This window comes from Saccharothrix sp. 6-C (assembly GCF_016695385.1).
GTDB classification, from domain to species: domain Bacteria; phylum Actinomycetota; class Actinomycetes; order Mycobacteriales; family Pseudonocardiaceae; genus Actinosynnema; species Actinosynnema texasense.
The window spans coordinates 171236-227552 of sequence record NZ_CP064192.1; the positions used below are offsets into that span (position 1 = coordinate 171236).

Genomic DNA, 56317 nt, shown 5'->3' on the forward strand with positions numbered 1-56317 from the left:
TGTGGCCATCCTCACCGGGTTCGTCTCGGCGTGGCTGGTGCTCTCCGGCCAGGTCGCGCCGTTCGCGCTCGCGGTGCCCGGCATGCTCATCGGGCTGGTCCTGGCCCTGATCATCATCTTCAAGCGCACGCCGAGCGGCCCGATGGTGCTGGCCTACTCGGCAGCGGAGGGCGTGTTCCTCGGCGCCATCACCGGCGTGTTCGAGTCGATCTTCCCGGGCATCGCCTGGCAGGCGATCCTGGGCACGTTCGGCGTGTTCGGCGCGATGCTCGTGGTCTACAAGACGGGCGCGATCCGCGTCACCCCGCGCCTGACCAAGTGGATCATCGGCGCGACCGTCGGCGCGGCCGTGCTCATGCTCGGCAACCTGGTCATGGGCATGTTCGGCGTGAACATGGGCCTGCGTGACGGCGGCACCCTGGCGATCGTCTTCAGCCTGGTGGTCATCGGCATCGCGGCGTTCAGCTTCCTGCTGGACTTCGAGGCGGCCAACGAGATGATCCGCGGCGCGCTGCCCGCCAAGTACGCCTGGCTCGCCGCGTTCGGCCTGATGACCACGCTGGTCTGGCTGTACCTGGAGATCCTGCGCCTGCTGTCGTACTTCCAGAACGACTAGTCGCACCCGCACCCGAAGGGCGCCCCCGGCCACCGCCGGGCGGCGCCCTTCGCGCTCTCCACCCCACCGCGTGAGTCCTACCTCCAGCACGCGCGAGTCCTACGTTCGGAACACGTGTGTCCTACGTTCGGAACACCCGAGTTGAACACTCGGACGCGCCCGGTCGGGCGTTCAGCCGCGCCAGGTGTGGTCGTCCTCCATCGCCGAACCGACCTCGACCAGGCACGGCACGCACAACGCCCCGCTCCGCGACCGCAGCACGTGCTCCGGCGGCACGGAGTGGGCGCACGCCGCCTCGAAGTACGCCTCCGAGGCCTGGTGCACGGTGAAGGCGTGGCACAGCCGGTCGTACCCGCTGTGCCACCACTCGTACGGCATCGTCACCCCGACCTCCCCTGCTCAAAGGTAGGACGAGGGGTAACAGTAATCGTGACGCGGTTCAGCTCAACCGTTCGAGGACCATCGCCATGCCCTGGCCGCCGCCGACGCACATGGTCTCCAGGCCGAACTGCTTGTCGTGGAACTGCAGCGAGTTGATCAGCGTCGTGGTGATCCGCGCGCCGGTCATCCCGAACGGGTGACCCACGGCGATCGCGCCGCCGTTGACGTTGAGCCGGTCCAGGTCGATGCCCAGGTCGCGGTAGGACGGGATGACCTGCGCCGCGAACGCCTCGTTGATCTCCACCAGGTCGATGTCCGAGATCGACATCCCGGCCAGCGCCAGCGCCCGCTTCGACGCCTCCACCGGCCCGAGCCCCATGATCTCCGGCGACAGCCCGGACACGCCGGTCGACACGATCCGCGCCAGCGGCGTGATGCCCAGCTCCTTCGCCTTCACGTCGCTCATGATCACGAGCGCCGCCGCGCCGTCGTTCAACGGGCAGCAGTTGCCCGCCGTCACGCGCCCGTCCGGCCGGAACACCGGCTTGAGCCCCGACACGCCCTCGATCGTCACGCCGGGTCGCGGGCCGTCGTCGGTGGACACGACCGTGCCGTCCGGCAGCGTCACCGGCGTGATCTCGCGCGCCCAGAAGCCGTTGGCGATGGCCTTCTCGGCGAGGTTCTGCGACCGCACGCCGAACTCGTCCATCTCCTGCCGCGTCACGCCCTTGGCCAGCGCGAGGTTCTCCGCGGTCTGGCCCATGGCGATGTAGATGTCGGGCACCTGCCCGTTCACCCGCGGGTCGACCCACTCCGACGCCCCGGACTCCGCCACGGCCGCCGTGCGGGCCCCGGCCTCGGCGAACACCGGGTTGTGCGTGCCGGGCCACGAGTCGGACGACCCGCGCGCGAAGCTCGACACGGTCTCCACGCCGGCGCTGATGAAGACGTCGCCCTCGCCGGCCTTGATCGCGTGCAGCGCCATCCGGGTCGTCTGCACGCTCGACGCGCAGTACCGGGTCACGGTGGTGCCCGGCACGTTGTCGTACCCGGCCAGCACCGACACCACGCGGCCCATGTTGAAGCCCTGCTCGCCGCCGGGCAGGCCGCAGCCGAGCATGAGGTCGTCGATGTCGTGGGGGTCGAGCTGCGGGACCTTCGCCAGCGCGGCCTTGAGGACCTGCACGGTCAGGTCGTCGCCACGCACGTCCTTGAGCGAGCCCTTGCCCGCGCGCCCGATGGGCGACCGGGCGGCGGAGACGATCACGGCCTCAGGCATTACGGAACTCCTTTGTTTCGCCGCAACGTGTGACGTGCAGCCTAGTTAACGCCCGTTCAGCGCGGCCACCACTCGTGACGAAGGACGCCGCACAACGGCGCCAGCAGGACCGACGTCGCCGCCTCGTACCCGGCCGCGCTCGGGTGGAACCGGTCCCGGCTGAAGTAGTCGGCGTGCCGCGCCCGGAACTCCGCCGCGAGCAGGTCGCCCAGCGCCACCGCCACGCCGCCCGCCCGTTCCACCTCGACCCGCTGCGCCCGCGCCAGCCGCCGCGACCACTCCCGCGCCACCGACCGCGCTGGCTCCGGGATCGGCCGCACCGTGCCCAGGTCGGGGCACGTGCCGACGACCACACCCACCCCCGCCGCGCGCAGCCGCCGCACCTGCGCGCCCAGCAACGCCGCCGACCCCGGGATGGACAGCCGCGTGGTCACGTCGTTCCCGCCGATGATCACCAGCGCCACGTCCGGCGGGTCGGCCACCACCCGGTCCACCTGCGCCGCCAGGTCGCGCGACGTGGACCCGGAGATCGCGTGCGTCTCCAGCCGCACGGGCGCGCCCACCTCGTCGGCCAACCCCGTCGCGAGCACCACGCCCGGCAGCTCGGCCGGGTCGTCCACCCCGAGCCCGGCCGCCATCGAGTCGCCCAGCACGGCGAACCGCACGGGCGTCCCGGCGCCGTCCCCGTAGACGCCGTCGGCGCGCAACGGCGGCGCCTCGGGCGCGCCGATCACCACCCGCGCCCGCCGCGACTGCTCGCTGACCAGCCCGTACGCCACCCCGGTCAACCCGCCCAACACCCCCGCGACCAGCGCGAGGAGCCGAAACCCCCGCATCGGACCCTCCACTCTCCCGATGCCCATCGTCCACCGGGCCGAACCCACCGCCACCCATATACGCTCAGCGAGTCATCTCAAGAAGTGGAAGGTCCGTCGTGGAGTACGTCGAGAGCGTCGTAGACCTGGTCGGCAACACGCCGCTGGTGAAGCTGAACGCGGTGGCCGAGGGCCGCCGGCCGCTCATCCTCGCCAAGGTCGAGTACCTCAACCCCGGCGGCAGCGTGAAGGACCGCATCGCGCTGCGCATGGTCGAGGCGGCCGAGCGCAGCGGCGAGCTCAAGCCCGGCGGCACGATCGTCGAGCCCACCTCGGGCAACACCGGCGTCGGCCTGGCGCTCGTGGCCCAGCGGAAGGGCTACAAGTGCGTCTTCGTCTGCCCGGACAAGGTCAGCGTGGACAAGCGCAACGTGCTCAAGGCCTACGGCGCCGAGGTCGTGGTGTGCCCGACGGCGGTCGCGCCGGAGCACCCCGACTCCTACTACAACGTCTCCGACCGCCTGGTCGCCGAGATCCCCGGCGCGTGGAAGCCCAACCAGTACGCCAACCCGGAGAACCCGGCCAGCCACTACCACGGCACCGGCCCGGAGGTGTGGCGGCAGACCGACGGCCGGATCACGCACTTCGTCGCGGGCGTCGGCACCGGCGGCACCATCTCGGGCACGGGCAGGTACCTCAAGGAGGTCTCCGAGGGCCGGGTGAAGGTCATCGGCGCGGACCCCGAGGGCTCGGTCTACTCCGGCGGCACCGGCCGGCCGTACCTGGTGGAGGGCGTCGGCGAGGACTTCTGGCCGGACGCCTACGACCGGACCGTGTGCGACGAGATCGTCGCGGTGAGCGACAGCGACTCGTTCGAGATCACCCGGCGGCTGGCCCGCGAGGAAGGGCTGCTCGTCGGCGGCTCGTGCGGCATGGCGGTCGCGGCGGCGCTGCGGGTCGCCGAGACCGCGGGCCCGGACGACGTGATCGTGGTGCTGCTGCCCGACGGCGGGCGCGGCTACCTGTCGAGCGTGTTCAACGACAAGTGGATGGCGCAGTACGGCTTCCTGTCGCCCGACACCTCCGGCGCGACGGTCGGCGACGTGCTGCGCCGCAAGGACGGCACGGTGCCCGACCTCGTGCACGGCCATCCGAACGAGACGGTCGCCGAGGCGGTCGCGATCATGCGCGAGTACGGCGTCTCCCAGATGCCGGTCGTCAACGCCGAGCCGCCGGTGATGGCCGCCGAGGTGGCGGGCGCGGTCAACGAGCGGGACCTGCTCGACGCGCTGTTCACCGGCAAGGCGCAGCTGACCGACCGGCTCGATCGGCACATGTCGTTGAAGCTGCCCACGATCGGCGCGGGCGAGTCGATCAGCTCGGCCATGGCGGCACTGTCCTCAGCGGACGGTGCGCTGGTGCTCGAGGACGGCAAGCCGGCCGGAGTCGTCACCCGGCAGGACATCCTGGGTTTCCTCGCCGGTCGCTGACCGGACGCCCGCCGGACGCCGATTCCCCGTCGGACCGCTGTCGACGTGTCCCGATCCTCATCGCGGATCGGGACAGGTTGACCGGTTGTGCGTGGCCGGGGGGATCGCATCCGCTAGCGTTGGCCACCGACTCATACACCTACGGCCCGTGCCAAGGGGGTTGGAAACTCCGATGAACGCTCCGCAGCCGCCAGGAAACCAGCAGTTCGGCGGTCACAACCAGCAGGAGCAGGGGCAGGGTGCCCAGCCCTCGAACGCCGACGCGACCCAGGTCGTGCCCGGCGGCGGCCAGCCCCCTGCTTTCCCGCCGCCGGAGGCGACCCAGGTCGTGCCCTCCGGACCGCAGCAGGTCCAGCCGAACCCGGAGGCGACCCAGGTCGTGCCGCCGGGCGCGACGCAGCAGCCCGGGTCCAACCCGTACGGTCAGCCGGCGCAGCAGCCCGGTTCCGGCGCGTTCCCGGCCCAGCCCGGTTCCGGCGGGTTCCCGGCGCAGCAGCCGCCCCAGTACGGCCAGCAGCCGCCGCAGCAGTACGGCCAGCAGCCGCCGTCGAACCCGTACGGTCAGCCGCAGCAGAACCCGTACGGCCAGCAGCCGCCGTCCAACCCGTACGGTCAGCCGCAGCAGAACCCGTACGGCCAGGCGCCCGCGTCGAACCCGTACGGCCAGCCGCAGCAGCAACAGCAGCAGGCGTGGGCCGCGCAGGCCGCGTACGCCGCGCAGCCCGCTTACGGCGCGCCCGCCGGCGGTTACGCGGAGTGGGGCAGCCGCGCGGTCGGCTTCCTCATCGACTACTTCGCGCCCGGCCTGATCGTCGGCGTCCTGGCCGGCATCGGCGCGGCCACCGGCGACCCGACGATCTACCTGATCCTCAGCGGCATCGGCTACCTGGGCCTGCTCGGTTTCATCATCTACAACTCCTGGTACCTGGCCGGCACCACCGGCCAGTCGATGGGCAAGAAGATCGCGAAGATCAAGCTCATCAAGGAGGAGACGGGGCAGCCGATCGGTTTCGGCAACGCCTTCGTGCGCCACCTGTGCCACTTCGTCGACTCGCTGCCCTGCTACGCGGGCTGGTTCGCGCCGCTGTGGGAAGCGAAGAAGCAGACGTGGGCCGACAAGATCATGGGCACCATCGTGGTCAACGCCCCCGAGGGCGCGGCTCCCGGCGGCTACCCCGGCGGCGGCTACGGCCAGCCGCAGGCCAACCCGTACGGCCAGGCGCCCGCGTCGAACCCGTACGGCCAGCCGCAGCAGCAGAACCCGTACGGCCAGCAGCCGCCGCAGCAGTGGTGACCTAGGTCGGACACCGGTTCACCCGATTCACCCGACCGCCCGTCGGCCTTCCGGTCGACGGGCGGTTGCTTTTTACCCCGCCGTACCCTAGGTGCATGACGGACACCGGCCCCTACGGTTTCGCGACCAGGGCTATCCACGCCGGGCAGGACCCCGACCCGACCACCGGCTCGGTCATCGTGCCGATCCACGCCACCTCGACCTACGCGCAGGACGGCGTCGGCGGTCTGCGCGGCGGGTTCGAGTACTCCCGCACCGGCAACCCGACCCGTGCCGCGCTGGAGGAGTGCCTGGCGGCGCTCGAAGGCGGACGGCACGCCCGCGCGTTCGCCTCCGGCATGGGCGCGACCGACACGGCCCTGCGCGCGATGTGTCGTCCCGGCGACCACGTCGTCATCCCGAACGACGCGTACGGCGGCACGTTCCGGCTGATCGACAAGGTGCTGTCGCACTGGGGCGTCGAGCACACGCCCGCGCCGCTGTCCGACGTCGACGCGGTGCGCGCGGCGATCCGGCCGAACACCAAGGTCGTGTGGATCGAGACGCCGACCAACCCGCTGCTCAACATCGCCGACATCGCGCTGCTCGCGCAGGTGGCGCACTCGGCGGGCGCGCTGCTCGTGGTCGACAACACGTTCGCCTCGCCGTACCTGCAGACCCCGCTGGAGCTGGGCGCGGACGTCGTGCTGCACTCGACGACCAAGTACGTCGGCGGGCACTCCGACGTCATCGGCGGGGCGTTGATCACGTCGGACGACGAGCTCGACGCGCAGTTCGGGTTCCTGCAGAACGGCGCGGGCGCCGTGCCGGGACCGTTCGACGCGTGGTTGACCCTGCGGGGCATCAAGACGCTCGAAGTGCGCATGGAGAAGCACTCGGACAACGCCGAGAAGATCGTCGAAGCCCTGGTCAGGCACCCGAAGGTGACGCACGTCTACTACCCGGGCCTGCCCGAGCACCCCGGCCACGAGATCGCGGCGAAACAGATGCGCCGGTTCGGCGGGATGATCTCGTTCAGCGTGGCGGGCGGCGAGGAGGCGGCGCTGCGCGTGTGCGCCCGCACCAAGCTGTTCACCCTGGCCGAGTCGCTGGGCGGCGTCGAGTCCCTGATCGAGCACCCGGGCCGGATGACCCACGCCAGCACCGCGGGCTCGCTGCTGGAGGTGCCCGCCGACCTGATCCGCCTGTCCGTGGGCATCGAATCGGCCGACGACCTGATCGCCGACCTCCTGGCTGCCCTGGACTGACCCGAGAGTCCAACGTCCAGAACGCGCGAGTCCTACGTTCACGTCACGCGTGTCCTACGTTCGGAACACCCGAGTTGAACACTCAGCACGGCCGAACCCCGCGTCCAGCCGCCTCGGGCGCGGGGTTCGTGCTGCGCTGAACGTTCAACTCGGGGTGTCTGAACGTAGGACTCACGCGTTCTGAACGTAGGACACGCGCGTTCTGGAGGTAGGACACGCGCGGTGTGGAGGTACGACTCTCGCGGTCAGCGGGGGCCGAAGCGGGCGGCGGAGCGTTCCTTGGCCTTGGCGGCCTCGATCTCGCGGTCACGGGGCGGGGCGTGCGTGACCAGCGACTCCAGCAGCACGCGGGTGGCCTCGGCCACCGCCTCGACGGCCGCGTCGAACGCCTCCTGGTTCGCCGCCGACGGGCGCGTGGCCCCGCTCACCTTCCGCACGTACTGGACGGCCGCCGCGTGGACCTCGTCCTCGGTGGCGGGCGGTTCGAAGTTGTGGAGCACCCTGATGTTGCGACACATGGGTCCACTATCGCCCAAACGCGCGCGGACGTCAGGGCTTGACGTCGTACCGGGCGTTCTCCACCCGCGGCACGGCGGGCAGCTCGTGCCCGTCGACGCACCCGCCGACGAACTCCACCACCCCGTCGCGCTCGACGAACCGGCCCGAGTCCGCGCACCCCGCGTGGGCCACGGTGAAGAAGGCCGCGCCGGTCAGCGCCACGGCCGTGGCCAGCGCGCCGACGAGCGGGAGCACCGCGGTGACCCGTGCCGCCAGCGCCATGCCACCCTCCAGGTGAATGCTGTGTGAGATATCCCCGCACCGAGAGTACCGGTCCCGGCGCGTGCGGTACGGCCTTCCTCACGGTTCCGACAGGAACCCGAAGCGGACGGGCCGGCCCGGGGGTGCCCGGACCGGCCCGTCGCCGGCACAACGCGGAGCTCCACCCGACGGTTCCCGCCGGGGAGGACGAGGTGGCTAGAGGTTGCCGCGACGCTCCTGCTCGCGCTCGATCGCCTCGAACAGGGCCTTGAAGTTGCCCTTGCCGAAGCCCAGCGACCCGTGCCGCTCGATCAGCTCGTAGAACACGGTCGGCCGGTCGCCGATCGGCTTGGTGAAGATCTGCAGCAGGTAGCCGTCCTCGTCGCGGTCGACCAGGATGCGGTGCTCCTTGAGCACCTCGATCGGCACCCGCACCTCGCCGATGCGCGCCCGCAGCTCCGGGTCGTCGTAGTAGGAGTCGGGCGTCTCCAGGAACTCCACGCCCGCCGCGCGCATCGCGGTCAACGTGGCCACGATGTCGTTGGTCGCGAGCGCGATGTGCTGCACGCCGGCGCCCTCGTAGAACTCCAGGTACTCGTCGATCTGCGACTTGCGCTTGGCCACGGCGGGCTCGTTGAGCGGGAACTTCACCCGGTGGTTGCCGTTGGAGACGACCTTGCTCATCAGCGCCGAGTAGTCGGTGGCGATGTCGTCGCCGATGAACTCCGCCATGTTCACGAAGCCCATCACCCGGTTGTAGAACTCGACCCAGTGGTCCATCCGGCCGAGCTCGACGTTGCCCACGCAGTGGTCGACCGCCTGGAACAACCGCTTCGGCGCGCCCGCCGGCCGCACGACCGTGCTCTCCCGCGCCTCGTACCCGGGCAGGTACGGACCGCGGTACTTCGACCGGTCGACCAGCGTGTGGCGGGTCTCGCCGTAGGTCGCGATGGCCGCGGTCCGGACGGTGCCGTGCTCGTCGGTGAGGTCGTGCGGCTCCACGAGGACGGTCGCGCCCTGCGCCCGCGCGTGCTCGACGCACCGGTCGACGTCGGCGACCTCCAGCGCGAGGTCCACCACGCCGTCACCGTGCTTGCGGTGGTGGTCGAGCAGCGGGCTGTCCGGCCGCACACCACCGTTGATCACGAACCGCGCCGAGCCGGACTTGAGCACGAAGGACTTGTGGTCCCGCTGCCCGGTCTCCGGTCCGGCGTAGGCGACGAGCTGCATCCCGAAGGCGACCTGGTAGAACCAAGCGGTCTGGGTCGCGTTGCCGACCACGAAGACCACGGCGTCCATCGAGCGGACGGGGAACGGGTCGCGCGTCCCGTCGTAGTCGACCAGGCCCACGAGTTGGCGGAGCTGGTCGTAGCTCACGTCGTCAAGCTGCTGCGTCATGCCTCACAGGATGTGCGTGCCTGGTCAGGGTGAGCAACAGTCATCGATTTCACTGGTCGTTCTGTACAGTGAAATATGCCTTCGGACGCGCAAGCTGAACACTCTGACCAGGCCGTGGACGCTCTGGACGCACGGCTGTTGCTGCTGCTCACCGACGAGCCGAGGCTGGGCGTGCTGGAGTGCTCACGGCGCCTCGGCGTGGCCCGCGGCACGGTGCAGGCCCGGCTGGACCGGCTGGTGGCGCGCGGCGTGCTGACGGGCTTCCCGCCCGCGCTCGACCTGGCCGCGATGGGCTACGGGCTGACGGCGTTCGCCGTGCTGGAGATCGCCCAGGGCCGGCGGCACGAGGTGTCGCAGGGGCTGGCCGCGATCAACGAGGTGTGCGAGGTGCACGCGACGACGGGGCCGGGTGACCTGTTCGCGCGGGTCGTGGCCCGGTCCAACGCCGACCTGCAACGGGTGATCGACTCGATCGTGGACGTGCCGGGCGTGCAGCGCCTGTCCACGTCGATCGCGTTGTCCACGCCGGTGCCGCCCCGCGTGCGGCCCCTGCTGGAACGGGTCACGTGACCCGACAGCAGAAGGGCGGCCACCCCGCGCGGTGGCCGCCCTCCCGGTGTCTGGGGGTCAGCCGGCGTACGGCACGGCCTTGATCAGCGTGACTTTCATCGTGCTGCCGTTGGGCAGCTCGTACTGGCGGGTCTCGCCCTCCTTCGCGCCGAGCAACGCCTTGCCCAGCGGCGACGACGGGGAGTAGACCTCGAGGGCGCCGTGCGCGCCCTCCTCACGGGTGGCGAGCAGGAACTCCTCCGTCTCGTCGTCCCCGTCGTAACGCACTGTGAGCACCATGCCGGGCGCCGCGACGCCCGTCACCGTGGGCGCCTCGCCGACCTTGGCGACCCTCAGCAGCTCCTGGAGCTGGCGGATGCGGGCCTCCTGCTTGCCCTGCTCCTCACGGGCCGCGTGGTACCCGCCGTTCTCGCGGAGGTCACCCTCCTCGCGACGCGCGTTGATCTCCGCAGCAATGACCGGGCGATTCTCGATCATCTCGTCCAGCTCCCCCTTGAGCCGGTCGTAGGCCTCCTGGGTCAGCCAGGTCACCTCAGTGTCGCTCACGGTCACCAACTCCTCGTCTTGCTCCGGCCCACGGCGTGGGCTGGCAGTTCCCGGGCGCACCAGCCCGGAACGGAAAAACACGGCCCGCGTCGGGGCCGTGCTGAAAGGCCAGAGTAACAGACACAGAACGTTCGGCGACGGCGTTTTGTTCCCGGATCCGCCACTAAACCCGCAGATCACCCGCTTGGCCGCTACCTCGTGGACAGGTACGCCGGAACCTGGTAGGAGCAGCCGAACACCTCACCGGTGACGGGTGGTTTGGACGTCCGCAGCACCGTCGTGGCGCGCACCGTGCCGGCTCCCGGCTCGACCAGGACCTCCCGCCGGCCGGCCTCGTCGCCGTCCCCGGAACGCGCGCGCACGATGCACACCACGGACTGCTCCGGGGTCTGCCTGACCACCTCGAACGTGATCTCGACCGTGCTGTCGTCCACCACGGTGAACGCCGTCTGCTTGGCCTCGACGGGCATCGTGCCGAGGTTGCGGTAGCCGACCCACGCGACGACCCCGCCCACCAGCACCGCGATCACGGGGAGTGACCACCGCGCCCACCTGGGCAGGGACCTGCGCGGTGTGCCGTACCGACCCTCCGGCAGTGCCACTGTCCAAAGCCTTCCCGCCCGTGGGGAACAATGTCCCTCGACCACCGCGTTGAGTGTCGCAGGGGCTGGACCAGACAGGTTCGGCAGGGGCGAGGAGGAGCACCACCGTCATGGTTGAGAAGCTGCGCCTGATGGCGGTGCACGCGCACCCCGACGACGAGTCCAGCAAGGGCGCCGCCACGATGGCCCGCTACGTGGCCGAGGGCCACGAGGTCATGGTCGTGACCTGCACGGGAGGTGAGGCGGGCAGCATCCTCAACCCCGCCATGGACCGCCCGGACGTGCTGGAGAACATCGCCGAGGTCCGTCGTGCCGAGATGGCCCGCGCCGCCGAGATCCTCGGCGTGCGGCACCGCTGGCTGGGTTTCGTCGACTCGGGCCTGCCCGAGGGCGACCCGCTGCCGCCGCTGCCCGAGGGCTGCTTCGCGCTGACCCCGCTGGAGGAGTCGACGCCGCCGCTGGTCCAGGTGATCCGCGAGTTCCGCCCGCACGTGATCGTCACCTACGACGAGAACGGCGGCTACCCGCACCCCGACCACATCCGCTGCCACGAGGTGTCGGTCGCCGCGTTCGACGCGGCCGGCGACCCGGAGCGCTACCCCGAGCTGGGCGAGCCGTGGCAGCCGCTGAAGATGTACTACTCGCACGGCTTCTCCCGCGCGAAGCTGACCGCGTTCCACGAGGCCCTGATCGCCGAGGGCCAGGAGTCCCCGTACGCCGAGTGGCTGGCGGGTTGGGACACCGACAAGCCGGACGTCATCGAGCGGGTCACCACCCGCGTCGAGTGCGCCGACTTCTTCCCGGTGCGCGACGAGGCCCTCAAGGCCCACGCCACGCAGATCGACCCGGAGAGCCGCTGGTTCGCCGTGCCGCTGGAGATGCAGCGCTCGGTGTGGCCGACCGAGGAGTACGAGTTGGCGCGGTCGCTGGTCGACAGCACCGTGCCCGAGGACGACCTGTTCGCGGGCGTCCGGGAGAGGGTGACCGCGTGAGTTCGTTCGACCCGGTCCCGTGGGAGCAGACCACGGCGATCGTCCTGGCCCAGCAGCCGTCCACGGACAAGGACCCGGGCGGCCAGCAGGAGGACTTCGGCAAGTCCTCCCCGCTGGGCCTGCTGGTGCTGGTGCTGTTCTTCATCGCCGTGGTCTTCCTGGTCAAGTCGATGAGCAAGCACCTGAAGAAGCTGCCCGCGTCGTTCGACGAGCCCGAGGCGGGAACCGGGGCCGAGACCGCGGCGGCCGGGGCCGGGGCCACCGAGGTCGAGCCGGGAGCCGGGCCAGGCCCGAAGCCCGGCTCGAAGCCGGAGGCCAAGGCCGGCAACGGCAGCGGCGGCGCGAAGAAGGACGGCTAGCCCGCCACCGGCCCGGCCTACTGCTCGTACCAGGTCCGCCGGGCCGGGACGGAGACCAGCTCCCGTTCCGGGTAGCGCAGCGCGGTGAGCCTGCCGCCGAACACGCAGCCCGTGTCCAGGCACAGGGTTCCGTTCACCCACTCCGGTTCCTCCACCGGCGTGTGTCCATAGAGGACCACGGCGGCGCCCCGGTAGTCGCGGGCCCACGGGTAGCGGACGGGGAAGCCGCGCGAGTCGTACTCGCCCGTGCCGACGCCCCACAGCGCCAGCGACCGCATCCGCGGCGACTCGGTGCCGTGGAAGCGCTCGGGCAGCCCGGCGTGGGCGATCACGAGCTTGCCGCCGTCCAGCACGTAGTGCGGCACCAGGGAGTCGCAGAACGCCAGCACCTCGGCGCGGAACTCCGCCGTCTCCCGGGCCAGCTGGTCCAGCGACTGCTCCAGGCCGTGGTTGACCTGGACTTTGTGCCCCTTCAGCGCGCGCACCAGCTTCTCCTCGTGGTTGCCGCGCACGGAGACGGCGTTGCCCGCCGCGACCATCGGCATCACGAGCCGCAGCACGCCCGGCGTGTCCGGGCCGCGGTCCACGAGGTCGCCCAGGAACGCCACCTTGCGTCCCTCCGGGTGCGCGCCCTCGGCGGAATAGCCCAGTTCGCGCAGCAGGTGGCGCAGTTCCACATGGCACCCGTGCACGTCGCCGACCACGTCGAACGGCCCGGTCTCGTGGCGCAGGTCGTGCGGTAACGGCTCACCGGAGGGCTCCATGACCCCAGTCTGATCGACGAGTCCGGCGGTTGTCCGGGAATTACTGTGGAGCCATGACGAACCGGCTCGCGTCCTCGACCAGCCCGTACCTCCTGCAGCACGCCGGGAACCCGGTGCACTGGCGCCCGTGGTCGCCGGAGGCGTTCGAGGAGGCGCGCGAGCGGGACGTGCCGGTGCTGCTCTCGGTCGGCTACGCGGCGTGCCACTGGTGCCACGTGATGGCGCACGAGTCGTTCGAGGACGAGGCCACCGCGGCGTACATGAACGAGCACTTCGTGAACGTGAAGGTGGACCGCGAGGAGCGGCCGGACGTGGACGCGGTCTACATGGCCGTCACGCAGGCGCTCAGCGGGCACGGCGGCTGGCCCATGACGTGCTTCCTCACGCCCGACGGCGAGCCGTTCTACGCGGGCACGTACTACCCGCCGTCGCCCAGGCCGGGCCTGCCGTCGTTCCGGCAGGTGCTGGAGGCCATCGACCACGCGTGGCGCGAGCAGGGCGACGAGGTGCGCGAGTCGGCGGCGGGGATCGTGGCGCAGCTGGCGTTCAAGCCGCTGCCCCGGTCCACAGTGGACGACGAGGTGCTGGCGGGCGCGGTGGTGTCGCTGCTCGGGCACTTCGACCGGGCCAACGCCGGTTTCGGCGGCGCGCCCAAGTTCCCGCCGTCGATGGTGCTGGAGTTCCTGCTGCGCCACCACGAGCGGACCGGGTCGGTGGAGGCGCTGTCGATGGCGCGGACGACGTGCGACGCGATGGCGGACGGCGGGCTGTACGACCAGCTGGCGGGCGGGTTCGCGCGCTACAGCGTGGACGCGGCGTGGGTCGTGCCGCACTTCGAGAAGATGTTGTACGACAACGCCCTGCTGCTGCGCGCGTACACGCACCTGGGCCGGCGCGACGACAACCCGCGGTACCGCCAGGTGGTCCGCGAGACGGCCGAGTTCCTGATCCGCGACCTCGGCACGGCGGAGGGCGGGTTCGCGGCGTCGCTGGACGCGGACACCGAGGGCGTCGAAGGCCTGACGTACGTGTGGACGCCCGCGCAGCTCGTGCAGGTGCTGGGGTTGGCGACCGGAGCGCGCGCCGCGGCGCTGTACGGCGTGACGGACGAGGGCACGTTCGAGCACGGCACGTCGACGTTGCGGATGCTCGGCACACCGGACGCCGAGATCGCGGCGAAGCTGCTGGCGGCACGTGACCGCAGGCCTCAGCCGGGACGTGACGACAAGGTCGTGACGGCGTGGAACGGCCTGGCCGTCGCGGCGCTGGCCGAGGCGGGCGCGGTGTTCGGCGAGCCGCGCTGGGTGGAGGCGGCCGTGCGGGCGGCGACGCTGGTGCTGGACGTCCACCTGGTCGACGGCCGGCTCCTGCGCACGTCCCGCAACGGCGCGGCGGGCACGGCGGCGGGCGTGCTGGAGGACTACGGCTGCTTCGCCGACGGCCTGCTCGCCCTGCACCAGGCGACCGGCGACGTCGAGTGGTTCACCGCGGCCTGCGGACTGCTGGACACCGCGGTGGCCCGGTTCGCGGGGGAGGAGCCCGGCGTCTACTACGACACGGCGGACGACGCCGAGGCGTTGGTGCAGCGGCCCTCGGACCCGTCGGACAACGCGACCCCGTCCGGGGCGTCGGCGCTCGCCTCGGCGCTCGTGACGGCGTCCGTGCTGGGCGGCCCGTCGACCTACCGCGACGCCGCCGAGGCCGCCCTCGGTCGCGCCGGCCTGCTGGCCGCCCGGGAGCCCCGGTTCGCCGGGCACTGGCTGAGCGTGGCCGAGGCGCTGGCGCTCGGGCCCGTGCAGGTCGCCGTCGTCGGTGACGGGCCCGAGCTGGTCGGCGCCGCGTGGCGCGGCGTGCACGGCGGCGGCGTGGTGGTGGCGGGCGCGCCGGACTCCGCGCCGTTGCTGGCCGACCGGCCGCTGGTGGACGGCGGCCCGGCGGCCTACGTGTGCCGCGGGTACGTGTGCGACCGGCCCGTGACCTCGGTGGCCGAGCTGGCCGAGGCCCTGGCTGTCCACCGGTAGCGAACCGACTACGACGTCCGGCGTTACCGGCGTAGCGTCTGCATCACCGTAATCATGTAATCAAGGTGGTGTGTGATGCGACGTGGATGGGGAGGCAAAGGCGGCGGGCCGCAGGCCGAGCAGCCGCCGGCGGACGACGCGGCCGGCTGGTTCGGCGGCAGGCTGCCCGACGGCTGGTTCACCGGCGCGCCGGCCGTGACGGTGGACCGGGAGGAGATCGTGGTCGTCGGCACGCTGCCCGCGTTGGAGGGCCCGTTCGCGGACGACGCCGAACGCGCGGCGGCCGAGTCGGGCCGGATCAGCCGGTTCCGGGAGCAGACCAGGGACGAGCGGATCGAGATCGCGCGGCAGGCCGAGCACCGCTACCGGCGCAAGGTCGCGTGGGGCGCCCGCCTCGGTGGCACGGAAGAGCTGTTCACCACGCTGTCGGCGCCGGTGATGACGCGGCTGCGGCAGCCGGAGCGGATGGTGCTCGACACGCTCGTCGCGGCCGGCGTGGCGCGGTCGCGGTCGGAGGCGCTGGCGTGGGCCGTGCGGCTGGTCGGCGAGCACGCGGACGCGTGGCTGACCGAGTTGCGCGACGCGATGACCCGGGTGGACGACCTGCGGGCGCAAGGCCCGGACCTGACGTGACACCACCCCGTCCTCGACCGGCGTCGAGGACGGGGTGGATCATGACGACGATCGGGTCCTACGGCCTGGAGACGGCCTGATCCTGGAAAACAGGGCACCCGGGACTAAAACCGCTGGTCAGGAGTAGATCGCGAACCAGATGGCGATGTAGTGGCACAGGGCTGCCAGGACGGTGGCCGCGTGGAAGAACTCGTGGTAGCCGAAGGTTTCCGGCCAGGGGTTGGGCCAGCGGGAGGCGTAGAAGATCGCGCCGGCGGTGTAGAGCAGGCCGCCCACCAGCAGCAGGACCAGGGCCGCCACGCCAACGTGGTGCAGCAGGTCGGGCAGGACGAAGACCGCCACCCAGCCCAGCGCGATGTAGATCGGCACCCCGAGCCACCGCGGGGCGTGCGGCCAGGCCAGTTTCAGCGTCACGCCGCCCAGGGCGCCGCCCCAGACGACGAGCAGCACGACGTTGCCCGTGCTCGGGGGCATGGCCAGCAGCGCGAACGGCGTGTAGGTGCCGGCGATGAAGACGAAGATCATCGAATGGTCGAGGCGCTTCATCCACGTCCGCGCCCGCACGCTGACCCAGTTCACCCGGTGGTACAGGGCGCTCACGCCGAACAGGCCGAGCACGGTCACCCCGTACACGGATGTGGCCAGCGCGGCCTTCGCCGACACGGTGGCCGCGGCCAGGGCGATCAGCGTCGCGCCCGTGCCCACGGACACCACGAACGACCAGAGGTGCAGCCACCCCCGCAGGCGCGGCCGCAGCGCGGGCTGTGGGGTCTGAGTCGACGTGGTCACGCCCCGAGGTTACGGGAGCGTAGGTGACCGGGTCAGCACACGACAGCGTGACCGCGCCCACCCGGCGTACGCTCTTCCAGCGTGGGTCTTCGCGAACAGGTCAAGAGCGTCCTGCTCAAGGGTTACGAGTTCCGCCTCAACCGATGGCTCGACGGCAAGCAACGACCACGTCACGTCGGCGTCGTGCTCGACGGGAACCGTCGGTGGGCCAAGGAGGCGGGCTTCACCGACGTCGCGCACGGACACCGGGCCGGCGCGCGCAAGATCCTGGAACTGCTGAGCTGGTGCCGCGAAGCCGAGGTCGAGGTCGTCACGCTGTGGATGCTGTCCACGGACAACCTGAACCGCCCCGCCGAGGAACTGGACCCGTTGCTCGGCATCATCGCCGACATCGTCGACGAGCTCGCCGAGCCCGGTAACCCGTGGCGCATCCGGCACGTCGGCGCGCTCGACATGCTGCCGACCGAGACCGCCGCCCGGCTGTCCGCGGCGGCACTGCGCACCAAGGGCCGCACCGGCCTGGAGGTCAACGTCGCGGTCGGTTACGGCGGCCGGCAGGAGATCGCCGACGCGGTCCGCAAGCTGCTGCAGAAGCACGCCGAGTCCGGCGGCACGATCGAGGAGCTCGCCGAGGTCCTCGACGTCGACCACATCGCCGAACACCTCTACACCTCCGGTCAGCCCGACCCCGACCTGCTGATCCGCACCTCGGGGGAGCAGCGGCTGTCCGGGTTCATGCTGTGGCAGTCCGCGCACTCCGAGTTCTGGTTCACCGAGGCCTACTGGCCCGAGTTCCGCCGCACCGACTTCCTGCGGGCCCTGCGCGACTACGCCATCCGCCACCGCCGCTTCGGCTCCTGACACCGGGTCCGCGGCCACCCCGGCCCGGGCGGCACGGCCCCGCCGCACGACCTGCGACACGCCCAAGGGCGGCGCGCCCGAACCGGGTGCGCCGCCCTTGGCGGATGTCAACGAGTCTTCAGTGAGCCCCGGGGGACTCAGCCGTTGTCGTCGTTGTCGTCGTTGTCCGTGTTGATGCAGGTGCTCTCGTCGTTGTTCGAGAGGATCGGGATCGCCAGGACGTTGAGCTCGACCTCGCAGACGTTGAGGTTGCTCAGCAGGTCGGAGTCCTGGGCGAAGTTGATCAGACCGAACTGGTCCGCGTAGTCGCCCTCCTCGCCCTCTTCGACGTCGACGTAGGAGTTCAGCTCGCCAACGGCGGTGTAGTAACCGTCGTGGTCGTCGTGGTGCGGGGTGGCGAACGCGGGAGAGCCCAGCATCATGAGTCCAGCCGCGGCGATGGCGACGGCGCCTGCCTTCTTGAACATGTGGAACACACTCCTCTAGTGGGGAATTGATGTGACGCCCAGAACCTCGCTCGATCATTCCGAGCATTCGGGGAGTCTGGCGGCTCAGGCGGTTTGCCCTCGCTCCGGTAACTTACTGGCTTGTGCTATGAATTGCACCAGGCCGACACCATCGTGTGAACGCGTCGTTTTCCGGTTTTGTTCTCGGGCGTGTATCCGGAGATTGCGCCACCTGCTGTGCCGCCCTTTTGCGGTATTGCTGCGACGCTTCGGTCACCCCGGCGGGGCCGCTCGGCCCCGCCGGGAGCACGGCCGATCAGTCGTCGTGGTCGTGACCGTGGCTGCCGTTGCCGTCGTTGTCGTCGTTGTCGGTGTTGAGGCAGGTGCTCTCGTCGTTGTTCGAGAGGACCGGGATGGTGAGGATGTTCACCTCGACCTCGCACAGGTTGATGCCGCTCGCGACATCCGAGTCCTGCGCGAAGTTGAGGAGGCCGAACTGGTCGACGTAGTTCCCCTCCTCGCCACCTTCCGTCACGTGCCAGTTGGTGTGGCCGTGGTCGTGACCGTGCTCGTGGGGGTCGCCCGCCACGGCGAATGCCGGCGCGCCGACCATCATCAGTCCGGCCACGATCGCGGCGACGGTGCTTGCCTGCTTCAGCACTATCAACACTCCTCTTTGTGGTAACCCGGTCGATCCAGCGCTGCTCGGAAGCCCGGTTGTGGGGGTTCGTCTTGTCTGCCCGGCAAACTACCGAACCGGAAGCCCCGGATGGATCTCCATGACACCATTGTGTGATCCGCCGAACGTGGGCGTCCCCCATTGCGGTGTCTTTTCGGGTCATAATTCGTGACGGCGGTTCGGCTGTGGTAAACCGGCCGGTCATCTCGTATGGTCTTCAGTCCGTGGACGGCGACCGGATCGTGCGTGAGTACCTGCTGCTGGGGCTGCGGCTCGACCGGCTGTCGCCGGGGCTGGTCGACTCGTTCACCGGCGACCGGGCGCTGCGCCGCGCCGTGGACGTCGAGCCGAGGCCGCACCCCGCGGCGCTGGCCGAGCGGGCCGCGCTGCTGCGCCGCGAGCTGCCCGGCGTCGACCTGGAGCCGGACCGCAAGCGCTTCCTGGCCGCCCAGCTGGTGGCCGCCGAGACGATCGCCCGCAAGCTCGCCGGCGTGCGCGTCGGCTTCGTCGAGGAGGTGCGCGCGTACTTCCAGGTCGACATCCGCCCGGGCCACACCGACACCTACCGGCGCGCGCACGTCGCCTTGGACGAGCTGCTGCCCGGCCACGGCACGCTGGCCGAACGGCTCGCCGGCCACCGGGCGCTGGACGAGGTGCCGCCGCGCCGCCTGAAGGACGCGGTGCACGCGCTGTCCAGCGCGCTGCGCGACCGCGTGCGGCAACGGTTCGAGCTGCCCGCGAAGGAGCTGGTGGAGTACGAGGTCGTCACCGACAAGCCGTGGAGCGGCTTCAACTACTACCTGGGCGGTTTCCGCTCGCGCGTGGCGATCAACGCCGACCTGGGCCACCGGATGTCGAACCTGCCGCACCTGGTCGCGCACGAGTCCTACCCCGGCCACCACACCGAGCACTGCCGCAAGGAGGTGGGCCTGGTCGGCAAGCGCGGGCACGCCGAGCAGGCGCTGTTCCTGATCAACACGCCGCAGTGCCTGATGGCCGAGGGCATGGCCGAGCTCGGGCTGCACGCCGTGGTCGGCGCCGGCTGGGGCCGCTGGACCGAGGAGATCATGGCCGACCTGGGCCTGCGGATGGACGGCGAGTCGGCCGAGCGGGTGGAGGGCGCCCTCTCCGGGTTGCTCACCGTGCGTCAGGACGCCGCCCTGATGCTCCACGACCGGCGCGCCCACCCGGATGACGTGGTCGACTTCCTGTGCCGCTGGCTGCTGGTCCCCGAACGCCGCGCCCGCCACATGCTGCGGTTCCTCGGTGACCCTCTGTGGCGGGCGTACACGTCGACGTACGTGGAAGGGGTCCGGTTGGTCCGGGCGTGGCTCGACCTCCGGGCCGGCGCGGACACCTTGGGTGAGCGCTACCTGAGACTCCTCGACGAACCGCTGGTGCCGGCGGCGCTGGCCGACGAGGTCGCGGCGGGCGTGCCCTGGCTGTCCGGCGACCCTGGGTGACGGACCGCGGCACGGCCGGCCGCACGTGCTCTGAGCTGCGTGGACGACGTCGGGTTGCGCCGATGTGACGGTCGGGCGTCGGCCGCGCGCAGCCCGACCGGCCGTCTTTCGCCAGTTTTGCGGGGAGGTGACGAATTGACGAATCACCTGTGTGGCTGCCTGCATAAGAGGGACCCGCAGAGGTAACTTCCGGTTGGCGGGACGCGTCCACTGCGGACCGCGCAGGGAGGCCCTGATCGTGGCTGTCGTCGTGTCGCCGGTTCCGCCGGCGCTGATGAGCGCGAGGGGGCCGGCACCCGGCCCTCGTGGTCGGTGCGCCTGAGCTAGACGGCGTGCCGGTCGATCGGGGTGGTGCCTGGCCCAGCGAGGAGCGGACGCGGGTGCCGCGTTCGTGAGGGAGTTGCCGTGAACGCACGACGACCCGCGAGCCGTTCCTCAGGCTCATCGCGCAGCACTTCCCGGCGCCGTGGCGCGCCGACGACCAACACGTACGTGGTGGACACGTCCGTGCTGCTCTCCGATCCCCTGGCCACCACGCGGTTCGCCGAGCACGAGGTCGTGCTGCCGCTCGTGGTGATCAGCGAGCTGGAGGGCAAGCGGCACCACCCGGAACTGGGCTGGTTCGCGAGGGAGGCGCTGCGCCTGCTCGACGACCTGCGACTGCGGCACGGCCGGCTGGACCACCCGGTCCCGATCGGCGAGGACGGCGGCACGCTGCGCGTCGAGCTCAACCACTCCGACCCGGAGGTGCTGCCCGCGGGTTTCCGCACGGACTCCAACGACGCCCGCATACTGGCCTGCGCGCTCAACCTCGCGGCCGAGGGCAACGCCGTCACGCTGGTCACCAAGGACATGCCGCTGCGGGTCAAGGCGGGCGCGGTCGGCCTGGCCGCCGAGGAGTACCGGGCGCACGACGTCACGCTGTCCGGCTACTCCGGGATGTCCGACCTGGACGTCGACCAGGCCGTGGTGGACGCGCTCTACCGCGACAGCGTGATCGACCCGGCGCTGCACGACCTCGCGCACGTGGCCGAGCTGCCCTGCCACAGCGGGCTGCGGCTGCTCGCGGGCACGTCGAGCGCGTTGGGCCGGGTCACGCCGGACAAGCGGCTGCGGCTGGTGCGCGGCGACCGGGAGGCGTTCGGGCTGCACGGTCGGTCGGCCGAGCAGCGCGTGGCGCTGGACCTGCTGCTGGACACCGAGGTCGGCATCGTCTCGCTGGGCGGACGGGCCGGCACCGGGAAGTCGGCGCTCGCGCTGTGCGCGGGGTTGGAGGCGGTGATGGAACGCCGCCAGCACCGCAAGGTCGTGGTGTTCCGCCCGCTGTACGCGGTGGGCGGGCAGGAGCTGGGGTACCTGCCCGGCTCCGAGAGCGAGAAGATGCAGCCGTGGGCGCAGGCGGTGTTCGACACCCTCGGCGCCCTGGTCAGCCAGGACGTCGTCGAGGAGATCATGGACCGCGGCATGCTGGAGGTCATGCCGCTGACCCACATCCGCGGCCGGTCGCTGCACGACTCGTTCGTGATCGTGGACGAGGCGCAGTCGCTGGAGCGCAACGTGCTGCTGACCGTGCTGTCACGGCTGGGGGCCAACTCCCGGGTGGTGCTCACGCACGACGTGGCGCAGCGTGACAACCTGCGCGTCGGGCGGCACGACGGCGTGGCGGCCGTCATCGAGAAGCTGAAGGGCCACCCGCTGTTCGCGCACGTCACGTTGACCCGGTCGGAGCGCTCGCCGATCGCCGCGCTGGTCACCGAGATGCTGGAGGACTACGCCTCCTGACGGTCCGACGCCGAGGCCGCCCCGGTCACCGCGACCGGGGCGGCCTCCAGCTCATGGTCGACGACCTTCGCGAGCCACGCCAGGACGGCGGCGAAGACCAGCACCAGCAGGGCGTTGCGCAGGGCGGCGCCGAAGCCGAGCTCGGTGGCGTCCAGGAACGGGTAGGGGTACCAGCCGGTGACGGCGCCGTGGACGAACGTGTAGGCGATCCACAGGACGGGCCAGACGAGCAACGCCCTGGCGACGGTGGCCCTGTCCACGCGCGGGCGGGGGCCGAACAGCAGCCAGCCGAGCACCGCCAGCACCGGCGACAGCCGGTGGAAGCCCAGGTTCACCCACCAGGCGACGCCGACGGGGTGCACCAGCGGCGCGAGCACGAGGGCGAAGACGACGCCGGTGATCGCGATGCCCAGCAGCGCGTCCAGGCGGGCCACCCGCCAGCCGCGACCGTCCCGGGCCGGGTCGACCGCCAGGGTGATCGCCACGACGAGCACGAACAGGTTGCTCTGGATGGTGAAGTAGCTGAACAGGCGGATGAGCCGCACACCGAGCGCCACCTGGGTCGCGGGGTCGCCGGAGTTGACGTCCGCCCCACCGGTGAACAGCAACACCAGTTGGGTGATCAGGGACGCGGCGATCACCGCCGCCAGCGCGCCGTGCCACACCCGTGACCCGGTGCGCCGGCGGCTGGGGCGTGGTGCGGGGCTCATCGTCCGATCATCGGGTCGGCCGAGCGGTCCCGCCGGGCGAACCCGCCCGGGCCTCCCACCAGGACCTCGCCGACGTCCGGCACGGCCCTGGTGGTCAGCTCGTCGACCCGATCAGGTGAAGCGGGGCGGGTGTGCTCACCAGCCCGAGGGGAGCGGGCGGCCTTCGGCGAACCCGGCCGCGCTCTGCACGCCGAGGGTCGCCCTGGCGTGGAACTCCTCCAGGGTCTGGGCGCCGGCGTAGGTGCAGGAGCTGCGCACGCCCGCCGTGATGGCGTCCAGCAGGTCCTCCACGCCGGGGCTGTTCGGGTCCAGGCGCATGCGCGAGGTGGAGATGCCCTCCTCGAACAGGCCCTTCCTGGCGCGGTCGAACGCGTTGTCGGTGCGGGTGCGGGCGGACACGGCGCGCTTGGACGCCATGCCGAACGACTCCTTGTAGAGGCGGCCCTGCTCGTCGCGCTGCAGGTCGCCGGGCGACTCGTAGGTGCCCGCGAACCAGGAGCCGATCATGACGCTGGACGCGCCGGCGGCGAGGGCGAGGGCGACGTCGCGCGGGTGGCGGACGCCGCCGTCGGCCCAGACGTGCCTGCCGAGCCTGCGGGCCTCGGCGGCGCACTCGGCCACGGCGGAGAACTGCGGGCGGCCGACGCCGGTCATCATCCGGGTGGTGCACATCGCGCCCGGGCCGACACCGACCTTGATGATGTCCGCGCCCGCTTCCACCAGGTCGCGGACGCCTTCGGCGGTGACCACGTTGCCGGCCACGACCGGGACGGCCGGGCGCGCCTCGCGGACGGCCTTGAGGGCGGCGAGCATCTTCTCCTGGTGGCCGTGGGCGGTGTCGACGACGAGGGTGTCGACACCGGCTTGGAGGAGCTGCTCGGCCTTCGCGGTGACGTCGCCGTTCACCCCGATGGCGGCGGCGACGCGAAGCCTGTCCGCGTCGTCGAGGGCGGGTTGGTAGACGTCGGCGCGCAGGGCGCCCAGGCTGGTCATCACGCCGCGGAGGCGGCCGTCGGCGTCGACCCCGAGCGCGATCCGCTGGGTGCCGCCGTGCAGCCGGTCGAAAACTTCACGCGGAGGGGTGTCCAACGGAAGGGTGACGATGCGCTCGTCGGCCACGTCGTGCAACCGGGTGAAGCGGTCGACGCCCGCGCACGCCGCCTCGTCCACGACCCCCGTGGGCCGGCCGTCGTCGTCGATCACGACCACCGCCCCGTGCGCGCGCTTGTGCAGGAGGTTGACCGCGTCGGCGACCGAGTCGCCGGGGTGCAACGTCAGCGGGGTGTCCCACACGGTGTGCCGTGCCTTGACCCACTGGACGATCTCCGCGACCGCTTCCGGCGCCACGTCCTGCGGGAGGACCACCAGCCCGCCGCGTCGCGCCACGGTTTCCGCCATCCGCCGTCCCGCCACCGCGGTCATGTTCGCGACCACGATCGGGATCGTCGCCCCCGTTCCGTCGGAGGTCGACAGGTCGACACCGAACCTCGAGTCCACGGCCGATCGGCCGGGCACGAGGAAGATGTCGTCGTAGGTCAGGTCGTAGCTGGGCCGATGCCCTTCGATGAACCGCACGAGAACTTGACGATACTCGCGTCGGGGCCACTTCGCCCTGGTTGTCCGTACCAGCGGAGCCTCCGGTACGGGGTCTGCGGTTGTAGCTTCCTCCAAGCCCGCACTCCTGCGGCCCGGCCGGTCACGCCGCCTGGTGTCGGTGGCCGATCCCCGCCAAGGCGACGCCAGTGGCCCGGGCGGCGGCGGGTGGCCGAGTGGATGGGTGGCGGTGGTTGCGGCGTGGGCCGGGTTGGTTGGTTTCCTCCTCGTTTCAACCGAGGGGCGGTAACAGTGTTTCCGTACATTGTGGGGCCATGATCACCCGATCGTGTCTGGTGGGGTGGCTGCACGCTGGGGCAGCAGGGAGCGGACGGCGTCGATCGTGTCGGCCTCGCCCGCGTCCTTGTCCGGTCGGTAGCGGAGCACGCGGGCGAAGCGCAGGGCCACGCCGCCCGGGTACCGGGGACTGACCTGGACCCCGTCCAGCTCGATCTCGATCACCATCTCCGGCCTCACCACCACCGCCCAGTCGGTCTTCTCCGTCGCGATCGCCATCAACTCACGCGTCTGCCACGCCAGCAACTCGTCCGTCAGCCCCTTGAACGTCTTGCCGACCATGATCGGCGCGCCGCCGTCGGGATCACGCGCGCCCAGGTGCAGGTTCGACAGCAGCCCCCGCCGCCGGCCGCTGCCCCACTCCACCCCGAGCACCACCAGGTCGAGCGTGTGCACGGGCTTCACCTTCTGCCACGCCCGCCCGCGCCGGCCCGCCGCGTAGACCGACTCGAGCGACTTCACCATCACGCCCTCGTGCCCACCGGCCAGCGCCTCGTCCAGCACCCGCGTCGCCTCCTCCTCCGAGGAGGGCGACACCACCCCCGGGATCACGTGCGGCCCCGCCACCCGCCGCAGCGCGTCCAGCCGCGCCGACAGCGGCTCGTCCAGCAGGTCCACGCCGTCCAGGTGCAGGCAGTCGAAGAAGAACGGGCTCAGCAGCAGCTCCCGGACGTCCTGCGCCCCGAACCGGCTCATCGTCTCCTGGAACGGCCGGGGTTTGCCGTCGTCGGTCAGGGCCAAGGTCTCGCCGTCGAGCACCACCGACGTGCACGGCAAGGCCCGCACCAGCTCCACCAGCTCCGGCACGGTGGCGGTGATCTCGCGCAACGTCCGCGTGAAGACCCGCACCTCCTCACCCGACCGGTGCACCTGGATCCGCGCGCCGTCCAGCTTGTGCTCCACCACGCACGACCCCAGCTCCGCCAGCGCCGAGGACAGCGACTCGGCCGGTGACGCCAGCATCGGCCGCACCGGCCGCCCCACCTCCAGCCGGAACGCGGCCAGCGCCGCCGACGCGCCCTCGCCGCTCATCGCCGCCACCGCGGTCCCCGGCAGCGACCCCGACAGCATGAACGCCCGCCGCACCACCTCGCCGGGCACGTCGGCGGCCCGCGCGATCGCGTCCACCATCACCCCTTCGAGTGCGCCTTGGCGCAGCTCACCGGTCAGCAGCCGGCGCAGGAAGTCCTGCTCGGCGGCGGTGGCCCTGCCGAACAGCGAGGTCAGCGCCTCCGCCCGGCGGGCGGCCGAACCCCTGCCGCCGATCGACGCGAACGACCCCAGCGCCTCGTCCACGTCGGACACCGTCAGCGAGGGCTCCGCGGCGGGCGGGACGTCCAGGTCGAACACGGTGCGCCAGCCCGCGCCGACCCGGCCCTGGCTGGGCACGCCGACCAGGAACGACACCACCGCGGGCGTGCTCATCCGGCGCACCAGCCCGGCCAGGGCGGCGACCTTGGCCAGGCGGGAGCGCGTCGCGGCCACCGCGGCGGACGTCTCGACGACTTCGGTGAACAACACGCGACCATGGTGCACCCGACCACCGACAAGAACCGGCTCAGCCGACACCGGGTCACCCCGCGGCGCGCAACTCCCCGACGGCCTCGCGCAGCCGGTCCGGCGTCAACGCCGCGTACCCGAGCACCAGCCCGGGGAACGTCGGCGTGCGCGCGTACCGGGCCAGCGCCGGCGCGTTCACCCCGCGCCGCGCCAGCCGCTCCTGCACCGCCACGTCGTCCGTCCCGGCGGGCAGCCGCACGACCAGGTGCAGCCCGGCGGCCACCCCGATCGGCTCCCACTCCGGCAGCTCGGCCCGCAGCGCCCCGAGCAGCGCGTCCCGCCGCGCCCGGTACAGCTGACGCGTGCGCCGCAGGTGCCGGTCGTACCCGCCGCCGCCGAGCAGCCGGGCGAACGCCGCCTGGTGCAACGTCCCCGTGCCGAGGTCGTCCAACCGCTTGCGGTCCACCACGACGTCGCGCAACGCGGGCGGCAGCACCAGCCACCCCAGCCGCAACGCGGGCGCGAGCACCTTGCTCGCACTGCCCTGGTACACCACCCGCGTCGGGTCGAGCGCCTGCATCGCGCCCAGCGCCGGCCGGTCGTAGCGGTGCTCGGCGTCGTAGTCGTCCTCCACCACCACCCCGTCGCACGCGCGCGCCCACTCCAACAGCGCGCGCCGACGTTCCGGGTGCAGCACGACGCCCAACGGGAACTGGTGCGCCGCGGTGACGAACACCGCCCGGCAGTCCGTCGCGGCCAGCTCGTCGACGCGCAGCCCGTCCGCGTCGACGGGGACCGGCCGGATCGCGAGGCCGTGCGACGCCAGCATCTCCGACGCGCCGAAGTGGCTCGGCTCCTCGACCGCCACGCTGCGGTGCCCGGCCGCGTGCAGCACCCGGCCCAGCAACGAGATCCCCTCCGCCGCGCCGTTCGTCACGACCACTTCGGACAGTCGCGCCGCCACCGCGCGCACCCGGCCCAGGTAGTCCGCCAGCTCGCGCCGCAGCGGCGCGAACCCGGCCGGGTCGGGGTAGCCGAGGTCGTCGGTGGACAGGTCGGCCAGCGCCGACTTCTGCGCCTGCGACCACTCGTCACGCGGGAACGCGCTCAACGCGGGCACGCCCGGCTTCAGGTCGTACCGGAACTTCGGCGCGGGCTCGGCCTCGGCGGCGGCGGCCGGCCAGGTGAAGGTGGTCGACACGGTGGTGCCGGAGCCGTGCCGCGCGGTCAGGTAGCCCTCGCCGACGAGCTGCGCGTACGCGGACGTGACCGTGCCGCGGGCGACGCCGAGCTGGGCGGCCAGGTCGCGGCTCGACGGCAGGCGGGTGCCCGGCGCGAGCCGCCCGTCCCGCACCGCGCGGCGCAGCTCGGCCTCCACCGCGCGCCTGCCGCTCTTCGGCGCGAGGAGCAGTTCACGATAAGTGGTCCAGTTGGCAGGCATCGAAGTGGAGCTTAATCCTGGACCACTGGTGGCGGAGAGTCCTGACCATGAGAAACGGCAGAACCGCGATCGCGGCGGGTGCGTTGTCGTCGGTGATCGTGGGCGCGTCCGTGCCCGTGACGGGCATGCTCCAGGCGTATCCGCTGCTCACGGGGCAGGCGATGCGGTACGCGCTGGGCGGGGTGGTGCTGCTCGCGTGGATCCGGGCGCGGGGAGGGCGGCTGCCCCTGCCGGCGCGGCGGGACTGGCCGGCGCTGGTCGGGCTGGTGGCGACCGGGATGCTCGGGTTCAACGCGTGCGTGCTGTACGCGCAGCGGTACGCCGAGCCGGGGTTCGTCGCGGCGGTGCTCGGGGCGAGCCCGCTGGTGCTGGCGCTGGTGGCGCCGCTGCTGGCGGGGCGCAGACCGGCCGGTGCGGCGGTGGCCGGCGCGGTGGCCGTGGTCGGCGGGGTGGTGGTGCTGTCGGGCGGCGGGTCGTGGCACGGGCCGGGACTGCTGCTGGCGTTGCTGACGATGGCGGGCGAGGCGTCGTTCACGCTGTTCGCGGTGGGGGTGGTGCGGCGGCTGGGCGGGTTGGCGGTGGCGACGTGGTGCTGCCTGGTCGCGGCCGCGGCCGGTGGGGTGGCGGGGACGTTCGTCGGCGGGTGGCAGGCGCCGACGGCGCGCGAGGGCGTGGCGCTGGTGGTGCTGGGGGTCGTGCTGACGGCGGTGGCGTTCGGGCTCTGGTACTTCGCGGTGGCGCGGTTGGGCGCGGACCGGGCCGGGGTGCTGATCGGGTTGATGCCGGTGGCCGGGCTGGTGGCGTCGGTGGCGCTGGGCGCGCAGGCGTTGACCGCGGTGGCGTCGGCCGGGGCGGTCGCGGTGGCGGTGGGGTGCGTGATCGGGCTGCGGGGGCGGGCGGCCGACGTCGACCGCCCGCCCCTGGCCGAGCCGAAGGTCCAGGTCGCGCGTTCCGAGCGTTGAACTCGGGTGTTCCGGACGTAGGACACGCGTGTTCCGGACGTAGGACACGCGCGTTCCGGACGTAGGACACGCGCGGGCTGGAGGTCGGGCTCCCGGGGTCAGTGGGGGTTGGCCATGCGCAGGACGTCCAGGGCGCGGTCCAGGTCGGACTCGGAGAGCTTCGACGGGACGTGACCGCGTTCCAGGACGACCTCGCGGATGGTCTTGCGCTCGCGCAGGGACTGCTTGGCGATGGAAGCGGCCTCCTCGTAGCCCAGGTAGCGGTTGAGGGGGGTCACGATGGACGGCGACGACTCGGCGTACTCGCGCATCCGGTCGATCTGCGGTTCGGCGCCGGTCAGGACCTTGTCGGCGAGCAGCCGGGCCACGGCCGCCAGCAGGCGGGACGACTCCAGGACGTTGCGGGCGATCACGGGCAGCATCACGTTCAGCTGGAAGTTGCCCTGCGACCCGGCGAACGCCACCGCCGCGTCGTTGCCGATGACCTGCGCGACCACCATCATCGTGGCCTCGGAGATCACCGGGTTCACCTTGCCCGGCATGATCGACGAACCCGGCTGGAGGTCCGGCAGCGCCAGCTCGCCCAAGCCGGTGCGCGGTCCCGAACCCAGCCACCGCAGGTCGTTCGCGATCTTGTAGAGCCCCACGGCGGTGGCCCGCAGCTGCCCGGAGATCTCCACCACGCCGTCCTGCGTGGCCTGCGCCTCGAAGTGGTCGCGGGCCTCGGTCAGCGGCAGGCCGGTGACCGAGGCCAGCTCGGCGGCGACGGCCGCGCCGAACCCGGCGGGCGCGTTCAGGCCGCTGCCCACCGCCGTGCCGCCGATCGGCAGCTCGGCCAACCGGGGCAGCGACGAGGTGAGGCGCTCGACGCCGTAGCGGACCTGGGTCGCCCAGGCGCCCGCCTCCTGGCCCAGGGTGATCGGCACGGCGTCCATCAGGTGCGTCCGGCCCGACTTCACCAACGACGTCCAGTCGGCGGCACGGGCGTCCAGCACCGAGAGCAGGTGCTCCAGGGCCGGCACGACGTCCCGCGCCACCGCCTCCGTCGCCGCGACCCGCAGCGTGGTCGGGAACGTGTCGTTGGACGACTGCGAGGCGTTGACGTGGTCGTTCGGGTGCACGTCACGGCCCAGCGCGCGGGTCGCGAGGGTGGCGATCACCTCGTTGGCGTTCATGTTCGACGACGTGCCGGAGCCGGTCTGGAACACGTCCACCGGGAAGTGCCCGTCGTGCTCGCCCGCCGCGACGGCGTCGGCGGCGGCGGCGATGGCCGCCGCGACTTCGGGTTCCAGCACCCCCAACCGCTCGTTCACCCGCGCGGCGGCGGCCTTGAGCAGGCCCAGCGCGCGGATCTGGGCGCGCTCCAAGCCGCGCCCGGAGATCGGGAAGTTCTCCACCGCGCGCTGCGTCTGCGCACGCCACAGCGCGTCCGCCGGCACCCTGACCTCGCCCATGGTGTCGTGCTCGACGCGGTACTCCTGTTCAGCCATGCACCCGAGTTTGTCGCGCCTTGCCGTGTTCGGCCCGAGAAGGTGGGAAGAGTGGCCTGGAACACCTATGGTCGAGGGATGGAGCTTGAGGTCGACCTGCTGATCGTCGGTGCCGGCCCCACCGGGCTGTTCGCGGCGTACTACGCGGGGTTCCGGGACCTGTCGGTCGCGCTGGTCGACGCGCTGCCCGAGGCGGGCGGCCAGATCACCGCGATGTACCCGGAGAAGATGATCTTCGACGTGGCCGGGTTCCCGGCGGTGCGCGGGCGCGAGCTGGTGACCGCGCTCGTGCAGCAGGCCGACCAGTGGCAGCCGACGTACCTGCTCGGCCGCCAGGCCCGGACCCTGTCCACTGTGGATGGTCCGGCCGGTGGCGGGCGGTTGGAGGTCGGGCTGGCCGACGGCGGCGTGGTGCGCGCCGGCGCGGTGCTGATCACGGCGGGCATCGGCGAGTTCCGGCCGCGCCCGCTGCCCGCCGGCGACGGCTGGCTGGACCGGGGCATGGTGCACTTCGTGCCCAAGCTCAACGTGCACACCGGGCAGGACGTGGTGGTCGTCGGCGGCGGCGACTCGGCGTTCGACTGGGCGCTGGCGCTGCACCCGATCGCGGCCAGCGTCACGCTCGTGCACCGCCGGGCCACGTTCCGGGCGCACCCGCCGACCGTGCGGCAGGTCCGCGAGCTGGGCGTGGAGATCATCACCGACGCCGAGGTGCTCGAACTGCGCGGTGACGAGGGGCTGACCGAGGTGGAGCTGGGGCTCAAGGGCGGCGACCGCAAGGTGCTGCCCGCGCAGGCCGTCGTCGCGGCCCTCGGGTTCACCGCCGACCTCGGCCCGATCGAGTCGTGGGGCCTGGAGCTGGACCACCGGGCGGTGCTGGTGGACACCACCATGCGCACCGCCCGGGATCGCGTCTACGCGGCGGGCGACGTCGCCCACTACCCCGGCAAGGTCAAGCTGATCGCCACCGGGTTCGGCGAGGCCGCCACCGCGGTCAACAACATCGCCGTGCTGCTCAACCCGGAAGCACACCTGTTCCCGGGCCACTCCAGCAACGCGACTTAGGGCACCACCTGCACTTGCTCGCCGGGGAACAGGTTGTCGTAGAACACCAGCGACTCCTGCGGGCCCAGGCGGACGCAGCCGTGCGACTGCGTGTTCGTGTCACCCTGGTGGAACGCGATGCCGTTCGTGGTGAAGTACACCGCGTTCGGCATCGGCCCGTTGTAGGGCACGCTCCAGTCGTCCTTCACCTTGCGCAGCACGGGATAGGTGCCGGGCGGGGTCTCGTGGCCCGGCATCCCGTGGGACACCGGGACGGGGCCGTAGCTGGCGTTCCCGTCGTAGATCAGCCATGCCTGGTTGGTGGACAGTCGCACGCACGCGCCGTTCTGCACGGAGCACGGTGTGCCGGTCGCCGCGGAAGCGGGAGTCGCGAGGCCGAAGGTCAGGGCCGCCGCGGCTATCGCCGTCGTGCCGAGCGTCTTCCTCATCGCTATCACTCCTCGGTGTCAGGATTACCCACCAAGGAGTGATCCGACACACCCTGTTACGCAACCACCTGGACCTGGTCACCCACCCGGAGGGTGTGGAAGTACTTCGCCGCGGCTTCGCGGGCCAGGTGGATGCAGCCGTGGGACTCGTCCGTGAGGCTGCCCTCGTGGAACGCGATGCCGTTGCTGACGAAGTACGTCGAGTACGGCATCTCGGCCATGCCGAAGTCGCGGCTGTAGTCCAGTTCGACCTTCCACAGCACCGAGTGGTAGCCGACGGGCGTCTCGTAGCCGGGCCGCCCGGACGTGGTCGGCACCGGACCGTAGCTGACCTTGCCCTCGCTGATCAGCCACGACTCGTTGGTCGACAGCCGCACGCACGCGCCCTCGGTGATGTCGCACGGCGTGCCGGTCACGGTGACCGGCGGTGGCGGCGGCGCGGGCTGCGGGTCCGGGGTCGCGGTGGTCTCCGCCGTCGGCTCGGCGGCCGGAGTGGACGGGGCGGCGGCGGAGGACGAAGAGGACTCCGCCGACGGGGCGGCCGAAGCGGACGAGGAAGGACCAGTCGGGGACGTGGCCGGGCCGGAAGCCTCGGACGTCCCGCAAGCCGTTGCCAGCAAAGCGATTGCCACCAGTGCTGCTCTGCGCATCTCGCGCACCCCCCAGAGATCGTGCTGCGTATGACCCTGGAGACGCCGACCCGGAGGCCCTGGTTGCAGCGGTCCCGGTAACGAATCGGGAAGGGCCGCCCCACCCGGAGGAGGGACGGCCCTTCGAACGCGTGACCGAGCGGCTCAGACCGCGCCCGCGTACTGGCTGATCCACGAGCGGAACGCCGGCACGTCCATGTAGATCGACGGCGCAGTGGCGCAGGTGGAGCTGTTGTTGCCCGCGCGGCTGGTGGCGCCGATCAGCTGCCACACACCGTTCACGGACTTGACCTGCGGGCCGCCCGAGTCGCCGTAGCAGGCGCCCGCGTTGCCGTTCGGGTTGTTGGTGCAGATCTCGTACGAGCCGTAGATCCCCAGGCAGCTGCCGTCCGACACGATCGACGTGTTCAGCTCCTGCAGGATCGTCGGCGCGCCGCAGCCGCCGCGCGGGGCGCACGTCTGGCCCCACCCGATGATGCGGGTGGCCGTGCCGACCGCGCCCGACGACGCCGCCACCGCGATCGGCGTCTGGCCCACCGAGGTGGACAGGCGCACGAGCGCGATGTCGTACGACGCGTTGGTCACGATCTGCGCGCCGGTCGCGACCGTGCCGCCGCTGGTGCGGTTGGTCGTGCCGATGCGGGCCCGGATCGAGGACGCCGACCGGCCCTGCACGCAGTGCTTGGCCGTGACGACCCAGTTGGCCTTGATCAGCGAGCCGCCGCAGAAGTGGCTGCCCGTGGTGCTCTGCAGGGAGACCATCCACGAGTAGGTCTGCGTGGCGTTGCCGCCGCCCACGATGAACGGGGTGACGCCGTCGGTCGCCGGGGCCGCCGCCGCCCCGGCCGCCGAGGCGAGAGCCGCGCCGATCGCCACCGCGAAGGCGGTGAACAGGGTACGAACCTTCATCGCTTCCTCTCCGTCCCCGGCGCAGGGTGCTCGGGGACGGAACGGAAACTAGGGATGAACGCGACGTGATCACCACAGCCGATCGGCCGGTAACACTCGGTTCACAGTTGACAGCGCTCGGTGCCGGTCGGCCCGCGGGACGCGCCCGCCGGCTAGGGGAGCGGCGGCAGCGCGTCCTGGCCGGTGACCGGGATGTCGAAGTCGACCGACGAGTACTCGCGCAGCTTGGTCAGCCGGTGGAAGCCGTCGATCATCCGCACCGTGCCGGACTTCGAGCGCATCACGATCGACTGGGTCGTGCAGCCGCCCGCCCGGTAGTGCACGCCGCGCACCAGGTCGCCGTCCGTCACGCCGGTGGCGCAGAAGAACACGTTGTCGCCGCGCACCAGGTCGTCGGTCAGCAGCACGCGGTCCAGGTCGTGGCCCGCGTCCAGCGCCTTCTGCCGCTCCTCGTCGTCCTTGGGCCACAGCTTGGCCTGGATCGCGCCGCCCATGCACTTCAGCGCCGCCGCCGCGATGATCCCCTCCGGCGTGCCGCCGATGCCGACCAGCAGGTCGATGCCGGTGTTCGGCCGGGCCGCCGAGATCGCGCCCGCCACGTCACCGTCGGAGATGAAGTGGATCCGGGCGCCCGCCGCGCGCACCTCACCGACCAGCGACTCGTGCCGCGGCCGGTCCAGGACGCACACGGTCACGTCGGAGACGTCGCTGTGCTTGGCCTTCGCCACCCGGCGGATGTTCTCCGCGATCGGCGCGGTGATGTCGATGACGTCCGCCGCCTCCGGTCCGGTGGCGAGCTTCTCCATGTAGAACACCGCCGACGGGTCGAACATCGCGCCGCGCTCGGCGACCGCGAGCACCGCGAGGGCGTTCGGCATGCCCTTGGCCATCAACGTGGTGCCGTCGATCGGGTCGACCGCCACGTCGCACTCGGGGCCGTTGCCGTCGCCGACCTCCTCGCCGTTGAACAGCATGGGCGCCTCGTCCTTCTCGCCCTCGCCGATCACGACCACGCCGCGCATGGACACGGTGCCGATCAGCTTGCGCATGGCGTCCACCGCCGCGCCGTCGCCGCCGTTCTTGTCGCCGCGGCCCACCCAGCGCCCGGCGGCCATCGCGGCCGCCTCGGTCACCCGGACGAGTTCCAGCGCGAGGTTCCGGTCGGGTGCCTCGCGACGGCGCTCGGACGGGCTGCTGCCTGTGACCATGAGGTTCCTCCTGCGACTGCGATTACCGGCCGGTAGACCAATCCTCGCACGTCATCACACCTCGGCCACGTCCTCCTCGGTCACACTGAGTGCTTGATCGATCCGCTCCCGGGCGCCCGCGAGCTGCCGCTCGCACGTCTTCGCCAGGGCCTCGCCGCGTTCCCACAGCGCCAGCGAGTCCTCCAGCGACAGCCCTCCCGCCTCCAGCCTGCGGACCACCTCCACCAACTCGTCCCTGGCCTGCTCGTAGCCCGGCTCGCTCACGTGGACAACTTCCCCAATCGGTTCTGGACGTGCACCACGACGGTGGCGACCGCCTGGTCGTAGCCGATGAACGCCTCGGCGAACTCCGCGCCGTCGCCCTCGCGCACGGCGTCGTCGATGCGGTGCTCGGCGGCGGCGACGCGCCTGCGGTGCACCGAGCCGTGGCCCAGCCACCACCGCGTCCCGGCGTAGCCGGAGGTCGCCTCGGACAGGTCGTGTAACCGGTTGATCAACGTCTGCCTGCCCGACGTGCAACCGGCCACCAGGGCGAGCCAGCAGTCGGCGGCGGCCTGGTCGGCCGACTCGGCGCTGCTGCGCACGGCGCCGGCGCCTTCGTCGCCGGCCTCGCCCGCGGCGGCCACCGTCAAGGGCAGGAACGTGGGTTCACGTGCGGGGTTCGGCACCACCGCCTCCTTCTCGGGTCGCATCGCCGTCTCCACCGGGGGGCGCTTCGCCGTCCCCTCCGGAGGTGACGGCCGCGTGCACCGCGCCGTCGGCCACGCGCACCCTCAACCGGGTGCCCGCGGGAGCTTGGGAGGTCGAGCGGAGCACCCCGTCGACCCCGTCGGGGGTGACCAGTTGGACCACCGCGTAACCCCGCGCCAGCGTGGCGGCAGGCCCGAGGGTCGTCAAGCGCGCCGTGGTCGCGGTCAGACCGGAGGTCTCCGAGTCGAGGCGGTTGCGCACCGCCCGCCGGGCCCGCTCGCGCAGCCGGTCCACGTCCTCCGCGCGCCGGTCCAGCGGGCCGTGCGGGTCGGCGAGCGCGGGCCGCGTGCGCAGCGCCGCGAGCAGCTTGCGCTCCCGGTCGACCCAGCCGTGCAGGGCGCGCCGGCTGCGGTCGCGCAGCTGGCGGATCCGCTCGCCCTCCTCCGCGACGTCCGGCACGACCCGCTTGCCCGCGTCGGTCGGCGTGGAGCACCGCAGGTCGGCCACGTGGTCCACCAGCGGGGTGTCCGGCTCGTGCCCGATCGCGGACAGCACCGGCGTGCGGCACTGCGCCACCGCCCGGCACAGCGCCTCGTCCGAGAACGGCAGCAGGTCCTCGACGCTGCCGCCGCCGCGGGCCAGCACGATGACGTCCACCTCGGGGTCGCGGTCCAGAGTCGACAGTGCGGTGAGGATCTGCGGCACGGCCAGGGCGCCCTGCACCGCGACGTTGACCACCCGGAACCGGGCGCCCGGCCAGCGGGCCTGCGCGTTGGTCAGCACGTCCCGCTCGGCGGCCGACGCGCGTCCCGTGACGAGGCCGATCTTGTTCGGCAGGAACGGCGGCCTGCGCTTGCGCCGGGGGTCGAACAGGCCCTCGGCGTCGAGCAGCTTGCGCAGGCGTTCGATCCGGGCCAGCAGCTCGCCGATGCCGACCTGCCGGATCTCGTCCACGCGCAGGCTCAGCGTGCCCCGGTTGGGGAAGAAGTTGGGCTTGCCGTGCACCACCACGCGGCTGCCCTCGGACAGTTGCAGCTCGCGCACCATGCCCACGGGCGCGGTCAGCTGCATCGACATGTCCACGGACGGGTCGCGCAGGGTCAGGAACGCCGTCGCCGTGCCCGGACGCGCGCTGAGCTGGGTGACCTGGCCCTCCACCCACACGTCGCCGAGCCGGTTGATCCAGTCGAAGATCTTGCGCGCGACCGTGCGCACCGGCCACGGGTTCTCGGGGCTGGACTTCTCCTCGGTCACTGGTTCTCGAGGTTCGCGATGCGGCGGGTGAGCATGCCGGTGAACTCGGGGCGGGCGGCGTGGGTGCGCTCGTGCGCCAGCAGCTCTTCGAGGTCTTCCGCGCTCAGCGTGCGCAACCGCGCCCTGAGCTGCGCCAACGACAGCTCGTCGTAGTTCGGCAGCACGGCGGGCGGCTCGGCGGCCAGGGCCTGCTCCTCCACCGACCACGGGTCGTCGGCGTCGAGGTCGGCGCCGACGGCCGGCGCCGCGCCGCCTTCGTCCTCGTCGAACGTCGCCCACTCGGGCTCCTGCTCCACGGGCCGCAGCACGGACAGCGCGTCGTCGCCCTTGATTGCGAGTTCCGTCACCCGCTGCTGGAGCCGCATGGACAGCTGCAAGGCCTCACTGACCACGGTGACCGGGAGGCCCGCGAGTTGCCCCGGGAGCTTCCGGGCCTGCTCGACGGCGGTGACCGCCAGTCCCGCGGCGAGGCGGACGGTCAGGGGCAGTGGCTTCATGCCCTACAGCCTGCCGCAGTCGGCCGTCGGATGCCTACATCCGGCACGCCGTACCCTGGTGGTCATGGACAAGCGAGTGCTCCTGGCCAAGCCGCGTGGCTACTGCGCCGGTGTGGACCGTGCCGTCGTGACCGTCGAGAAGGCGCTCGAGCAGTACGGCGCGCCGGTCTACGTGCGCAAGGAGATCGTCCACAACAAGCACGTCGTGGAGACGCTGTCCCGGCGCGGCGCGATCTTCGTCGACGAGACGGACGAGGTGCCAGAGGGCGCGCTCGTGGTGTTCTCGGCGCACGGCGTGTCGCCCGCGGTGCACGAGGAGGCCGCCTCGCGGCAGCTGCGCACCATCGACGCCACCTGCCCGCTGGTGACCAAGGTCCACAACGAGGCCAAGCGGTTCGCCCGCGAGGACTACGACATCCTGCTCATCGGTCACGAAGGGCACGAGGAGGTCGAGGGCACCTACGGCGAGGCGCCCTCGCACATCCAGCTCGTGGACACCGCCGAGGACGTCGACAAGGTCGTGGTGCGCGATCCGTCCAAGGTGGTCTGGCTCTCGCAGACCACGCTGTCGGTGGACGAGACGATGGTGCGGGTGCGGCAGCTGCAGGACCGGTTCCCGGACCTGCAGGAGCCCCCGTCGGACGACATCTGCTACGCGACGTCCAACCGGCAGACCGCGGTGAAGACGATGGCGCCGGAGTGCGACCTGGTGCTGGTGGTCGGGTCGAAGAACTCGTCCAACTCGGTGCGGCTGGTCGAGGTGGCGCTGCAGGCGGGCGCGCGGGCGTCGTACCTGATCGACTACGCGAACGAGGTCGACCTCGCGTGGTTGGAGGGCGTGACGACGGTCGGCGTGACGTCGGGCGCGTCGGTGCCGGACATCCTGGTGATGGAGCTGCTGGAGTTCCTGGCGACGCACGGCTACGGCGACGTCGAGGAGATCACCACGGCGAACGAGAAGATCGCCTTCGCCCTGCCGCGCGAGCTGCGCAAGGACATGGTCCGCTAGGACGCGCGCCGGGGTGGCGGGTGCCCGCCACCCCGGCCGGTCCGGCTTCGCCCGGACCGGTGTCGGTCAGGCCCGGTCGCCCAGGCCCGGTCGGTCAGCCCCGGTCGTAGCGGTGGTCGGGCGCGTTCGGCGGCCACGCCACCCCGTCGTCCTTGTACCAGATCGGGTCGCAGACACCGGTCTCGCCGCACTTCTTCGCCCGGTCTCGCCAGCCGGCCATCGCCAGCAGCCCGGCCTTGTCGCCGCGCGAGAGCACCTGGTTCCAGCTCGTCACGTCGTCCGCGGTCCGCCCGCCCATGAGCGTGTACTGGCCGTGGAACTCGGCGAAGTAGTGGTTGAGCCCCATGTGGTGGCCGAACTCGTGCATCACCTTGAGCGCGATCTGGTAGCGGGCCTCCCGGTCGCCGTCGAGGCTGTCCTCCACCAGGTCGGTCCACTGCGGCAGGTGCGCGAAGCTGATGTTGCCGCCGGTGAGGGCCAGGCCCCGCCGGTCGAGGGTGCTGCCCGGGTAGGCGATCCCGACGGCGCCGGTCAGCTGCGGGTCGAAGGTGATGCTGATCTGGTTGGCCGGCCGCGGCGTGGTCAGGTACGGCTCGCCGTCGTAGTCGAGGTACTCCAGGCGCCCGCCGACCCACTTGTTGGTCTCCAGGACCATGGTGGAGAGCACCTCGTCGAAGCCCTCCAGCCACCGCTCCTCCTGCGCCAGCCTCGGGTCGTTCTCGGGCAGGCCGCGACGGTTGCGGTACAGCTTGACCGTGTAGTGGTCCATCAGCTCGTAATAGGCGGGATTGGCCAGGCCCCGGTACTGGGTGAGGTTGAAGCCGTACTGGTTCCGCTGGTCGCGCGCGTCACCGGCATAAGGGTCGACCAGCATCTTGTCCGGCTGGTAGGGCGTGCGCCCCAGGCTCGGGTCGAACGGGGGCGCGGCGGCCGAGGCGGGCGTGGTCAGCACCGCCGAGGCCAGCACCGCCGCGAGGGCGGCCACACCGAGGCGCGCTCCGCCGGTGATCGTGCGCATGGGAATTCTCCATTCGCGATCTGCGCGCGTCGGAAAACGCGCGAAAAGGCCGGAAAATGTCCCCCGGGTGGTGGGGCGGCGGTGCTTCGACCCGGGTCAACCCGCCTGTCGGGAAAAGTCGTCCGCGCGTTAGCGGCGCACCGGCGGTGATTTTTTATTCCATTCCGGCGGGCGCACGAGGAGTCCGCGGCGATCCTCGCACGGAGGTACGACAGCCCGGCTCGTGCGCGGCGTTGAGCTGCGCTGATCGTGAACGTGGTTGGCGCGGGGGTGAAGTTCGCGTTTCCTGGGACGATGAGCACCGTGCTGATCGGGGTGGAGAACGTGGCCACCCCCAAGTGGGCCCGTCGTCGTGGCGGGACGTCGGTGAGCTTGGGCAAGGCCCTCAAGAGCCTGCCGTCGGCGGTGGCGATGGTGGTCCGCCTCGCCTGGCGCACCTCGCCCCGGCTCACCGTGCTGGCCGGCGTGGTGCACGTGCTGTCCGGCTGCGTGACCGCGTTCGGGCTGCTCGCCACGGCCGACGTGTTCTCCGCGCTGCTGCGGGACGGGCCCACGCCGCAGCGGGTGGTGGAGGCGCTGCCCGCGCTGGCGGTGGTGGTCGGGTCGTTCGTGGTCCGCGCGTTGCTCGACACGGCGGTCGCCGCGGTGGAGAGCTCGCTGCGGCCCCGCGTCACCCGTGAGGCGAACGACGAGGTGACGGCGGTCCTCGTGCGCGCCCAGCTCCTCGCGTTCGAGGACGCCGACTTCCGCGAGCTGGCCCGGCAGGGCGGGCGGCGCGGCGTGCGCTCGCTGGAGAGCAGCCTGCGGTACCTGGCGGACCTGCTGTCCGGCGGCATCTCGCTCGTCGCGGCGGTGGTGACGGTCGGGTTCCTCAACCCGTGGCTGGCGCCGGCGCTGCTGCTGGCCGCGTTCGCGAACGCCTGGGCGTCGGCGCGGGCGTCCAAGCTGCGCTACGAGCACTTCCTCGACTCGGTGACCCGCAACACCCGCAAGGGCGTGGTGGAGGAGGTCGCCACCGAGCGCGACTTCGCGCTGGAGCGGCACGCCCTGACGTTGCAGGAACAGCTGCTCGGCGAGCACCGGCGCATCGCGGACAGCCTCATGGCCGACGAGATCCGGATGGCGCACCGCACGAACCTGGTGCGGCTGACCGGGCGCTCGCTGGCCGGCGTCGGCACCGCGATCGCCTACGTCGTGCTGGGCTTCCTGCTGCACACCGGCGGCATGGAGCTGGCGTTGGCGGGCACGGCGGTGCTGGCCATGCGCACCGGGTTCTCGTCGCTGGCGTCGACCACCCGGGCGGTCAACTCGCTGTACGAGGACTCCTTCTACATCGACTTCTACCGCAAGCTGCTGGTCGAGGGCGCGGAACGGGCCCAGGGCAGCTCGCCGGTCAAGGCGCCGGAGGACCCGGAGAGCATCACGCTCACCGACGTCTCGTTCACCTACCCGGGCGCGCCGAAGCCCGCGCTGCGAGAGGTGAACCTGACCGTGGCGAAGGGTGAGGTCGTCGCGCTGGTGGGGGAGAACGGCTCGGGCAAGACGACCCTCGGCAAGGTGCTGACCGGCCTGTACCCGGCGTCGTCGGGCACGGTGGCGTGGGACGGCGTCGACCTGGCCGAGGCCGACCCGCACTCGGTGCACTCGTCCATCGCGGTGATCGCGCAGGACCCGGCGCAGTGGCCGATGACCGCCCGGCACAACGTGACGGTCGGCCGGCTGGAGCGCGAGGACGACGAGGCGTGGCAGGAGGCGGTGGCGAAGTCGGGCGCGGACGAGGTGCTGGCGAGCCTGCCCGCCGGGCCGGACACCGTGCTGTCGCGGCAGTTCAACGACGGGCAGGACCTGTCCGGCGGGCAGTGGCAGCGGATGGGCATCGCGCGCGGCATGTACCGGGACGCGGCGGTGCTGGTGGCCGACGAGCCGACGGCGGCGCTGGACGCCAAGGCGGAGGCGAGGGTGTTCGAGGGGCTGCGGGAGGCGACCGCGCGGCGCACCACGATCCTGGTGACGCACCGGCTGGCGAACATCCGCAACGCCGACCGGATCGTCGTGCTCGACCAGGGCCGGATCATCGAGCAGGGCACGCACGAGCAGCTGATGGCGTTGCGCGGGCACTACTTCGAGCTGTTCGAGCTCCAGGCCTCGGCGTACCGGGGCGGCCTGCTCGCGTCCTAGCCCGGCAGACGTGGACCACGACCGGGCGGCGGGTGGAGGGTGCCGCCCGGCGCCCGTCGCCCGGTCGTGGGGTCTGCCTCGCGGCGGCGGCGCGCGCGGGGGAGTCGTGGCTGTGGCCCTCCCCCAATGAAGGTCACAGCCGGCGACCCGTGTGGTCGAGCCTGGCGCACGCCGGTACAGCGGCGGTACACCGGCGGTCCACGGCCGGGGGCCCGCCGGTGCGCTACGTTCGGAGCCGCCTCGGTCGTGGGGACGGCCGCGGCGCTGGGGAGTGTGCCGAGTGCTGTTCCGGGTCCTGGGCGCGGTTGACGTCGTGCGGTCCGACGGGGTGCGCGTTCCCGTCGACGCCCGGAAGCCGCGGGTGCTGCTGGCCACGCTGCTGCTGCACGCCGGCGAGTGGGTGAGCGTCGAGCGGCTGGTCGAGGCCCTCTGGCCGGAGGGCGCGCCGCCCTCGGCGGAGAAGAACACCAAGACCTACGTGTGGAAGCTGCGCGGGCTGCTCGGCGGCGAGCGGATCGACGGCGGTCGGGCCGGCTACCGGGTCCGGGTGGCGGAGGGCGAGCTCGACGCGCACCGGTTCGAGGCGCTGGTCCGGGCGGGACGGCGGCACGGGGACGCGGGCCTGCACCGGCAGGCGGAGGCGGCGTTCGCCGAGGCGCTGGGGCTGTGGCGCGGCGACCCGTTCCGCGACCTGGCGGGCCCCGACGCCGACAGCGTGCGGGCCAGGCTGGTCGAACGCCGGCTGACCGCGCTGGAAGGGCACGCGGCGGCGTCGTCCGCCCTGGGGTCGCACGAGGAGGCGGCGGTCGCGCTGGCCGGCCTGGTCGCGCGGCACCCGTTCCGGGAGCGGTTGCGGGGCGCGCTGATGACCGCGCTGTACCGGGCGGGCCGCCAGGCGGAGGCGCTGGACGTCTACGACGAGGGCCGCGTGCTGCTCGACCGGGAGCTGGGCCTGCGGCCGGGCGAGGAGCTGCGCCGGCTGCACCTGGACATCCTCAACCAGGACCCGAACCTGGCCGTCGACCGGGAGCCGGCCCCGTCCGGGTGGACCGGCCCCGCCCAGGTCCCCGCCGCCGTCGTCGGGTTCACCGGCCGTGCCGAGCACGTGCGGCGGCTCGACGGCCTGCTCTCGCGGACCGACGACCGGCAGCCCTCGCCGGTCGCGGTGATCACCGGCACCGGCGGCGTCGGCAAGACCGCCCTGGCCGTGCACTGGGCGCACCGCGCGCGCGACCGGTTCCCCGACGGGCAGCTCTACGTCGACCTGCGCGGGTACGACCCGGACCTGCCGGTCGGCCCCGGTGACGCGCTGTCGGGCTTCCTGCGCGCGTTGGGCGTCGACTCCCGGGACATCCCGCGCGACCTGGACGAGCGGTCCGCCGCGTTCCGGTCCCTGCTGGCGGGCCGTCGGGTGCTCGTGGTGCTCGACAACGCCCGCACGGCCGCCCAGGTCCGGCCGCTGCTGCCCGGGTCGCCGGGCTGCCTGGTGCTGGTGACCAGCCGCGACTCGCTGCGCGGGCTGGTCGCGAAGGACGGCGCGACCCGGCTGCGCCTCGACCTGCTGCCCGCCGACGAGGCCCGCGACCTGCTGCGCGCGCTGATCGGCGACCGCGCGGCGGCGGACCCGCGCGCGGCGGGCGTCCTGGCGGAGCTGTGCGCCCGGCTGCCGCTGGCCCTGCGCCTGGCCGCCGAGCTGGCCACCGGCCGGCCCTCCGCGTCGCTGGCCGACCTCGTCGGCGAGCTGACCCGCGAGCAGGACCGGCTGGACCGGCTCGACGACGACGCCGACCCCCACGCGGCGCTGCGGTCGGCGTTCTCGTGGTCCTACCGGCAGCTCTCCCCGGCGGTCGCCCGGGTGTTCCGGCTGCTGGGCGCGCACCCGTGCCACGAACTCGGTCTCGCCGCCGTCGCCGCGCTGACCGGCTCCGACGAGGCCGCGGCCCGGCGGCACGTCGACGTCCTGGTCCGGTCGCACCTCGTGGAGACCACCGCCGACGGCCGGTTCCAGATGCACGACCTGCTGCGCGCCTACGCCCGCGGCCTCGCCGCCGAGGTCGACGCCGCCGACGGGCGGGCCGCCGCGCTGCACGCCCTGGCCGACCACTACGTGCGCGTGGCGGCGGTCGCGATGGGCCTGTTCGACCCCGCGGACCCCGCCGACCCCGCCGGGCGGCGGTCCGCGCCGGCGCCGACCGACCCGACCACCCGTGCCGACGCGGTGGCGTGGCTGGAGGCCGAGCGGGCGAACCTCCTCGCGGTCGCCGAGCACGCGGCCCGGCACGGCGACGCCGGGCACGCGGAGGAGCTGACCGCCACGCTGTGGCGCTACTTCCACGTCCGCGGCCATCACGACGAGTCCCTCGCCCTGCACACCCACGCCCTGGTGGCCGGCCGGCGGCGGGCGGACCGCGTCGCCGAAGGGGCCGCGCTCACCGGCCTCGGCGTGGCGTGCGAGCGGCTGGGCCGCTACGAGGAGGCGTTGCGCCACCACGAGCGGGCCGTCGCGGTCGGGCGGGAGACCGGTGACGTGAGCTTCACCGGCCGGGCGCTGAAGAACCTGGGTGTCGTGCTGCGCCGCCTCGGACGCCACGACGAGTCGCAGCGGAGCTTCCAGGAGGCGCTGGCCATCGCCAGGGCCATCGGCAACCGGCGCGGCGAGGCGGGCGTGCTGTGCAGCCTGGCGCTGGTGCACGAGGCGTCGGGGCGCTACGAGGAGGCGCTGCGGCACGTGGAGCGGGCCCTGGCGGCCGTGCCGGACGTCGACAACGACCACGCGCTGGTGGACCACCTCCAGGCGAACCTGGGGCTGGTCCACCTCCGGCTGGGCCGCTGGGAGGTCGCCGGGAAGCACCTGGACGAGGCGCTCGCGGGCGCGCGGGCGACCGGCAACCGCGACCTGGAGGCCGAGGTGCTCGACACCCTGGGCGAACTGGCGACCGCCGAGGGCGACCCGGGCCGCGCGGTGGACCACCACCACGAGGCGTTGGCGCTGACCCGCCGCACCGGCGACCGGCACGAGGAGGCCCGCGCCCACGACGGTCTGGCCCGCGCCTACGCGGCCTGGGGCAGACCGGAGGACGCCCGCCGGCACCGGCTGCTCGCCACGCGCCGGGCGCCCGGCGCGCGTCCGGTCGACGGTGGGAGTCGAGCGCCGGGGTGACGCACGGGCGCCGTCAGCGGCCGCCGAGGTCCGGGGGTCTCCGCGGGGTCAGGCCGTCAGCTCCAGCGAGGAACCCTCCCGGGCCTTGCGGACGCGCAGCCGGGTCGGGATGCGCTGCCGCAGCTCCTCCACGTGCGAGACGAGGCCGACGACCCGGCCGCCGGCGCGCAGCTCGTCCAGCGTCGTCATCACCAGCTCCAGCGTCTCGGCGTCGAGCGTGCCGAAACCCTCGTCGATGAACAGCGTGTCCAGCACGGCGCCCGCCGCGACCACGTCGGCCAGGCCGAGGGCCAGGGACAGCGACGCCAGGAACGACTCGCCGCCGGACAGCGTCTTCGCCGGCCGCTGCTGCCCCGAGTAGTCGTCCATGACGTCGAGGCCCAGCCCGCCCCTCGTGCCCCGCGGACCGGCCTCGACCGAGTGCACGAACCGGTAGCGGCCCTGGCTCATCCGCTCCAGCCGGGCGCCGGCGGCCACCGCGACCTCCTCCAGCCGGGCGGCCAGCACATAGGTGCGCAGGGTCATGCTCTTCGTGTTCTGCCCCGACCCGTTGATCACGTCGGTCAGCGCGTCCAGCTCGGCGAACTCCGCCTCCACCGGCTCCAGCCGCAGCCACGCGTCGCGGAGCTGCCCGGCCAGGTCGGCGGCGCGGGCGGCCCTGGTGCGGGCGTTGGTCAACGCGGTGGCGGCCTCGGTCGCGCCGTCGCCCGCCACCCGGAACCGCTCCTCCGCGCCCGCCACGTCGACCTCGGTGTCCGGGTCGGTGTCGGGCAGCTCGGCCAGCGTGCTCTCGGCCGCCGTCCGGGTGTTCTCGACCTCGCGGATCCGGGTCTCCAGCTCGGCGACGGCGGAAGCCGGGCGGGCCGCGGCCAGGGCGTCGGCCACGTCGGCGAACCCGGCCAGCGACGCCAGCCGCGCCACCTCCAGCCGCTGGTCGGCCAGCCGCTCCTCGTGCTCGGCCACGGCGGCGCGGCGCGCGGCCAGCCCGGTCACCGCGTCCGCCAGGTCGCCGAGGTGCGCCCGCCGGGTCACCACGTCCGGGAAGTCGCCGCGCGCCTCCTCCAGCCGCGCGCCCCGCTCCTCGACGGCCTCGACCAGCTGCGCCCGCTGCGCGCCCGCCTCGGCCAGCTCGCGCTCCAGCGCGCCGCGCCGGTCGAGCGCGCGGCGCACCTCGGCCTCCAGCTCCGCCAGCGCGGCCTGCCTGCTCTCCAGCTGCTCGGCCCGCGCGGCGACGGACCGGTGCTCGCGGTCCAGCTCGGCCGGCGGCCGGTCGCCCAACTGCTCGCGCAGCAGCGCCAGCCGCTCGCCCAGCCGGTGCGACTCCCGCTCGGCCCGCTGACGCCGGTCCAGGGCCCGCTGGTCCTCGTCGGCGGCGCGGTCCTCGTCCAGGGCCGTCACCGCGTCCGGCACCGGCCGCGCCGGCGACGGGTGCTCGGCCGAACCGCACACCGGGCACCCGTGGCCCGCGCGCAGCTGCCCGGCCAGCTCGACCGCCATGCCGTCCAGCCGGTCCCGGCGGATCCGCAGCAGCTTCTCCCGGGCCGCCTGCTGCGCGTCCACCGCGTCCCGCCGGGCCTCGTCCGCCTCCCGGAACGCCCGCTCGACGCGCGGCAGCTCCGCCGCGGCGCCGGCCAGTCCCGCCACCTGCGGCAGCCGGGCGGCGGCCTCGGCCGACTCCTCGACCGCGCTCCTCGCGGCGGACAGCCGGTGCGGCACCTCGTCCAGCTGCGCGACCAGCGTGGCCAGCCCCTGGGACGTGGTGGCGACGTCGCGGTCCAGCTGCGCGATCCGCCGCTGGTCCGCGCGCTGCCGTTCGGCTTCGGCGGCCAGCCCGGTCAGGCCGCCCGCCTCCTCGCGGAAGCGCTCGCCGTCACCGCGGAGATCCACGCCCTCGTAGCCCAGCGCGGACACGGCGGTGGCCGCCGCCCGCTCCTGGGCGACGGCGGCGTCGAGCTCGCGGGCCAGCTTCACCGCGCGTTCCTGGGCGGGCACGACGACCGCCGCCTGCCGGGCCGCGTCGCGTTCGGCGACCCACGCCCGCAGGCTCGGCTCGACCTCGGCGTACCGGTCGAGGTGGCGGCGCGCGTCCCGCACCCGCCGGACCCGTTCCTGCCGCGCCCGCGCCTCCTGCCAGTCCCGCTCGGCGAGGGCGCGCCGGTCGGACGCCTCGGCCGAGACCTGCTCGGCGTCGCGCTCGTCCTCGTCCAGCCGCTTGAGCAGGGAGCTGAGCCACTCCTGGTCGCCGCCGCCCGCCGGCGGCTCCTCCAGCGCGACCTCGGCGACCCGCAGCGCCAGGTCGTGGCGCACCCGGCCGAGCCGCTCGACCTCGCGCCTGCGCTCCGCGCGGCGTTCCCGGAACCACTTCTCCACGTCCAGGAACCGCTCCGTGCCGAACAGCTTCTCCAGCAGCTTCTCCCGCTCGGCGGTCTCCGCGCGCAGGAACCGGGCGAACTCGCCCTGCGGCAGCAGCACCACCTGGAAGAACTGCTCGGCGGTCATCCCGAGCAGGCCCTCGACCTCGCGGGCCACGTCGTCGATGCGGCTGTGCCCCTCGCCGGTCCACCCGCCGACCCACGTCAACGACACCTGCGCCTGCTGGCGGGTCGCGCCGTCGCCGCGCTTCTTCGGCCGCTCGTACTCGGGGCTGCGCTTGATCCGGAACCGCCGGCCGCGCACGGTCAGCTCCAGCTCCACGTACGTGGGCGTGTCGCGGTCGGCGTAGTCGCAGCGCAGGCGCTTCACGTCGCCGCGCGCGCCGGGCACCTTGCCGAACAGCGCGAACGCCACCGCGTCGAGCAACGTCGTCTTGCCCGCGCCCGTGTCGCCGTGCAGGAGGAACAGGCCGTCCGCGCCCAGCAGGTCGAAGTCGACCTCCTCGCGCACCGCGTACGGGCCGAACCCGCTCACCGCCAACCGGTGCAGCTTCACGCCTCGTCCTCCCGGGCCGCCGCGGCGAACGCCTCGCGCAGCAGGTCGAGTTCCCGCGGGTTCGGCTGCTCGCCGCGCACGTCCTCGACGAAGCAGCAGGCGATCTCCTCGTCGTCGCGCCCGCGCACCCGTTCGGCGAACCGCAGCTCACCGGTCCGCCCGCCCTCCGGCCGCCACTCCACGTGCACCGCGTGCGGGAACCGCTTCTGCAGCCGGCGCAACGCGTCCAGCGGCCGCACCCGGTCGGTCAACGTGACGGACAGGAAGTGGTCCTCCACCGGCTCGTGCGCCGGGTCCAGCAGCAGGTCCTCGAGCGCGCCGCTCAGCGTCGACAGCGCGCGGGGCACCGGCAGCGAGTGCCGCCGCGCCCCGGCGAGCCCGCCCGCGTCCAGCTCGACCAGCCACACCGACTTGCGGTGCCGCGCCTCGGAGAACGAGTACGCCACCGGGCTGCCCGAGTACCGCAGGTGCTCCGCCAGCGTCTGCTGCCCGTGCAGGTGGCCCAGCGCCACGTAGTCGACCCCGGCGAACACCGCGCCCGACACGTCCTGCACCCCGCCCACCGCGATGGTGCGCTCCGACTCGCACGGCTCGCCGCCGGTGACGAACGCGTGCGCGAGCACGACCGACCGCGTGTTCCCGCGGGCCGCCAGGTCCTGCTTGACCAGCCGCATCGCCTCGGTGAGCACGCCGCCGTGGCCCTTGGCCTCCACGCCGAGCGCGTGCCGCGCCGTCTCCGGCTCCAGGAACGGGATCCCGTACACCGCGACCGGGCCGTGCTCGTCGGCGAACAGCACCGGGTCGTGCAGCTCGGCCACGCGCGTGCGCAGGTGCAGGCCGCCCGCCTCGGCGAACGCGCCCAGGAAGCCCAGCCGGGCCGCCGAGTCGTGGTTGCCGGGCGTGATCACGATCTTCGCGCCGGCCTCGCGGATGCGCTTGAGCACCCGGGAGCACACCGCGACGGCTTCCGCGTTCGGCACCGCCCGGTCGAACAGGTCTCCCGCCACCACGACCGCGTCCACCCGCTCGTCCGACACGGTGTCGGCGAGGCCGCCGAGCACCGACTCCTGCTCTTGCAGCAGGTCACGGCCGTGGAAGGTGCGCCCCACGTGCCAGTCGGACGTGTGCAGGATCTTCACGGCGGTCACGGTAGGGCCGTTCGGCCGTTCGATCGGCCAACCCGCTCGGCGTGTCGCTCGAACGTGTGGTCGGACACCTGTGCGCGATGATCAGGGCATGACAGCGGTCCTCAGCACGGCGGCGGTGGTCGTGGCGCTCCTGCTCGCGGGCGCGCTGGTGTTCCTCTGGCGGCTCTACCAGGACAGCGTGCGGCGCACCGACGCCGCGCTGGCCGCGGTGCAGGCCGAACGGGAACGCGGCGACGCGCAGTGGGCGGCGCTGCAGCGCTACGAGGTGGCGTTCTCCTCGGTCAGCGGTCGCGGCGAGCTCGGCGAGAAGGTGCTGGTGGAGACGGCGCGGGTGCTCGGCCTGCGCGAGGGCATCCACTTCGACCTGCAGGTGGACGTGGCGGGCGGCGGTTCGGTGCGACCGGACCTGGTGCTCAACGTCGGCGGCGGGCGGCGGGTGCCCGTCGACGCGAAGATGAGCATGGCGACCTGGGCGGAGGCGGTGGAGACCGACAACGCGGCCGAGCGCGTCGACGCGCTGCGGGTGCACGTGCGCAACATCCGGTCGCGGGCCGCGGAGCTGGCGGGCAAGGGCTACCAGCGGTGGGCCGACGCCATCTACGGGACGATCATGTTCGTGCCGAACGACGGCGCGGTGGTCGCGGCCCTGGACACCGACCCGGAGCTGCTGCGCTGGCTGCTCGACCGGCGGGTGTTCCTGTGCGGGCCGACCGGGTTCGCGGTGATCGCGTCGGCGGCGATGTTCGCGGTGACCGACCGCGCGCTGGCCGACGACGTCGAGCAGGTCAGGGCGGCGGCGTCGCGGGCGCACCGGGCGGCGGACGGCGCCATCGACGCGGTGAACCTGTCGAGCACGCACCTGCAGCGGTTCCTGTCGGCGCGGCGGCGCGAGCTGGACGCGCTGGAGGGTTTCCGGGCCGCCGTGGAGCCGCTGAGCAACGCGTCGTCCGACGTCACACCCCTGCCGCTGGTGAGGCGGACGGACGAGGCCGGCCTCGGTGCACCCTTGGACGCCCGGGAGGCGTAATAGAGTGTGCCGGGACTGAGCCGAACGAGGAGTGTGCGTGACCGCTGCAATGCGTGACGACTCGCGCAGCGAGCCGGAGGACGACGAGTTCGCCGCCGTCCGCTGGAACGACCGCGCCATGTTCGGCAGCTTCCGGGGCCTGCCCTGGTGGGCGGCCGTGCTCATCGCCTTCGTGGTGGCCATCGTCGGCACGTTCGTCGACGTGAACTCGGCCGCGAAGACCGTGGGCTGGGTGTTCGCCGTCACGTTCTTCGTGGGCTGCGTCGGGGCGGTGGTGTTCGTCGAGCGGCGCTCGATGTTCGGCCCGATCGTCCAGCCGCCGCTGGTGCTGGCGATCGTGGTGCCCATCCTGGTGGTCGTGACGCAGGGCATGCCCAGCGGCGGGCTGGCGGCGATGGGCCTGGCGCTGGGCAAGCCGTTGATCGACGGGTTCCCGGCGATGGCGATCACCACCGCGTGCACGGTGATCATCGGCATCGTGCGGGTGAGCACCCAGAAGGACCCGAACCGGCTGACCAAGGACGAGATCCGCGAGGCCAAGCGCAAGCCGGACAAACCGCGCCGCTCGGACCGCGCCGACCGCCAGGACCGCGCGGACCGCGCCGACCGTCCCGCCCGCGCCGAGCAGCCCGACCCGGACGAGCGCCCGAAGAAGCGCCCCCGGGCCGACCGCTCCGCCGACGCGCCCGCCGACCGCCGCCGCCAGTCCCCGACGGCCGACGAGGACCGCCCCAAGCGCCCCCGCCCCCCGGCCCCCCCCCCCGGGCGCCCCCGCCCCCGCCGCCCCGCCCCGCCCCGCGAAGGCGGCCGCCCCCCGCGCCGCCCCCGTCCGCGCGACGAGGACTGACGCGTCAGGACTCGTGCGCCAGCAGCCACCGCTTCACGTCCGGACCCCAGCGGAAGTTGCCGATCGCGCCGCCCGTGCGGATCACCCGGTGGCACGGCACGAACAGCGTCGCCGCGTTGCGGGCGCACGCGGTGGCGGCGGCGCGGACGGCGGACGGCCGGCCCGCCAGCAGGGCGTAGTCGGCGTAGCTGACCGGTTTGCCCGCCGTGACGGTGCGCAGCGCCTCCCACGCCTGCTGCATGAACTCGCCCCCGCGCTGCCGGACCGGGACGTCGACGATCGCGTCCAGGTCGCCGGCGTGGTAGGCGCGGACGGCCTTGGTCACCGCGCCGAGGTCACGGCGGTGCGCCAGGGTCGTCGGGCGCAGTGACGGCGAGACCTGGGGCAGCAGCTCGTCCACGTCCGCGGTCCACCCGCTGGCCAGGACGGCGCCGTCCATGGCGACGACGGTGGTGAAAGGGCTGATCGGCGTGTCGACGGTCGACACGTGGCCGGTGCTCACGCGGTCCTCCTCAAGTGCATCGCGGCGTACGAGCGCCAAGGGCGCCACGCGATGTTGTCGCTGGTCAAAGGGATGTCAGGGGCACCGAGCACGCGCATCACCACGTACGAGGCGACCTTCGGGCCGATGCCCGGGAACGCCGACAGCTCGGCGTGCAGCTCGTCCGCGTCCCGGCCCACGTCGACCCGCAGCGTGCCGTCCGCCAACGCCCGCGCCACCGGCGAGTCGATCGCCGACGGCGCCGGGTACAGGTGCGTCACCGGGCCGTCGGGCTGCTCCAGCGGCTCGCCCGGCGCGTCGTGGCCGAGCGCTCTGAGCAGGGTCTCCGCGCCGTCGACGCTGCCCGGCAGCCGCACGCCCGGCCGGGCGACGACCGAGGGCCGCAACGCCGGGTCGGCGGACAGGAAGTCGTCCACGGCCACCGGGTCGGCGTCCAGGTCCAGCAGCCGCCGCACCCGGCTCACCGCGCTGCCCAGGTCGCGCAGGTCGGTCAACCGCAGCGAGCACGACACGTGCCCCGCCGCCGGCTCCAGCCGCACGGTCGCCTGCCCGTGCGGCAGGCGCAACGACCGCGCGTAGCACCGGTCCGTCACGTGCTCGACGCCCGCGATCGCGTGCGCCCGGAAGTACGCCAGCAGGCCCTCCGCGTCGAACGGCGGCCGGTACGGCAGGCGCAGCGTGATGCGGCCCGCCGCGCCCGACGCCGCACGGGTCGAGCGCATCGCCGAGGGCGTGGTCGCGAACACCGTCCGGATCGTGTCGTTGAACTGCCGCACGCTGGCGAAACCGGCCGCGAACGCGATGTCGGTGAACGACAGGTCGGTCGTCTCGATCAGCAACCTCGCCGAGTGCGCGCGGTGCGCGCGGGCCAGCGCCAGCGGACCGGCGCCCAGCTCGGCCCTCAGCACGCGGGTCAGGTGGCGTTCCGAGTAGCCCAGCTGCCCGGCGAGCCCCGGCACGCCCTCCCGCTCCACCACGCCGTCGGAGATCAGGCGCATGGCCCGGGCGGCCAGGTCGGCCCGCAGGTTCCACTCCGGCGAGCCGGGCACGGCGTCCGGCAGGCACCGCCGGCACGCCCGGTAGCCGGCGGACTGCGCCGCCGCCGCGGTCGGGTAGAACTCCGCGTTGCGGCGCTTCGGCGTCACGGCGGGGCAGGACGGCCGGCAGTAGATCCGGGTCGTGCGCACCGCGAGGATGAAGCACCCGTCGAAGCGGGCGTCGCGGGCGGCGACGGCCCGGTAGGCGCGTTCGTCGTCGAGGAGCATGGGGCCCACTCTGCCGGCGGCGGGACGTGGGGTCTCGCGGGAATCGGACATGGCGCCGGGGGCGCGTAGACTCACCCACCGTGAGTTTGACCCTCGGTATCGTCGGCCTGCCCAACGTCGGCAAGTCCACCCTGTTCAACGCCCTCACGCGCAACGACGTGCTGGCGGCGAACTACCCGTTCGCGACCATCGAGCCGAACGTCGGCGTGGTGCCGCTGCCGGATGCCCGCCTGGCGAAGCTGGCGGAGATCTTCGGCTCCGAGCGCGAGGTGCCGGCGGTGGTGTCGTTCGTCGACATCGCGGGCATCGTGAAGGGTGCGTCCGAAGGGGCGGGGCTGGGGAACAAGTTCCTCGCCAACATCCGCGAGGCCAACGCGATCTGCCAGGTCATCCGGGTCTTCGACGACTCCGACGTGATCCACGTCGACGGTCGCGTCGACGCCGCCGCCGACATCGAGACGATCAACACCGAGTTGATCCTCGCCGACCTCCAGACGCTGGAGAAGGCGATCCCGAGGTTGGAGAAGGAAGCCCGCACGCAGAAGGACCGGCGTCCCGCGCTGGAGGCGGCGCAGAAGGCGCGCGAGGTCCTCGACGGCGGGCGCACGCTGTTCGCCGCGCAGTCCGAAGTGGACGGTCCGCTGCTGCGCGAGCTGAGCCTGCTGACCGCGAAGCCATTCCTGTACGTGTTCAACGCCGACGAGGCCGTGCTCACCGACGAGGCGAAGCTCAAGGAGCTGCGCGAGCTGGTGGCGCCCGCGGACGCGGTGTTCCTCGACGCCAAGGTCGAGGCGGAGCTGCTGGAGCTGGACGAGGAGTCCGCGCGCGAGCTGCTGGAGTCGATCGGGCAGCACGAGCCGGGCCTGTACTCGCTGGCCCGGGCCGGTTTCCACACCCTCGGCCTGCAGACCTACCTGACGGCCGGCCCGAAGGAGTCGCGGGCCTGGACGATCCCGCAGGGCGCGACCGCGCCGCAGGCGGCCGGCGTGATCCACACGGACTTCGAGCGCGGCTTCATCAAGGCCGAGGTGGTCTCCTTCGCCGACCTGGTGGAAGCCGGCTCCATGGCCGCCGCCAAGTCCGCCGGCAAGGTCCGCATCGAGGGCAAGGACTACGTCATGGCCGACGGCGACGTGGTGGAGTTCCGCTTCAACGTCTGATCCCGAGCCTGGTCACCCCATCCGGGTGGTACGATATCTGGTACCACTCCGGACTGGGGGCGTTGCATCATGTCGATTACCGCGAGTGAGGCCCGCAAGGCTCTCTTCCCGCTGATCAAGCAGGTCAACGAAGACCACGAGGCCATCGAGATCGTCTCCAAGCACGGCAATGCCGTGCTCGTCTCGGCCGAGGACTACGCCGCGCTCCGTGAAGGCTCTTACCTCTTGCGCTCGCCCGCCAACGCGCGTCGCCTGCTCAAGGCCTACGAGAACGCTCTCGGCGGCGTCGGGCTCTCGGCGCGCGAGTTGATCGACTCTGAGGCCGCGGACGCGAAAGCCGGAGCCGAGTGAGGCTCGTCTTCGAAGAGCAGGGCTGGGAGGACTACACGTCCTGGCTCAAGAACGACCGCAAGATGCTCGCCCGGGTCAACAAGCTCATCGAGGACGCGCTCCGGGATCCGTTCACCGGGATCGGCAAACCCGAGCCGCTGAAGTACCACCTGCCCGGCGCTTGGTCGAGGCGGATCGATGACGAACACCGCCTCGTCTACCTGGTCGTCGACGACCAGGTCATCGTGCTCGCCGCTCGGTACCACTACTGACCGGCCGGACCGGACCCGAGGACTCCTCGCCGCGCGACCCGCTGGAGTTCCGCCGCGGCGGGTGATCACCGGGCGACCGGGTCGGCACAGGGCTCGGGGCGGTGCGCTCAGGTGAGCGCACCGCCCCGAGGTACTGTGCTCGTGCGTCAGCGCACCTGGTTGCGGCTGTGGCGGGCCAGGGCGAAGACGCCCCCCGCGGTGGCCAGCATGGCCAGGGCAGAGACGGTGAATACGACGATGTCGGTGGTCATGCGATTTTTCCCCTTGCGTTGATCTCCCACTCGTCTTGACGTCCGGGTACCCGGTTTCGTGGCCCGACAGTCGTGTAATTCACACGATCGTGGAGGTAGTTGCAGTGGGACTGCGTGCACTTGAAGGGCGGGTGCTCGCCTACGCGCCGTGGATCCTGGGCGCGTCCCTGCTCGGGCACCTGGCGATGGTCGCGTTCCAGGCGAAGATGACCATGGTGGACCTGATGGTCTACCGGAACGCCTCACCCGAGCTGTTCACCGGTCTGCTCTACGACTGGCGGCTCGAGGAGTTCTCCGACCAGTTCGCCCTGCCGTTCACCTACCCGCCGTTCTCGGCGCTCGTCTTCGTGCCGCTGTCGTGGGTGCCGTGGGGCCTGGCCCGCTGGCTCTGGCAGCTCGCCTGCCTGGCCTGCCTGTGGTTCGTCACCCGCAAGTCGTTGCAGCTCGTCGGCAGCAACGACCCGCGCCGGGCGATGCTGTGGACCGGTCTGTTCGTGTGGGTCGAGCCGGTCCGCACGACCCTGAACTACGGCCAGGTCAACCTGGTCCTGGCGGCCCTCCTGCTCGGCACGATGGTCAGCGCCCGGAGCTGGAAGCAGGGCGCGGGCGTCGGCATCGCGGCCGGGCTCAAGCTCACCCCCGCCATCTCCGGCCTGTACTTCCTGCTCAACCGCCGCTACCGGGCCGCCGCGTGGTCGGTCGTGGCGTTCTTCGGCACGGTCGGGCTCGGCTACCTGATCTCGCCGCGCCTGTCGGACGAGTACTGGTTCCACCTGCTCGGCGACGCGTCCCGGGTCGGCCCGGTCGGCTCGGCGATCAACCAGTCGCTGCGCGGCGCGCTGTCCCGCACGGTCGGGTACGACGTCGGGACCGGACCGATCTTCCTCGGCGCGGTCGCGGTCGCGGTCGTGCTGACCGGGTTCGCGCTGCACGCGTCGCTCAAGGCCGAGGACGCGTTGGCGATGATCGTGTCCGTCCAGTTCCTCGGCCTGCTGGTCTCGCCGATCTCGTGGAGCCACCACTGGGTGTGGGCGGTGCCCGCGCTGATGTGGTTGATCTACTCGGCGAAGCACCGGCTGGCCACCGTCACGGCCGTCGCGTGGATCCTGGCGATCGGCAGCTACCTGATCTCGTTCCTGCTCAAGGCGCAGCCGTCGATCTGGATCATCCCGCGCCCCTGGTACCACTCGGCGCTGGGCTGGGTCTACCCGGCGGTGGGCGTGCTCACCCTGGTCACCGTCGCGGTGGTGCTGCGGCGGCGCGCGGCGCGGTCACGTGAAGAGGTCGAGCACCCCGTCGATCTCCTCCGCGAGTGACACGTCCAGCGCGGTGATCCCGCCGCCGGCGTGCGTCGTGCAGCGGAAGGTCAGCGTGCGCCAGCGGATGTCGATGTCGGGGTGGTGGTCGTCGTTCTCCGCGATCTCGGCCACCCGGTTCACGACCTGGAGGGCCCGGGCGAAGCTCTCCAGCTCCACCGTGCGCACCAGCGCGGCGTCCTTCGCCTGCCACGAAGGCAACGAAGTCAGCGCGGCGGTCACCTGGTCGTCGGTCAGCAGCTCGGCCATGGGCCTGATCGTCCCACCGCGCGGGGTAAGCTGCGCGTTCGCCACGGGAGTCCGGTGCTGCGCCGGGCTGAGAGGAAGGCGCGCGAGCCTTCGACCGTCCACACCTGATCCGGGTCATGCCGGTGTAGGGAGAGATGATGTTCCGACGAGTGCTGCCCGCCGTGACCGCGTTCGCGCTGCTCACGGCCTGTTCGGTGACCACGTCCGACGCGCCGGCGCCGGGGGAGCGGGTCGTCACGCTGGTGACGCACGACTCGTTCGCCCTCAGCCCGGAGCTGCTGGAGAAGTTCAAGGCCGACACCGGCATCACCATCAAGCCTCTGGCCAGTGGTGACGCGGGTGAGGTGACGAACAAGCTGGTGCTGACCAAGGACGCCCCGATCGGCGACGTCGCCTTCGGCGTGGACTCCACGTTCGCCTCCCGCGCCCTGAAGGAGGGGGTGTTCGCCGAGTACGCGAGCCCCGAGGCGCAGCAGGGCGCGCAGCGCTACCAGCTCGACCCGCCGAACCGGCTGCACGCCGTCGACGTCGGCGACGTGTGCCTGAACATCGACGTCGCGGCGTTCAAGGACATCGGCGAGCCGAAGCAGTACGCCGACCTGGCCGACCCGAAGTACAAGGACATGCTGGTGGTCGAGGACCCGGCGACGTCCTCTCCGGGCCTGGCGTTCCTGCTCGGCACCATCGCCACGTTCGGCGAGCGGAACTGGACGAACTACTGGGGTCAGCTCAAGGCCAACGGCGTGAAGGTCGTCAGCGGGTGGGAAGAGGCCTACACGCAGGACTTCTCCGGCTCCAGCGGCAAGGGGCCGCGGCCCGTCGTGGTGTCCTACGCGTCGTCGCCGTCGGCGGAGATCGGTGACGACGGCACGCCGCGCACCAAGGCGCTGCTGGACACCTGCTACCGCCAGGTCGAGTACGCGGGCGTGCTGAACGGCGCCAAGAACCGCGAGGACGCCGAGAAGGTCGTGGACTTCCTGCTCGGCGAGCAGGTGCAGGCCGACGTGCCGGGCCAGATGTACGTCTACCCGTCACGCGAGGGCGTCACCCTGCCGGAGGCGTGGACGAAGGCCGCGCCGCTGCCCGCCTCCGCACGGTCGCTGCCCGCCGCCGAGGTCGACGCGAACCGCGAGCAGTGGGTGCAGCAGTGGCGCACGCTGGTCCAAGGCTGAGCCCA

Annotated in this window: 54 protein-coding genes and 1 pseudogene (1 of these 55 only partly in view); 24 read left to right on the forward strand and 31 right to left on the reverse strand. The window is 72.5% G+C overall.

The window, feature by feature from the left end:
* Positions 1–616, forward strand: the 3' portion of a protein-coding gene (locus IOD16_RS00825) for a Bax inhibitor-1/YccA family protein (protein ID WP_123748131.1). It extends 185 nt beyond the left edge of the window; the window shows 616 of its 801 coding nt (coding positions 186–801); its start codon lies off the left edge, out of view; it ends in the stop codon at positions 614–616.
* A 171-nt stretch (positions 617–787) separates the two neighbouring features.
* Here IOD16_RS00825 and IOD16_RS00830 read toward each other — a convergent pair whose 3' ends face one another.
* The 3 genes from IOD16_RS00830 to IOD16_RS00840 are packed head-to-tail and all read right to left on the reverse strand — an operon-like array spanning position 788 to position 3112.
* Positions 788–1000, reverse strand: coding sequence for a hypothetical protein (locus IOD16_RS00830; protein ID WP_201438514.1), 213 nt, complete (start codon positions 998–1000; stop codon positions 788–790).
* 55 nt (positions 1001–1055) lie between these two features.
* On the reverse strand, positions 1056–2276 hold the full coding sequence (locus IOD16_RS00835; protein ID WP_201438515.1) for an acetyl-CoA C-acetyltransferase: 1221 nt from the start codon (positions 2274–2276) through the stop codon (positions 1056–1058).
* Between the two features lie 56 nt (positions 2277–2332).
* Positions 2333–3112 (reverse strand): SGNH/GDSL hydrolase family protein, encoded by a 780-nt coding sequence (locus IOD16_RS00840; RefSeq protein WP_201438516.1) that lies wholly within the window; start codon positions 3110–3112, stop codon positions 2333–2335.
* 98 nt (positions 3113–3210) lie between these two features.
* Here IOD16_RS00840 and IOD16_RS00845 point away from each other — a divergent pair, with 98 nt between their 5' ends.
* The 3 genes from IOD16_RS00845 to IOD16_RS00855 all read left to right on the forward strand — a co-directional run bounded on the left by IOD16_RS00845 (position 3211) and on the right by IOD16_RS00855 (position 7122).
* A complete protein-coding gene (locus tag IOD16_RS00845; protein WP_123744135.1) occupies positions 3211–4581 on the forward strand; it encodes a cystathionine beta-synthase in 1371 nt (456 codons plus the stop codon).
* A 172-nt stretch (positions 4582–4753) separates the two neighbouring features.
* A complete protein-coding gene (locus IOD16_RS00850) occupies positions 4754–5875 on the forward strand; it encodes an RDD family protein (RefSeq protein ID WP_201438517.1) in 1122 nt (373 codons plus the stop codon).
* Between the two features lie 95 nt (positions 5876–5970).
* Positions 5971–7122 (forward strand): cystathionine gamma-synthase, encoded by a 1152-nt coding sequence (locus IOD16_RS00855; protein WP_201438518.1) that lies wholly within the window; start codon positions 5971–5973, stop codon positions 7120–7122.
* A 245-nt stretch (positions 7123–7367) separates the two neighbouring features.
* On the opposite strand, the gene IOD16_RS00860 is transcribed toward IOD16_RS00855, so the two are convergent.
* From IOD16_RS00860 to hppD, 3 genes are all read right to left on the reverse strand, one after another.
* Positions 7368–7640 carry a DUF2277 domain-containing protein gene (locus tag IOD16_RS00860; protein WP_123744132.1) on the reverse strand — a complete coding sequence of 91 codons (273 nt, stop codon included), beginning with the start codon at positions 7638–7640 and terminating at the stop codon, positions 7368–7370.
* Positions 7641–7671: 31 nt separating this feature from the next.
* Entirely contained in the window at positions 7672–7902 is a 231-nt protein-coding gene (locus IOD16_RS00865) for a hypothetical protein (RefSeq protein WP_201438519.1), read from the reverse strand.
* Positions 7903–8097: 195 nt separating this feature from the next.
* The gene (gene hppD / locus IOD16_RS00870; RefSeq protein WP_123744130.1) at positions 8098–9279 is read right to left on the reverse strand and encodes a 4-hydroxyphenylpyruvate dioxygenase; all 1182 of its coding nucleotides are present in this window, start codon (positions 9277–9279) and stop codon (positions 8098–8100) included.
* 75 nt (positions 9280–9354) lie between these two features.
* Here hppD and IOD16_RS00875 point away from each other — a divergent pair, with 75 nt between their 5' ends.
* Complete coding sequence (locus tag IOD16_RS00875) at positions 9355–9849, forward strand: Lrp/AsnC family transcriptional regulator (RefSeq protein ID WP_123744129.1); 495 nt, start codon at positions 9355–9357, stop codon at positions 9847–9849.
* Between the two features lie 57 nt (positions 9850–9906).
* Here the strand turns inward: IOD16_RS00875 and greA are convergent, their stop codons facing one another.
* Complete coding sequence (gene greA / locus IOD16_RS00880) at positions 9907–10401, reverse strand: transcription elongation factor GreA (RefSeq protein ID WP_201438520.1); 495 nt, start codon at positions 10399–10401, stop codon at positions 9907–9909.
* 185 nt (positions 10402–10586) lie between these two features.
* Positions 10587–11042, reverse strand: a complete 456-nt coding sequence (locus tag IOD16_RS00885; protein WP_328809403.1) for a DUF4307 domain-containing protein — start codon at positions 11040–11042, stop codon at positions 10587–10589.
* 65 nt (positions 11043–11107) lie between these two features.
* On the opposite strand from IOD16_RS00885, the gene mca reads away from it, so the two are divergent.
* Both mca and IOD16_RS00895 read left to right on the forward strand, forming a co-directional pair.
* Positions 11108–11989 carry a mycothiol conjugate amidase Mca gene (mca, locus tag IOD16_RS00890; RefSeq protein WP_123744127.1) on the forward strand — a complete coding sequence of 294 codons (882 nt, stop codon included), beginning with the start codon at positions 11108–11110 and terminating at the stop codon, positions 11987–11989.
* Complete coding sequence (locus tag IOD16_RS00895; RefSeq protein ID WP_236594668.1) at positions 11986–12348, forward strand: hypothetical protein; 363 nt, start codon at positions 11986–11988, stop codon at positions 12346–12348. Before mca ends, IOD16_RS00895 begins: the two co-directional genes overlap by 4 nt.
* A 23-nt stretch (positions 12349–12371) precedes the next feature.
* Here the strand turns inward: IOD16_RS00895 and IOD16_RS00900 are convergent.
* Positions 12372–13097: pseudogene (locus IOD16_RS00900) on the reverse strand (metallophosphoesterase); the annotation flags it as partial.
* A 68-nt stretch (positions 13098–13165) separates the two neighbouring features.
* Between IOD16_RS00900 and IOD16_RS00905 the strand changes: the two are divergent.
* Together IOD16_RS00905 and IOD16_RS00910 are read left to right on the forward strand one after the other, a co-directional pair.
* Positions 13166–15133: a thioredoxin domain-containing protein gene (locus IOD16_RS00905; RefSeq protein ID WP_201438522.1), complete on the forward strand. Its 1968-nt coding sequence runs from the start codon at positions 13166–13168 to the stop codon at positions 15131–15133.
* Positions 15134–15208: 75 nt separating this feature from the next.
* The gene (locus tag IOD16_RS00910) at positions 15209–15766 is read left to right on the forward strand and encodes a hypothetical protein (RefSeq protein WP_201438523.1); all 558 of its coding nucleotides are present in this window, start codon (positions 15209–15211) and stop codon (positions 15764–15766) included.
* A gap of 117 nt (positions 15767–15883) precedes the next feature.
* On the opposite strand, the gene trhA is transcribed toward IOD16_RS00910, so the two are convergent.
* On the reverse strand, positions 15884–16555 hold the full coding sequence (trhA, locus tag IOD16_RS00915) for a PAQR family membrane homeostasis protein TrhA (RefSeq protein ID WP_201438527.1): 672 nt from the start codon (positions 16553–16555) through the stop codon (positions 15884–15886).
* Positions 16556–16636: 81 nt separating this feature from the next.
* Between trhA and IOD16_RS00920 the strand changes: the two genes are divergently transcribed.
* A complete protein-coding gene (locus tag IOD16_RS00920; protein WP_123744123.1) occupies positions 16637–17416 on the forward strand; it encodes an isoprenyl transferase in 780 nt (259 codons plus the stop codon).
* Positions 17417–17553: 137 nt separating this feature from the next.
* Here the strand turns inward: IOD16_RS00920 and IOD16_RS00925 are convergent, their stop codons facing one another.
* Together IOD16_RS00925 and IOD16_RS00930 are read right to left on the reverse strand one after the other, a co-directional pair.
* Entirely contained in the window at positions 17554–17883 is a 330-nt protein-coding gene (locus IOD16_RS00925; protein ID WP_123744122.1) for a hypothetical protein, read from the reverse strand.
* Between the two features lie 295 nt (positions 17884–18178).
* Entirely contained in the window at positions 18179–18523 is a 345-nt protein-coding gene (locus tag IOD16_RS00930) for a hypothetical protein (protein ID WP_201438528.1), read from the reverse strand.
* Positions 18524–18765: 242 nt separating this feature from the next.
* Here IOD16_RS00930 and IOD16_RS00935 point away from each other — a divergent pair, with 242 nt between their 5' ends.
* Both IOD16_RS00935 and IOD16_RS00940 read left to right on the forward strand, forming a co-directional pair.
* A complete protein-coding gene (locus IOD16_RS00935) occupies positions 18766–20004 on the forward strand; it encodes a DUF885 domain-containing protein (RefSeq protein WP_201438529.1) in 1239 nt (412 codons plus the stop codon).
* Positions 20005–20496: 492 nt separating this feature from the next.
* Positions 20497–21786 carry a PhoH family protein gene (locus IOD16_RS00940; RefSeq protein ID WP_123744120.1) on the forward strand — a complete coding sequence of 430 codons (1290 nt, stop codon included), beginning with the start codon at positions 20497–20499 and terminating at the stop codon, positions 21784–21786.
* Here IOD16_RS00940 and IOD16_RS00945 read toward each other — a convergent pair.
* From IOD16_RS00945 to pdxR, 4 genes are all read right to left on the reverse strand, one after another.
* On the reverse strand, positions 21774–22496 hold the full coding sequence (locus tag IOD16_RS00945; protein ID WP_201438530.1) for a Pr6Pr family membrane protein: 723 nt from the start codon (positions 22494–22496) through the stop codon (positions 21774–21776). The two genes, IOD16_RS00940 and IOD16_RS00945, sit on opposite strands and share 13 nt — an antisense overlap.
* A 135-nt stretch (positions 22497–22631) precedes the next feature.
* Positions 22632–24071, reverse strand: coding sequence for a GuaB1 family IMP dehydrogenase-related protein (locus IOD16_RS00950; protein ID WP_201438531.1), 1440 nt, complete (start codon positions 24069–24071; stop codon positions 22632–22634).
* A 297-nt stretch (positions 24072–24368) separates the two neighbouring features.
* Positions 24369–25907 carry an ATP-dependent DNA ligase gene (locus IOD16_RS00955; RefSeq protein ID WP_201438532.1) on the reverse strand — a complete coding sequence of 513 codons (1539 nt, stop codon included), beginning with the start codon at positions 25905–25907 and terminating at the stop codon, positions 24369–24371.
* Between the two features lie 52 nt (positions 25908–25959).
* On the reverse strand, positions 25960–27327 hold the full coding sequence (gene pdxR, locus IOD16_RS00960; protein ID WP_201438533.1) for a MocR-like pyridoxine biosynthesis transcription factor PdxR: 1368 nt from the start codon (positions 27325–27327) through the stop codon (positions 25960–25962).
* Between the two features lie 47 nt (positions 27328–27374).
* Here pdxR and IOD16_RS00965 point away from each other — a divergent pair, with 47 nt between their 5' ends.
* Positions 27375–28289: a DMT family transporter gene (locus IOD16_RS00965; RefSeq protein ID WP_201438534.1), complete on the forward strand. Its 915-nt coding sequence runs from the start codon at positions 27375–27377 to the stop codon at positions 28287–28289.
* Positions 28290–28387: 98 nt separating this feature from the next.
* Here the strand turns inward: IOD16_RS00965 and IOD16_RS00970 are convergent, their stop codons facing one another.
* On the reverse strand, positions 28388–29779 hold the full coding sequence (locus tag IOD16_RS00970) for a class II fumarate hydratase (RefSeq protein ID WP_201438535.1): 1392 nt from the start codon (positions 29777–29779) through the stop codon (positions 28388–28390).
* Between the two features lie 78 nt (positions 29780–29857).
* Between IOD16_RS00970 and IOD16_RS00975 the strand changes: the two genes are divergently transcribed.
* Positions 29858–30844, forward strand: coding sequence for an NAD(P)/FAD-dependent oxidoreductase (locus IOD16_RS00975; RefSeq protein WP_201438536.1), 987 nt, complete (start codon positions 29858–29860; stop codon positions 30842–30844).
* Here the strand turns inward: IOD16_RS00975 and IOD16_RS00980 are convergent.
* The 8 genes from IOD16_RS00980 to IOD16_RS01015 all read right to left on the reverse strand — a co-directional run bounded on the left by IOD16_RS00980 (position 30841) and on the right by IOD16_RS01015 (position 36480).
* A complete protein-coding gene (locus tag IOD16_RS00980) occupies positions 30841–31272 on the reverse strand; it encodes a L,D-transpeptidase (RefSeq protein ID WP_123744112.1) in 432 nt (143 codons plus the stop codon). The two genes, IOD16_RS00975 and IOD16_RS00980, sit on opposite strands and share 4 nt — an antisense overlap.
* A gap of 56 nt (positions 31273–31328) precedes the next feature.
* A complete protein-coding gene (locus tag IOD16_RS00985; protein ID WP_236594669.1) occupies positions 31329–31904 on the reverse strand; it encodes a L,D-transpeptidase in 576 nt (191 codons plus the stop codon).
* A 162-nt stretch (positions 31905–32066) separates the two neighbouring features.
* Positions 32067–32831, reverse strand: coding sequence for a S1 family peptidase (locus IOD16_RS00990; protein ID WP_123744111.1), 765 nt, complete (start codon positions 32829–32831; stop codon positions 32067–32069).
* Between the two features lie 152 nt (positions 32832–32983).
* Positions 32984–34039, reverse strand: a complete 1056-nt coding sequence (gene glpX / locus IOD16_RS00995) for a class II fructose-bisphosphatase (protein ID WP_123744110.1) — start codon at positions 34037–34039, stop codon at positions 32984–32986.
* A 54-nt stretch (positions 34040–34093) separates the two neighbouring features.
* Positions 34094–34303 carry an exodeoxyribonuclease VII small subunit gene (locus IOD16_RS01000; protein ID WP_123744109.1) on the reverse strand — a complete coding sequence of 70 codons (210 nt, stop codon included), beginning with the start codon at positions 34301–34303 and terminating at the stop codon, positions 34094–34096.
* Complete coding sequence (locus tag IOD16_RS01005) at positions 34300–34731, reverse strand: sugar ABC transporter substrate-binding protein (protein ID WP_201438538.1); 432 nt, start codon at positions 34729–34731, stop codon at positions 34300–34302. The genes IOD16_RS01000 and IOD16_RS01005 overlap by 4 nt, the downstream gene beginning before the upstream one ends.
* Complete coding sequence (gene xseA, locus IOD16_RS01010; RefSeq protein WP_201438539.1) at positions 34688–35983, reverse strand: exodeoxyribonuclease VII large subunit; 1296 nt, start codon at positions 35981–35983, stop codon at positions 34688–34690. Before xseA ends, IOD16_RS01005 begins: the two co-directional genes overlap by 44 nt.
* Complete coding sequence (locus tag IOD16_RS01015; RefSeq protein WP_201438540.1) at positions 35980–36480, reverse strand: lipid droplet-associated protein; 501 nt, start codon at positions 36478–36480, stop codon at positions 35980–35982. Before IOD16_RS01015 ends, xseA begins: the two co-directional genes overlap by 4 nt.
* Before the next feature lie 64 nt (positions 36481–36544).
* Here IOD16_RS01015 and IOD16_RS01020 point away from each other — a divergent pair, with 64 nt between their 5' ends.
* Complete coding sequence (locus tag IOD16_RS01020) at positions 36545–37489, forward strand: 4-hydroxy-3-methylbut-2-enyl diphosphate reductase (RefSeq protein ID WP_201438541.1); 945 nt, start codon at positions 36545–36547, stop codon at positions 37487–37489.
* 94 nt (positions 37490–37583) lie between these two features.
* Here the strand turns inward: IOD16_RS01020 and IOD16_RS01025 are convergent, their stop codons facing one another.
* Entirely contained in the window at positions 37584–38507 is a 924-nt protein-coding gene (locus IOD16_RS01025; RefSeq protein WP_201438542.1) for a hypothetical protein, read from the reverse strand.
* Positions 38508–38801: 294 nt separating this feature from the next.
* Here IOD16_RS01025 and IOD16_RS01030 point away from each other — a divergent pair, with 294 nt between their 5' ends.
* Both IOD16_RS01030 and IOD16_RS01035 read left to right on the forward strand, forming a co-directional pair.
* Positions 38802–40685 (forward strand): ABC transporter ATP-binding protein, encoded by a 1884-nt coding sequence (locus tag IOD16_RS01030; RefSeq protein ID WP_123744105.1) that lies wholly within the window; start codon positions 38802–38804, stop codon positions 40683–40685.
* 280 nt (positions 40686–40965) lie between these two features.
* Positions 40966–43845, forward strand: a complete 2880-nt coding sequence (locus IOD16_RS01035) for an AfsR/SARP family transcriptional regulator (RefSeq protein WP_201438543.1) — start codon at positions 40966–40968, stop codon at positions 43843–43845.
* A 48-nt stretch (positions 43846–43893) separates the two neighbouring features.
* On the opposite strand, the gene IOD16_RS01040 is transcribed toward IOD16_RS01035, so the two are convergent.
* On the reverse strand, positions 43894–46773 hold the full coding sequence (locus IOD16_RS01040) for an AAA family ATPase (protein WP_201438544.1): 2880 nt from the start codon (positions 46771–46773) through the stop codon (positions 43894–43896).
* Positions 46770–47912: an exonuclease SbcCD subunit D gene (locus IOD16_RS01045; protein ID WP_201438545.1), complete on the reverse strand. Its 1143-nt coding sequence runs from the start codon at positions 47910–47912 to the stop codon at positions 46770–46772. The genes IOD16_RS01040 and IOD16_RS01045 overlap by 4 nt, the downstream gene beginning before the upstream one ends.
* Before the next feature lie 97 nt (positions 47913–48009).
* Between IOD16_RS01045 and IOD16_RS01050 the strand changes: the two genes are divergently transcribed.
* Together IOD16_RS01050 and IOD16_RS01055 are read left to right on the forward strand one after the other, a co-directional pair.
* The gene (locus tag IOD16_RS01050; protein ID WP_201438546.1) at positions 48010–48948 is read left to right on the forward strand and encodes a DNA recombination protein RmuC; all 939 of its coding nucleotides are present in this window, start codon (positions 48010–48012) and stop codon (positions 48946–48948) included.
* Positions 48949–48985: 37 nt separating this feature from the next.
* Complete coding sequence (locus IOD16_RS01055; protein ID WP_236594670.1) at positions 48986–49795, forward strand: DUF6542 domain-containing protein; 810 nt, start codon at positions 48986–48988, stop codon at positions 49793–49795.
* A gap of 4 nt (positions 49796–49799) precedes the next feature.
* On the opposite strand, the gene IOD16_RS01060 is transcribed toward IOD16_RS01055, so the two are convergent.
* Both IOD16_RS01060 and IOD16_RS01065 read right to left on the reverse strand, forming a co-directional pair.
* Positions 49800–50297, reverse strand: a complete 498-nt coding sequence (locus tag IOD16_RS01060) for a methylated-DNA--[protein]-cysteine S-methyltransferase (RefSeq protein ID WP_236594671.1) — start codon at positions 50295–50297, stop codon at positions 49800–49802.
* Positions 50294–51562, reverse strand: a complete 1269-nt coding sequence (locus IOD16_RS01065) for an AlkA N-terminal domain-containing protein (RefSeq protein ID WP_201438547.1) — start codon at positions 51560–51562, stop codon at positions 50294–50296. The genes IOD16_RS01060 and IOD16_RS01065 overlap by 4 nt, the downstream gene beginning before the upstream one ends.
* 80 nt (positions 51563–51642) lie before the next feature.
* On the opposite strand from IOD16_RS01065, the gene ychF reads away from it, so the two are divergent.
* The 4 genes from ychF (at position 51643) to IOD16_RS01085 (ending at position 54891) form a co-directional block, all read left to right on the forward strand.
* A complete protein-coding gene (gene ychF, locus IOD16_RS01070; protein ID WP_123744098.1) occupies positions 51643–52722 on the forward strand; it encodes a redox-regulated ATPase YchF in 1080 nt (359 codons plus the stop codon).
* 69 nt (positions 52723–52791) lie between these two features.
* Complete coding sequence (locus IOD16_RS01075) at positions 52792–53073, forward strand: type II toxin-antitoxin system Phd/YefM family antitoxin (RefSeq protein WP_201438548.1); 282 nt, start codon at positions 52792–52794, stop codon at positions 53071–53073.
* Entirely contained in the window at positions 53070–53324 is a 255-nt protein-coding gene (locus IOD16_RS01080) for a Txe/YoeB family addiction module toxin (RefSeq protein ID WP_201438549.1), read from the forward strand. Before IOD16_RS01075 ends, IOD16_RS01080 begins: the two co-directional genes overlap by 4 nt.
* 355 nt (positions 53325–53679) lie before the next feature.
* On the forward strand, positions 53680–54891 hold the full coding sequence (locus IOD16_RS01085; protein ID WP_201438550.1) for a mannosyltransferase: 1212 nt from the start codon (positions 53680–53682) through the stop codon (positions 54889–54891).
* Here IOD16_RS01085 and IOD16_RS01090 read toward each other — a convergent pair.
* Complete coding sequence (locus IOD16_RS01090) at positions 54847–55140, reverse strand: 4a-hydroxytetrahydrobiopterin dehydratase (RefSeq protein WP_201438551.1); 294 nt, start codon at positions 55138–55140, stop codon at positions 54847–54849. The two genes, IOD16_RS01085 and IOD16_RS01090, sit on opposite strands and share 45 nt — an antisense overlap.
* Positions 55141–55277: 137 nt before the next feature.
* Between IOD16_RS01090 and IOD16_RS01095 the strand changes: the two genes are divergently transcribed.
* Positions 55278–56312: a thiamine ABC transporter substrate-binding protein gene (locus IOD16_RS01095; protein ID WP_201441133.1), complete on the forward strand. Its 1035-nt coding sequence runs from the start codon at positions 55278–55280 to the stop codon at positions 56310–56312.
* Positions 56313–56317 lie beyond the last annotated feature (5 nt).

Coding starts and splice junctions, on each gene's coding strand:
- IOD16_RS01050 (WP_201438546.1), top strand. CDS start 48,010: ATGACAGCGGTCCTCAGCACGGCGGCGGTGGTCGTGGCGCTCCTGCTC.
- glpX (WP_123744110.1), bottom strand. CDS start 34,039: ATGGTCACAGGCAGCAGCCCGTCCGAGCGCCGTCGCGAGGCACCCGAC.
- IOD16_RS00980 (WP_123744112.1), bottom strand. CDS start 31,272: ATGAGGAAGACGCTCGGCACGACGGCGATAGCCGCGGCGGCCCTGACC.
- IOD16_RS01020 (WP_201438541.1), top strand. CDS start 36,545: ATGGACAAGCGAGTGCTCCTGGCCAAGCCGCGTGGCTACTGCGCCGGT.
- IOD16_RS00925 (WP_123744122.1), bottom strand. CDS start 17,883: ATGTTCAAGAAGGCAGGCGCCGTCGCCATCGCCGCGGCTGGACTCATG.
- IOD16_RS00945 (WP_201438530.1), bottom strand. CDS start 22,496: ATGAGCCCCGCACCACGCCCCAGCCGCCGGCGCACCGGGTCACGGGTG.
- IOD16_RS00990 (WP_123744111.1), bottom strand. CDS start 32,831: ATGAAGGTTCGTACCCTGTTCACCGCCTTCGCGGTGGCGATCGGCGCG.
- IOD16_RS01090 (WP_201438551.1), bottom strand. CDS start 55,140: ATGGCCGAGCTGCTGACCGACGACCAGGTGACCGCCGCGCTGACTTCG.
- IOD16_RS01030 (WP_123744105.1), top strand. CDS start 38,802: ATGAGCACCGTGCTGATCGGGGTGGAGAACGTGGCCACCCCCAAGTGG.
- IOD16_RS00860 (WP_123744132.1), bottom strand. CDS start 7,640: ATGTGTCGCAACATCAGGGTGCTCCACAACTTCGAACCGCCCGCCACC.
- IOD16_RS00855 (WP_201438518.1), top strand. CDS start 5,971: ATGACGGACACCGGCCCCTACGGTTTCGCGACCAGGGCTATCCACGCC.
- IOD16_RS00875 (WP_123744129.1), top strand. CDS start 9,355: ATGCCTTCGGACGCGCAAGCTGAACACTCTGACCAGGCCGTGGACGCT.
- IOD16_RS00865 (WP_201438519.1), bottom strand. CDS start 7,902: ATGGCGCTGGCGGCACGGGTCACCGCGGTGCTCCCGCTCGTCGGCGCG.
- IOD16_RS00835 (WP_201438515.1), bottom strand. CDS start 2,276: ATGCCTGAGGCCGTGATCGTCTCCGCCGCCCGGTCGCCCATCGGGCGC.
- IOD16_RS00840 (WP_201438516.1), bottom strand. CDS start 3,112: ATGCGGGGGTTTCGGCTCCTCGCGCTGGTCGCGGGGGTGTTGGGCGGG.
- IOD16_RS00975 (WP_201438536.1), top strand. CDS start 29,858: ATGGAGCTTGAGGTCGACCTGCTGATCGTCGGTGCCGGCCCCACCGGG.
- IOD16_RS01075 (WP_201438548.1), top strand. CDS start 52,792: ATGTCGATTACCGCGAGTGAGGCCCGCAAGGCTCTCTTCCCGCTGATC.
- IOD16_RS01015 (WP_201438540.1), bottom strand. CDS start 36,480: ATGAAGCCACTGCCCCTGACCGTCCGCCTCGCCGCGGGACTGGCGGTC.
- IOD16_RS00850 (WP_201438517.1), top strand. CDS start 4,754: ATGAACGCTCCGCAGCCGCCAGGAAACCAGCAGTTCGGCGGTCACAAC.
- IOD16_RS00965 (WP_201438534.1), top strand. CDS start 27,375: ATGAGAAACGGCAGAACCGCGATCGCGGCGGGTGCGTTGTCGTCGGTG.
- IOD16_RS01025 (WP_201438542.1), bottom strand. CDS start 38,507: ATGCGCACGATCACCGGCGGAGCGCGCCTCGGTGTGGCCGCCCTCGCG.
- hppD (WP_123744130.1), bottom strand. CDS start 9,279: ATGACGCAGCAGCTTGACGACGTGAGCTACGACCAGCTCCGCCAACTC.
- IOD16_RS00970 (WP_201438535.1), bottom strand. CDS start 29,779: ATGGCTGAACAGGAGTACCGCGTCGAGCACGACACCATGGGCGAGGTC.
- mca (WP_123744127.1), top strand. CDS start 11,108: ATGGTTGAGAAGCTGCGCCTGATGGCGGTGCACGCGCACCCCGACGAC.
- IOD16_RS00910 (WP_201438523.1), top strand. CDS start 15,209: ATGCGACGTGGATGGGGAGGCAAAGGCGGCGGGCCGCAGGCCGAGCAG.
- IOD16_RS00905 (WP_201438522.1), top strand. CDS start 13,166: ATGACGAACCGGCTCGCGTCCTCGACCAGCCCGTACCTCCTGCAGCAC.
- IOD16_RS01005 (WP_201438538.1), bottom strand. CDS start 34,731: ATGCGACCCGAGAAGGAGGCGGTGGTGCCGAACCCCGCACGTGAACCC.
- IOD16_RS01095 (WP_201441133.1), top strand. CDS start 55,278: ATGTTCCGACGAGTGCTGCCCGCCGTGACCGCGTTCGCGCTGCTCACG.
- pdxR (WP_201438533.1), bottom strand. CDS start 27,327: ATGCCTGCCAACTGGACCACTTATCGTGAACTGCTCCTCGCGCCGAAG.
- IOD16_RS01065 (WP_201438547.1), bottom strand. CDS start 51,562: ATGCTCCTCGACGACGAACGCGCCTACCGGGCCGTCGCCGCCCGCGAC.